General features: G+C 39.8%; 61 protein-coding genes and 3 tRNA genes (2 of these 64 running past the window's edge). 30 read left to right on the top strand and 34 right to left on the bottom strand.

Translation table 11 applies throughout. The annotated features are described in order from the left end of the window. A protein-coding gene (locus L0657_RS18525; protein ID WP_235152244.1) for a MotA/TolQ/ExbB proton channel family protein crosses the window boundary here: on the bottom strand, positions 1-305 show its start. The gene continues 535 nt to the left of window position 1, outside the view; 305 of the gene's 840 nt are visible here — the first part of the coding sequence; it begins with the start codon at positions 303-305; its stop codon lies off the left edge, out of view. Between the two features lie 608 nt (positions 306-913). Between L0657_RS18525 and gatC the strand changes: the two genes are divergently transcribed. Further along, positions 914-1,201: an Asp-tRNA(Asn)/Glu-tRNA(Gln) amidotransferase subunit GatC gene (gene gatC / locus L0657_RS18520; RefSeq protein WP_235152243.1), complete on the top strand. Its 288-nt coding sequence runs from the start codon at positions 914-916 to the stop codon at positions 1,199-1,201. Between the two features lies 1 nt (position 1,202). Here the strand turns inward: gatC and L0657_RS18515 are convergent, their stop codons facing one another. The 3 genes from L0657_RS18515 to ruvX are packed head-to-tail and all read right to left on the bottom strand — an operon-like array spanning position 1,203 to position 3,093. Then, positions 1,203-2,000, bottom strand: coding sequence for an amidohydrolase (locus tag L0657_RS18515; RefSeq protein WP_235152242.1), 798 nt, complete (start codon positions 1,998-2,000; stop codon positions 1,203-1,205). 36 nt (positions 2,001-2,036) lie between these two features. After that, the gene (gene def, locus L0657_RS18510; RefSeq protein WP_235152241.1) at positions 2,037-2,627 is read right to left on the bottom strand and encodes a peptide deformylase; all 591 of its coding nucleotides are present in this window, start codon (positions 2,625-2,627) and stop codon (positions 2,037-2,039) included. A 46-nt stretch (positions 2,628-2,673) separates the two neighbouring features. After that, on the bottom strand, positions 2,674-3,093 hold the full coding sequence (ruvX, locus tag L0657_RS18505) for a Holliday junction resolvase RuvX (RefSeq protein ID WP_235152240.1): 420 nt from the start codon (positions 3,091-3,093) through the stop codon (positions 2,674-2,676). Positions 3,094-3,236: 143 nt separating this feature from the next. Between ruvX and recJ the strand changes: the two genes are divergently transcribed. After that, positions 3,237-4,949, top strand: coding sequence for a single-stranded-DNA-specific exonuclease RecJ (gene recJ / locus L0657_RS18500; protein ID WP_235152239.1), 1,713 nt, complete (start codon positions 3,237-3,239; stop codon positions 4,947-4,949). Between the two features lie 35 nt (positions 4,950-4,984). Continuing rightward, positions 4,985-5,716: an LPS export ABC transporter ATP-binding protein gene (gene lptB, locus L0657_RS18495; RefSeq protein ID WP_235152238.1), complete on the top strand. Its 732-nt coding sequence runs from the start codon at positions 4,985-4,987 to the stop codon at positions 5,714-5,716. Positions 5,717-6,106: 390 nt separating this feature from the next. On the opposite strand, the gene L0657_RS18490 is transcribed toward lptB, so the two are convergent. After that, positions 6,107-6,661 carry a hypothetical protein gene (locus L0657_RS18490; RefSeq protein ID WP_235152237.1) on the bottom strand — a complete coding sequence of 185 codons (555 nt, stop codon included), beginning with the start codon at positions 6,659-6,661 and terminating at the stop codon, positions 6,107-6,109. Between the two features lie 82 nt (positions 6,662-6,743). Between L0657_RS18490 and L0657_RS18485 the strand changes: the two genes are divergently transcribed. Together L0657_RS18485 and L0657_RS18480 are read left to right on the top strand one after the other, a co-directional pair. After that, complete coding sequence (locus tag L0657_RS18485; protein WP_235152236.1) at positions 6,744-7,160, top strand: hypothetical protein; 417 nt, start codon at positions 6,744-6,746, stop codon at positions 7,158-7,160. Positions 7,161-7,169: 9 nt separating this feature from the next. Beyond that, positions 7,170-7,610, top strand: coding sequence for a DUF3299 domain-containing protein (locus tag L0657_RS18480; protein WP_235152235.1), 441 nt, complete (start codon positions 7,170-7,172; stop codon positions 7,608-7,610). A gap of 65 nt (positions 7,611-7,675) precedes the next feature. Here the strand turns inward: L0657_RS18480 and L0657_RS18475 are convergent, their stop codons facing one another. Further along, positions 7,676-8,380, bottom strand: a complete 705-nt coding sequence (locus L0657_RS18475) for a hypothetical protein (RefSeq protein ID WP_235152234.1) — start codon at positions 8,378-8,380, stop codon at positions 7,676-7,678. Positions 8,381-8,469: 89 nt separating this feature from the next. Continuing rightward, positions 8,470-9,165, bottom strand: coding sequence for a DNA repair protein RecO (gene recO / locus L0657_RS18470; RefSeq protein WP_235152233.1), 696 nt, complete (start codon positions 9,163-9,165; stop codon positions 8,470-8,472). Positions 9,166-9,611: 446 nt separating this feature from the next. On the opposite strand from recO, the gene L0657_RS18465 reads away from it, so the two are divergent. Next, positions 9,612-11,504 carry an amidophosphoribosyltransferase gene (locus L0657_RS18465; RefSeq protein ID WP_235152232.1) on the top strand — a complete coding sequence of 631 codons (1,893 nt, stop codon included), beginning with the start codon at positions 9,612-9,614 and terminating at the stop codon, positions 11,502-11,504. A gap of 157 nt (positions 11,505-11,661) precedes the next feature. Beyond that, positions 11,662-12,183 (top strand): DUF6265 family protein, encoded by a 522-nt coding sequence (locus tag L0657_RS18460; RefSeq protein ID WP_235152231.1) that lies wholly within the window; start codon positions 11,662-11,664, stop codon positions 12,181-12,183. Here the strand turns inward: L0657_RS18460 and L0657_RS18455 are convergent. The 8 genes from L0657_RS18455 to L0657_RS18420 all read right to left on the bottom strand — a co-directional run bounded on the left by L0657_RS18455 (position 12,180) and on the right by L0657_RS18420 (position 19,407). Next, positions 12,180-12,626 (bottom strand): DMT family transporter, encoded by a 447-nt coding sequence (locus L0657_RS18455; RefSeq protein ID WP_235152230.1) that lies wholly within the window; start codon positions 12,624-12,626, stop codon positions 12,180-12,182. The genes L0657_RS18460 and L0657_RS18455 overlap by 4 nt on opposite strands. Before the next feature lie 40 nt (positions 12,627-12,666). After that, positions 12,667-12,978, bottom strand: coding sequence for an NADH-quinone oxidoreductase subunit NuoK (gene nuoK / locus L0657_RS18450; protein WP_255717909.1), 312 nt, complete (start codon positions 12,976-12,978; stop codon positions 12,667-12,669). Beyond that, entirely contained in the window at positions 12,971-13,498 is a 528-nt protein-coding gene (locus L0657_RS18445) for an NADH-quinone oxidoreductase subunit J (protein ID WP_235152229.1), read from the bottom strand. Before L0657_RS18445 ends, nuoK begins: the two co-directional genes overlap by 8 nt. 11 nt (positions 13,499-13,509) lie before the next feature. Beyond that, a complete protein-coding gene (locus L0657_RS18440) occupies positions 13,510-14,952 on the bottom strand; it encodes a 4Fe-4S dicluster domain-containing protein (RefSeq protein ID WP_235152228.1) in 1,443 nt (480 codons plus the stop codon). Positions 14,953-15,096: 144 nt separating this feature from the next. Continuing rightward, a complete protein-coding gene (locus tag L0657_RS18435) occupies positions 15,097-15,717 on the bottom strand; it encodes a thioredoxin family protein (protein WP_235152227.1) in 621 nt (206 codons plus the stop codon). 47 nt (positions 15,718-15,764) lie between these two features. Further along, complete coding sequence (locus L0657_RS18430) at positions 15,765-16,217, bottom strand: methylglyoxal synthase (protein ID WP_235152226.1); 453 nt, start codon at positions 16,215-16,217, stop codon at positions 15,765-15,767. A 39-nt stretch (positions 16,218-16,256) separates the two neighbouring features. Next, positions 16,257-17,480, bottom strand: a complete 1,224-nt coding sequence (locus L0657_RS18425) for a glycosyltransferase family 4 protein (protein WP_235152225.1) — start codon at positions 17,478-17,480, stop codon at positions 16,257-16,259. After that, complete coding sequence (locus L0657_RS18420) at positions 17,437-19,407, bottom strand: alginate lyase family protein (RefSeq protein ID WP_235152224.1); 1,971 nt, start codon at positions 19,405-19,407, stop codon at positions 17,437-17,439. Before L0657_RS18420 ends, L0657_RS18425 begins: the two co-directional genes overlap by 44 nt. A 187-nt stretch (positions 19,408-19,594) precedes the next feature. Here L0657_RS18420 and L0657_RS18415 point away from each other — a divergent pair, with 187 nt between their 5' ends. Next, complete coding sequence (locus tag L0657_RS18415) at positions 19,595-20,716, top strand: metallophosphoesterase (RefSeq protein WP_235152223.1); 1,122 nt, start codon at positions 19,595-19,597, stop codon at positions 20,714-20,716. Positions 20,717-20,776: 60 nt separating this feature from the next. On the opposite strand, the gene L0657_RS18410 is transcribed toward L0657_RS18415, so the two are convergent. From L0657_RS18410 to ubiE, 4 genes are all read right to left on the bottom strand, one after another. Continuing rightward, a tRNA-Val gene (locus L0657_RS18410) sits at positions 20,777-20,851 on the bottom strand. Positions 20,852-20,935: 84 nt separating this feature from the next. Beyond that, a tRNA-Val gene (locus L0657_RS18405) sits at positions 20,936-21,010 on the bottom strand. A 111-nt stretch (positions 21,011-21,121) separates the two neighbouring features. After that, positions 21,122-21,862 (bottom strand): porin family protein, encoded by a 741-nt coding sequence (locus tag L0657_RS18400; RefSeq protein WP_235152222.1) that lies wholly within the window; start codon positions 21,860-21,862, stop codon positions 21,122-21,124. After that, a complete protein-coding gene (ubiE, locus tag L0657_RS18395) occupies positions 21,811-22,533 on the bottom strand; it encodes a bifunctional demethylmenaquinone methyltransferase/2-methoxy-6-polyprenyl-1,4-benzoquinol methylase UbiE (RefSeq protein ID WP_235152221.1) in 723 nt (240 codons plus the stop codon). The genes L0657_RS18400 and ubiE overlap by 52 nt, the downstream gene beginning before the upstream one ends. A gap of 167 nt (positions 22,534-22,700) precedes the next feature. Between ubiE and L0657_RS18390 the strand changes: the two genes are divergently transcribed. After that, positions 22,701-23,504 (top strand): hypothetical protein, encoded by an 804-nt coding sequence (locus L0657_RS18390; protein WP_235152220.1) that lies wholly within the window; start codon positions 22,701-22,703, stop codon positions 23,502-23,504. A 45-nt stretch (positions 23,505-23,549) separates the two neighbouring features. After that, on the top strand, positions 23,550-24,125 hold the full coding sequence (locus tag L0657_RS18385; protein WP_255717906.1) for a hypothetical protein: 576 nt from the start codon (positions 23,550-23,552) through the stop codon (positions 24,123-24,125). 8 nt (positions 24,126-24,133) lie between these two features. On the opposite strand, the gene L0657_RS18380 is transcribed toward L0657_RS18385, so the two are convergent. The 3 genes from L0657_RS18380 to L0657_RS18370 form a co-directional block, all read right to left on the bottom strand. Beyond that, positions 24,134-24,505 (bottom strand): type II toxin-antitoxin system VapC family toxin, encoded by a 372-nt coding sequence (locus L0657_RS18380; RefSeq protein ID WP_235152219.1) that lies wholly within the window; start codon positions 24,503-24,505, stop codon positions 24,134-24,136. Then, positions 24,492-24,659 (bottom strand): hypothetical protein, encoded by a 168-nt coding sequence (locus L0657_RS18375; protein ID WP_235152218.1) that lies wholly within the window; start codon positions 24,657-24,659, stop codon positions 24,492-24,494. The genes L0657_RS18380 and L0657_RS18375 overlap by 14 nt, the downstream gene beginning before the upstream one ends. A 134-nt stretch (positions 24,660-24,793) precedes the next feature. Beyond that, a tRNA-Phe gene (locus L0657_RS18370) sits at positions 24,794-24,866 on the bottom strand. A gap of 262 nt (positions 24,867-25,128) precedes the next feature. Here L0657_RS18370 and L0657_RS18365 point away from each other — a divergent pair. The 4 genes from L0657_RS18365 (at position 25,129) to L0657_RS18350 (ending at position 28,503) form a co-directional block, all read left to right on the top strand. Beyond that, positions 25,129-26,478, top strand: coding sequence for a (Fe-S)-binding protein (locus tag L0657_RS18365; protein WP_235152217.1), 1,350 nt, complete (start codon positions 25,129-25,131; stop codon positions 26,476-26,478). 39 nt (positions 26,479-26,517) lie between these two features. After that, positions 26,518-27,315 carry a (Fe-S)-binding protein gene (locus L0657_RS18360; protein ID WP_235152216.1) on the top strand — a complete coding sequence of 266 codons (798 nt, stop codon included), beginning with the start codon at positions 26,518-26,520 and terminating at the stop codon, positions 27,313-27,315. A 153-nt stretch (positions 27,316-27,468) separates the two neighbouring features. Continuing rightward, positions 27,469-27,975, top strand: a complete 507-nt coding sequence (locus L0657_RS18355) for a hypothetical protein (protein WP_235152215.1) — start codon at positions 27,469-27,471, stop codon at positions 27,973-27,975. Between the two features lie 48 nt (positions 27,976-28,023). Then, the gene (locus L0657_RS18350; RefSeq protein ID WP_235152214.1) at positions 28,024-28,503 is read left to right on the top strand and encodes a gliding motility lipoprotein GldH; all 480 of its coding nucleotides are present in this window, start codon (positions 28,024-28,026) and stop codon (positions 28,501-28,503) included. 23 nt (positions 28,504-28,526) lie between these two features. Here L0657_RS18350 and L0657_RS18345 read toward each other — a convergent pair whose 3' ends face one another. Then, positions 28,527-29,768 (bottom strand): AI-2E family transporter, encoded by a 1,242-nt coding sequence (locus tag L0657_RS18345; protein WP_235152213.1) that lies wholly within the window; start codon positions 29,766-29,768, stop codon positions 28,527-28,529. On the opposite strand from L0657_RS18345, the gene L0657_RS18340 reads away from it, so the two are divergent. Together L0657_RS18340 and L0657_RS18335 are read left to right on the top strand one after the other, a co-directional pair. Then, on the top strand, positions 29,767-30,606 hold the full coding sequence (locus L0657_RS18340; protein ID WP_235152212.1) for a hypothetical protein: 840 nt from the start codon (positions 29,767-29,769) through the stop codon (positions 30,604-30,606). The two genes, L0657_RS18345 and L0657_RS18340, sit on opposite strands and share 2 nt — an antisense overlap. Before the next feature lie 90 nt (positions 30,607-30,696). Then, positions 30,697-31,407, top strand: coding sequence for a response regulator transcription factor (locus L0657_RS18335; RefSeq protein ID WP_235152211.1), 711 nt, complete (start codon positions 30,697-30,699; stop codon positions 31,405-31,407). Positions 31,408-31,412: 5 nt separating this feature from the next. On the opposite strand, the gene L0657_RS18330 is transcribed toward L0657_RS18335, so the two are convergent. Beyond that, entirely contained in the window at positions 31,413-33,893 is a 2,481-nt protein-coding gene (locus tag L0657_RS18330) for an AsmA-like C-terminal region-containing protein (protein ID WP_235152210.1), read from the bottom strand. Between the two features lie 266 nt (positions 33,894-34,159). On the opposite strand from L0657_RS18330, the gene lysS reads away from it, so the two are divergent. Further along, a complete protein-coding gene (gene lysS, locus L0657_RS18325) occupies positions 34,160-35,875 on the top strand; it encodes a lysine--tRNA ligase (protein WP_235152209.1) in 1,716 nt (571 codons plus the stop codon). A gap of 75 nt (positions 35,876-35,950) precedes the next feature. On the opposite strand, the gene L0657_RS18320 is transcribed toward lysS, so the two are convergent. Further along, positions 35,951-36,145, bottom strand: a complete 195-nt coding sequence (locus L0657_RS18320; protein ID WP_026629450.1) for a cold-shock protein — start codon at positions 36,143-36,145, stop codon at positions 35,951-35,953. Positions 36,146-36,497: 352 nt separating this feature from the next. Here L0657_RS18320 and L0657_RS18315 point away from each other — a divergent pair, with 352 nt between their 5' ends. Beyond that, positions 36,498-36,719 carry a PspC domain-containing protein gene (locus L0657_RS18315; protein WP_235152208.1) on the top strand — a complete coding sequence of 74 codons (222 nt, stop codon included), beginning with the start codon at positions 36,498-36,500 and terminating at the stop codon, positions 36,717-36,719. Here the strand turns inward: L0657_RS18315 and L0657_RS18310 are convergent. The 4 genes from L0657_RS18310 to L0657_RS18295 form a co-directional block, all read right to left on the bottom strand. Then, positions 36,700-37,740: a glycosyltransferase family 2 protein gene (locus tag L0657_RS18310; protein WP_235152207.1), complete on the bottom strand. Its 1,041-nt coding sequence runs from the start codon at positions 37,738-37,740 to the stop codon at positions 36,700-36,702. The genes L0657_RS18315 and L0657_RS18310 overlap by 20 nt on opposite strands. A 16-nt stretch (positions 37,741-37,756) precedes the next feature. Beyond that, positions 37,757-38,104: a YbaB/EbfC family nucleoid-associated protein gene (locus L0657_RS18305; protein WP_235152206.1), complete on the bottom strand. Its 348-nt coding sequence runs from the start codon at positions 38,102-38,104 to the stop codon at positions 37,757-37,759. A 36-nt stretch (positions 38,105-38,140) separates the two neighbouring features. Then, positions 38,141-40,054, bottom strand: coding sequence for a gliding motility-associated C-terminal domain-containing protein (locus tag L0657_RS18300; protein WP_235152205.1), 1,914 nt, complete (start codon positions 40,052-40,054; stop codon positions 38,141-38,143). Between the two features lie 161 nt (positions 40,055-40,215). Continuing rightward, positions 40,216-42,147, bottom strand: coding sequence for a gliding motility-associated C-terminal domain-containing protein (locus L0657_RS18295; RefSeq protein ID WP_235152204.1), 1,932 nt, complete (start codon positions 42,145-42,147; stop codon positions 40,216-40,218). Positions 42,148-42,328: 181 nt separating this feature from the next. On the opposite strand from L0657_RS18295, the gene L0657_RS18290 reads away from it, so the two are divergent. The 3 genes from L0657_RS18290 (at position 42,329) to L0657_RS18280 (ending at position 45,094) form a co-directional block, all read left to right on the top strand. Next, positions 42,329-43,576, top strand: coding sequence for a bifunctional 3,4-dihydroxy-2-butanone-4-phosphate synthase/GTP cyclohydrolase II (locus L0657_RS18290; protein WP_235152203.1), 1,248 nt, complete (start codon positions 42,329-42,331; stop codon positions 43,574-43,576). After that, positions 43,573-44,001 carry a GNAT family N-acetyltransferase gene (locus L0657_RS18285; protein WP_235152202.1) on the top strand — a complete coding sequence of 143 codons (429 nt, stop codon included), beginning with the start codon at positions 43,573-43,575 and terminating at the stop codon, positions 43,999-44,001. The genes L0657_RS18290 and L0657_RS18285 overlap by 4 nt, the downstream gene beginning before the upstream one ends. A gap of 109 nt (positions 44,002-44,110) precedes the next feature. Next, positions 44,111-45,094 (top strand): bifunctional heptose 7-phosphate kinase/heptose 1-phosphate adenyltransferase, encoded by a 984-nt coding sequence (locus L0657_RS18280; protein ID WP_235152201.1) that lies wholly within the window; start codon positions 44,111-44,113, stop codon positions 45,092-45,094. Positions 45,095-45,216: 122 nt separating this feature from the next. Here L0657_RS18280 and L0657_RS18275 read toward each other — a convergent pair whose 3' ends face one another. Together L0657_RS18275 and L0657_RS18270 are read right to left on the bottom strand one after the other, a co-directional pair. Further along, positions 45,217-46,206 carry a hypothetical protein gene (locus tag L0657_RS18275; protein WP_235152200.1) on the bottom strand — a complete coding sequence of 330 codons (990 nt, stop codon included), beginning with the start codon at positions 46,204-46,206 and terminating at the stop codon, positions 45,217-45,219. A 78-nt stretch (positions 46,207-46,284) separates the two neighbouring features. Continuing rightward, positions 46,285-47,862, bottom strand: coding sequence for a hypothetical protein (locus L0657_RS18270; RefSeq protein WP_235152199.1), 1,578 nt, complete (start codon positions 47,860-47,862; stop codon positions 46,285-46,287). A 60-nt stretch (positions 47,863-47,922) separates the two neighbouring features. Between L0657_RS18270 and L0657_RS18265 the strand changes: the two genes are divergently transcribed. After that, positions 47,923-48,921, top strand: a complete 999-nt coding sequence (locus tag L0657_RS18265; RefSeq protein ID WP_235152198.1) for a polysaccharide deacetylase family protein — start codon at positions 47,923-47,925, stop codon at positions 48,919-48,921. Between the two features lie 87 nt (positions 48,922-49,008). On the opposite strand, the gene L0657_RS18260 is transcribed toward L0657_RS18265, so the two are convergent. Next, positions 49,009-49,665: a nucleotidyltransferase gene (locus L0657_RS18260; RefSeq protein WP_235152197.1), complete on the bottom strand. Its 657-nt coding sequence runs from the start codon at positions 49,663-49,665 to the stop codon at positions 49,009-49,011. A gap of 125 nt (positions 49,666-49,790) precedes the next feature. Continuing rightward, positions 49,791-51,188: a dihydrolipoyl dehydrogenase gene (lpdA, locus tag L0657_RS18255; RefSeq protein ID WP_235152196.1), complete on the bottom strand. Its 1,398-nt coding sequence runs from the start codon at positions 51,186-51,188 to the stop codon at positions 49,791-49,793. A 342-nt stretch (positions 51,189-51,530) separates the two neighbouring features. On the opposite strand from lpdA, the gene L0657_RS18250 reads away from it, so the two are divergent. The 5 genes from L0657_RS18250 to L0657_RS18230 all read left to right on the top strand — a co-directional run bounded on the left by L0657_RS18250 (position 51,531) and on the right by L0657_RS18230 (position 54,460). Next, entirely contained in the window at positions 51,531-51,881 is a 351-nt protein-coding gene (locus L0657_RS18250; RefSeq protein ID WP_235152195.1) for a four helix bundle protein, read from the top strand. A 179-nt stretch (positions 51,882-52,060) separates the two neighbouring features. Further along, a protein-coding gene (prfB, locus tag L0657_RS18245; protein ID WP_235152194.1) for a peptide chain release factor 2 occupies positions 52,061-53,135 on the top strand; the annotation gives its coding sequence in 2 pieces (ribosomal slippage) (positions 52,061-52,120 and positions 52,122-53,135; 1,074 coding nt in all). Positions 53,136-53,219: 84 nt separating this feature from the next. Beyond that, a complete protein-coding gene (locus tag L0657_RS18240) occupies positions 53,220-53,411 on the top strand; it encodes a hypothetical protein (protein ID WP_235152193.1) in 192 nt (63 codons plus the stop codon). Next, positions 53,404-53,667, top strand: a complete 264-nt coding sequence (locus tag L0657_RS18235) for a type II toxin-antitoxin system RelE/ParE family toxin (RefSeq protein ID WP_235152192.1) — start codon at positions 53,404-53,406, stop codon at positions 53,665-53,667. Before L0657_RS18240 ends, L0657_RS18235 begins: the two co-directional genes overlap by 8 nt. Next, the gene (locus L0657_RS18230; protein ID WP_235152191.1) at positions 53,660-54,460 is read left to right on the top strand and encodes an alpha/beta fold hydrolase; all 801 of its coding nucleotides are present in this window, start codon (positions 53,660-53,662) and stop codon (positions 54,458-54,460) included. Before L0657_RS18235 ends, L0657_RS18230 begins: the two co-directional genes overlap by 8 nt. A 7-nt stretch (positions 54,461-54,467) precedes the next feature. Here L0657_RS18230 and L0657_RS18225 read toward each other — a convergent pair whose 3' ends face one another. Further along, complete coding sequence (locus L0657_RS18225) at positions 54,468-54,821, bottom strand: hypothetical protein (protein WP_235152190.1); 354 nt, start codon at positions 54,819-54,821, stop codon at positions 54,468-54,470. A gap of 183 nt (positions 54,822-55,004) precedes the next feature. Between L0657_RS18225 and L0657_RS18220 the strand changes: the two genes are divergently transcribed. From L0657_RS18220 to L0657_RS18210, 3 genes are all read left to right on the top strand, one after another. Next, a complete protein-coding gene (locus L0657_RS18220) occupies positions 55,005-55,352 on the top strand; it encodes a hypothetical protein (RefSeq protein WP_235152189.1) in 348 nt (115 codons plus the stop codon). Next, positions 55,288-56,319, top strand: a complete 1,032-nt coding sequence (locus L0657_RS18215) for an MFS transporter (RefSeq protein ID WP_235152188.1) — start codon at positions 55,288-55,290, stop codon at positions 56,317-56,319. The genes L0657_RS18220 and L0657_RS18215 overlap by 65 nt, the downstream gene beginning before the upstream one ends. 115 nt (positions 56,320-56,434) lie before the next feature. Further along, positions 56,435-56,492 carry the 5' portion of a DoxX family protein gene (locus tag L0657_RS18210; RefSeq protein WP_235152187.1) on the top strand. 377 nt of this gene lie beyond the right edge of the window, so only the first 58 of its 435 coding nucleotides appear in the window; its start codon is at positions 56,435-56,437; the stop codon falls past the right edge of the window.

The raw sequence follows: 56,492 nt of genomic DNA, 5'->3' as shown, positions 1-56,492 counted from the left end.
TTTGCTTTTCCGATAGTAATGATACGCTCAATTGTAAACACAAGAACAATAAGAAAACAAGTCATTAAAACTGGTACAATAGGTCCTCCTTCGTGAACGATACCGAAATAGTCTCCTGGTTTTGGCCCTTTTTCATGATCTCCGTCAATAAAGTGATCAGGAGCTCCTAAAACAAAAATGTAAACACATAGGGCAATAACAAATAGTAGGGGGATTACCAATGCCGGGTTCAAACCACCTGAGCCTTTTGGTGCTGCTGTTGCAGGCTTTGGTGCTGGTGCCGGAGTCGTTGCTTTCTTTTCCATCAGACTTACTTTTAAAGGTTAAATTGAGATTTTGGTTGTGAATTAAATAAAAGTTTTGGTTAAACTAGGTTTTTGTAAAATAAAATTTTGATTGTGGTGTTACAATTTTCAGTTCTACAAAAGTATGAGTTTTCCTTTTAAAAAAAAGCAAGCATTTGTCTGGTTTTTTTATTCTAATTCTGCATGAATAAATTGCCAATTGTATAATTTAAAGAATGCCTGCTTTGCAAATTTTTGTTTTTATTGGGTATTTTACATTGATAAAGAACGATATATACAGTTTCTAGCTAGTTTTATAAAATTGCACTATCCGCCTCAAAGCCTAGGAACATATTTTTTTAAATCAGCAATACATTTTAAAAAATTTTATCTTTTGCTTACAAAAGCAAATAATATTTGTCAACTACTTGCCGGAATTGGTATATTTTAAAGATTCGTCAAATTGAAAAATCTCCGTTTTGAAAATTCGGATTATTTTTAAGTCAGTAAATCTGATTTTATACCACCATTAATATTGAAAAACTCATTATTTCTTTGAGTTCGCAAAAATGTGGTAATTTTGGATTCTAATTTACCTCCGGACGCTAACATAACAAATTCTTAACATAATGAAAATCGATCAAGAGTCCTTAAAAAAAATCGCTCATTTGGCCAGACTTCATGTAAAGCCGGAAGAAGAGGTTGCTCTACTCAACAGTTTAGATAATGTTTTGACCTGGATGGAGCAGCTTAACGAGATTGATACTGAAGGAGTCGAGCCTTTAACCCATATTATGGATGAAGTCAATAGCTGGCGTGAAGATTCCGGAATTAATAGTTTGACAAGGAACGAAGCACTCGCTAATGCTCCTAGTCAGGATGGTGTATATATAAAGGTGCCGAAGGTAATAGAATAGGCTACTGTTCTGGAATAATAAAATCATCCGCATCCAGGTGAGCCGGGAACGTTTGCCGGTATCCTAGAAGCTCTTTCTTGGAAAGATGAATGATTTTTTCGGTTTCTTTATTGCCGAGGCTAGACAATGGTTCGCCCAGAAAATCGAGTGCAGCGCTATCACCCTGGTGCATAATTCCATTTCCATCCGCACCTATCCTGTTCACTCCAATCACATAACTGAGGTTTTCAATTGCTCGTGCTTTCAGCAGGGTATTCCACGCATGTGCACGACGTGCTGGCCAGTTAGCAACATAAATAAGAAGGTCATAAGGATCCGCTGACGAGTTACGGCTCCAAACCGGAAATCTCAGATCGTAACAAACCAGAGGAAAAATATTCCATCCCCGCCAGTTAACACGTAACGCAGAATTCCCCGGCTTGTAGTTCTGGTGTTCCTCTCCCATTCTGAATAAATGCCGCTTATCACTATGGGAAAATTCGCCGTCCGGCTGAACACACATCAACCGATTAAAAAAGCTGCCATTTTCTTTCACAGCGAAACTTCCAATGATTAATGCATTCGTTTGCAGGGCCATATGTTTCATCCACCTGGTCGTGGTCATATTCATATGTTCGGCGAATTTCGTGTTCATCGTAAATCCCGTATTAAACATTTCGGGCAAAACGATCACATCAACCGGCTGTTCAATATTCGCGATTTTTTCCTCCAGAGACGAAAGGTTCGCGGTAATATCTTCCCAGTACAATTCTGTTTGTATCAGACAAACAGCAAGTTTGTCGACCGGTTCAGTACGCATAAGCAGCAAAATTATTTCTAAAACTAACTTTATTTTCTATCTGCGACCAGGAAAGCGCATGCGATAGTCTGCGTCCGTTTTTCCTTTTGAAATATCTGTCAGCTTCTTTTTTATAAGTTGTTTTTTCAATGTTGGAAGGTAATCAACAAAAAGTTTTCCAAGTAAATGGTCATATTCGTGCTGAATGATCCGCGCCGCCATTCCCGTATATTCCTCAGTGAATTCGTTCCAATCGGTATCACGATAACGGATTAATACTCTTTCCGGGCGATAAACATCACCGCGAATTCCCGGGATACTCAAACATCCTTCTTCAAACGCCCACTCCTCCCCGTCTTCTTCAAGAATCTCCGGGTTGATAAATGTCTTTTTGAAACCAACAAGGCTCAAATCTACTTCCTCATCATCATCGTCATCTTCATCCTTCTCGCTGAAAGGCGTTCCGTCGGCAACAAACACACGAATATTCAATCCAACCTGCGGAGCAGCCAGGCCTACGCCATTGGCAGAATACATCGTCTCGAACATATCCGCCGAAAGCTTTTTAAGATCCATTTCATCTTTTTCTATAAAGCGGGTCGGCTTTCTTAAAATTGGGTCACCGAAGGCTACGATTGGGTAAATCATCTTACTTTGTATTGAAAATTATATAATTAGGTTTAAACAGAAAATATTAAAATAATCTTTTGCTCTCCATAAAAGATTGCAAAATGATGGTTGCGCTTATTTTATCAATATTTCCCTTTTCTCGTCTGTCGCTTTTTTTGGACCCTCCTGCGATCATCGATTGCAAGGCCATCGACGACGTAAATCTTTCGTCATGGGTATGAACCGGAATATCCGGAAAACTTTTTTTCAAAAGCTTTACAAATGTATGCACTCTTGCTGCGTTATCACTTTCAGTATTATCAAGTCTTTTCGGCATTCCGACGATGAAAGCTTCAATAGGCTCACGTTCAGAATATTTTTTCAAAAAATCCAGAAGATCATGCGTCCTGACCGTTTCCAGCGCCGTTGCAATAATTTGCAAAGGATCCGTTACAGCAATACCGGTACGTTTTGCACCGTAATCAATAGCCAATAAACGAGGCATTTTTGTAAACTATAAGTGAATAGTCAATATTTGACTAAAAATGTTCTTGCAAAGATAAGACCTTTCACTTAGCTTTCCCTGATTCGAATGACCGATCGTAGATTTTCATACATGCATCACAGAATCCGATTATCTTTGTGGATATGATTGAAAAGCGTTGGATACAAATCCCTGAATTACCCTCTGATCAACTGGAAGTTGCGCGTGAACTGGCTGAGGCTTTAAAAGTGAACCCATTTTTGGCAACACTTTTGGTTCAGCGCGGCATTAAAGATTTTGACCAATCCCGAAACTTTTTCCGTCCGGACCTCTCCCATTTGCATGATCCTTACCTTATGCAGGATATGGATCTGGCTGTTGAACGTTTGTCCCAAGCAATTGCCAACGGCGAAAAAATCCTGGTCTACGGAGATTATGATGTGGACGGTACCACATCGGTGACCTTGTTTTATGGATTTTTAAGAAAAATTTACGACAACCTCGACTACTATATCCCTGACCGGTACAATGAAGGTTATGGTGTTTCGTGGCAGAGTATCGATTTTGCGCAGGAAAATGGATTTTCACTGATTGTTACCCTGGACTGCGGAATTAAGTCGGTTGACAAAGTGACCGAAGCAAATAATCGTGGAATTGATTTTATTATCTGTGATCACCACCGCCCTGGCGAGGAACTTCCGCCAGCCGTTGCCGTTCTAGATCCCAAAAGAGAAGATTGTCTTTATCCTTATAAAGAATTAACCGGCTGCGGTGTCGGGTTTAAATTGTTACAGGCTTTTTGTATTCAACATGATATTCCACAGGAAACCTTGTTTGAATACCTGGATCTGTTGGTAGTAAGTATCGCTGCTGATATTGTTCCAATCACCGGAGAAAATCGGGTTCTTGCCTATTATGGTCTTCAAAGGCTGAATGCCTCGCCGCGCGTAGGTATGAAAGCACTGATACAAATTGCAGGAATAACCGGCACGCTTGACATTACTAATGTAGTATTTGGCTTGGGACCGAGGATCAATGCTGCCGGGCGCATCAAACATGCGAAAGAAGCCGTTCGCCTTTTACTCTCTGAGGAAGAGCAGGAAGCGACGGATTTTGCTTATGAAATAAATCAGCATAATAGCGAACGACGGACTTTTGACAGCAGTATTACTGAAGAAGCGCTGTTCATGATTGAAAATGACAGCTGGTTTACGGAAGCAAGAAGTACAGTACTATATAAGGAAGACTGGCACAAAGGTGTAATCGGAATTGTTGCCAGCCGCTGTATTGAAAAATATCACCGCCCTACAATTATTTTAACGCAATCGCATGGAAAGGCTGCGGGTTCGGCACGGTCTGTTCCCGGATTTGATGTATATGAAGCGATCGAAGAATGTTCGGAATTATTGGAACAGTTTGGCGGGCACACTTTTGCAGCGGGTTTAACCTTACCGTTAGAAAATATTGATGCTTTCCGAGCCAAGTTTGACAAGATTGTCAGCAGCAGAATCCTGCCTGATCAACTGATTCCGATGATCAATATCGATCTTGAACTTGATTTGAGCGCGGTGACGGCGAAGTTTTATAATATTCTCAGACAAATGGGGCCTTTCGGACCAGGAAATATGACGCCTGTGTTTGAAAGTAAAAATGTTTTGCTCGCCGGACAACCGACAATCATGAAGGAAAAGCATATTAAATTTGATGTTAAACAAAACGGCTCACCTATTTTTACAGCCATAGGATTCGGTATGGCGCATTTATATCCTGAGCTGATCAAGGGCAAGCCATTTTCTATTTGTTATAATATTGAAGAGAATAACTTTCGGGATAAAAAAACGTTACAATTGTTTCTGAAAGATGTCAAATTCCAATAGCCGCCTGACGATTATTGAATTCCCATAATTGAAAAATGATATTAAGAACCGAAAATCTGGTTAAAAAATACGGAGCGCGCCTCGTCAATAATAATGTAAGTTATCAGGTTGAGCAGGGAGAAATTGTTGGATTGTTAGGCCCGAACGGAGCTGGCAAGACCACCTCTTTTTATATGGCTGTTGGCTTGGTTAAACCAAACAGCGGAAAAGTTTTTCTGGATGACAAGGATATTACCGACCTTCCTATGTATAAGCGCGCGCGACTGGGCTTGGGTTATCTCGCGCAGGAAGCTTCGGTTTTTCGCTCTTTGACGGTGGAAGAAAATATTTTGGCTGTGCTGGAAATGACCAATCTTTCAAAAGCAGATCAAAAACAAAAAGTTGAAGAACTCTTGGAAGAATTTCACTTACAGCATGTGCGTAAAAGCAAAGGTATGGTCTTGTCCGGTGGCGAACGCCGAAGAACTGAAATCGCCCGGTCGCTTGCCGTTGATCCAAAATTTATTTTGCTTGATGAACCTTTCGCCGGTGTGGATCCAATTGCAGTTGAAGATATTCAGAGTATCGTTGCAAAGCTGAAAACAAAAAATATCGGGATTTTGATTACCGACCACAATGTAAATGAAACCTTGTCAATTACTGACCGTGCCTATTTATTGTTTGAGGGTAAAATTCTTAAACAGGGTACTGCTGAGGAGCTGGCGGAAGACGAACAGGTGAGAAGGGTTTATCTGGGACAGAACTTTGAATTAAAGCGAAAAGTATAGTCAATTTGTCTCCAGCATAGAAAAGGGAACGCTCAACGGCACTCCCTCTCTTACAATTATTCACCATGAACTGTATTAACTAAAACTTATTTTTTAGGACACTTTTTACAGTATTTTCCTTTCTTTTTATACGCTTTGCAGCAATCCTTAAAAACGCATTCCGTTTGCTGGGTCAGCGATTTTGACCAAAAATTATTTGACTCCGAAAGCATTGCTGGTTCACTAAAAATCAACTCGTTCATCTCTTCTCCGTTATTGATAAGACAAATGTATAATCTATTTAGAATCATTCAAAACTTTTAAGGAATTATTTTGAACAAATCTAAATAGGTTAAATCCAGATGCCAGATATATTCATATGCCCTGCAAAGGGTTAATCCCACGAGAAAATTAATCAGAAACGAGATACCCTTTTAATCTAAGATTTCTAAGTATTTCCCTGCTGGAAGTTTGATTACTGAGGAAAGTAAGCGCGAGCGTATCGTTTTCAATCAGTATTCTGCCAGACTTCACTCCTTTAATTTCCAATAAATCTTTCTTTAAAACTTCCTGATCATATTTCCCGGAGAGGCCCACTTCCAGCTGGCGGTGATTTTTAAATAACATAAATCGCTGCTCCGCAAGCTTCTGGTTGTCATTTTTAAAAGGCTCATAATGACTGATCAACACTCCAGTTACCGCAATGACTAAACTCCCAAAGTGTATGACGCGATCGGTGGTATTGCAAAATGACCTAATTCTAGATAGGTCCAGAATAATTTTCAAAATCAGGTAAAGCATAACAGCCAACTGAATCCACACAAAAACTGGTTTGTAACGGGCAAAAAAATTCAAAAAAGGCAGGGAAGTGCCTACAAGGGAAAGTACAGGTAAAAGGCAGCAACCGATGTGAAGTAATGTCGATGCAAAGACAACGGGCAAGGTAGAGAAAATTCTGATACTCATAATTATTCTAATAATCCGATTGTAGATTCAATCTTTTTAATCATTTTTGCAACATAGTTGCAAATAATAGAGTTCAGTTATTATGATAAAAAAGTTTGTTATTCCTGGTGCACTTTCTCTCTTCCTTTTAAATTCGTGTTCGTCCGATAAAACAAAAAGCGAAGCACTAACTGAAGCAAATAAGGTACATTTGGAATCTGTTGCTATTCATGACAGCTTCGAAAAGGAGATTGATGAAAAGAAGAGATCAGCTGTCGCGGTTGGCGATTCTGTATTAATTTTCAAATTAGATAGTTTGCATAACCTGGTTGAGTTATGGGAAGAAGGCATTATCGAAGTACCCGATTTTGAACACGAGCATCACCATGAAGACGGAGCGCATCATCATGAACATAAATCAGCTCCACAAATGACCGATGAATCGATGCTTGATTATCAGCGCAATACCAAAGCTGCGATAGAGGAGCTGCAAAAAGATTTAAACCAATTAAAAGACTGACATCGGCCAATGAAAACAGGAATAACGATTTTTATGTTTACCGCAGCGTTGACATTATCTGCCGCAACGAGTCCGCTGCTGATCAACTGGAAAAAGTTGTCGGATGTGGAATTTGCAAGAAAACTGAATAAGGAAGTGAACATGTATTTTCTTTATCCAACATTCGGTCCGTCTGTGAAAGCTTTGCAAGGAAAGGAGATTCAGATTAAGGGATATATTATTCCGGTTGACGAGAATGAAAATGTCTATGTTGTTTCCGCGCAGCCCATGGCCATGTGTTTTTTCTGCGGAGGATCAGGGCCAGAATCGATTATGGAACTGCAATTCAAAAATAAAAAACAGCGGTTTGAAACCGACGAAGTACGTACAGTAAAAGGAATTTTACAACTAAACCCCTCTGATATTGAGCATTTGAATTACATTTTGAAAAATGCAGAAGTGGTAGAATAAAAAACGGGTAATTATTTAAACGCCTGGTTTAAATAATTACCCGTTAATAGGATACTCCTAAACTACTATTTCACCTTCTCCCAAATTTCATGGACAGGTTTGCCCGCCGTGCTTTTTCCGGTATGTTCCCAACGGCCATTATCTAATTTGTAATCAAACGTCAGGCTCATCCCTACCCGATTATTGTCTTTCGATAAAAACTCGATTTTTTCTGAATATTTACCATCCTTAGCCGTATAAGTTCCTCCTCCCGTATTGTAAAAAGTCCTGTCAGCAGCATCAAAAGCGATCCAATGAAAACGAGTTCCTGATAAAATCTTCAAGGTTTTTCTCGTTCCTTCCTGATGAATTTTTACCAATGCTCCCTGACCGTCGTTTGCACGTTCGGTAATACGCCAAACACCAGACAAGGGCGCATTCTCGCTTTCATCAATTTTCATCCAGACCATCGCTTCTTCATATTTTAAAGTAAGCACGCCATCCTTTTTGGCCACTGTGAAGACAATTGGGATTCCAACTTTGGCGGTATCAGAAGGATTAAATTCCGGCGTATACGTCATCTGGTCGCCCTGCATAGTAAATGGGCCGCCTTCTGTTCTTTCGTAAGATTTATTTAAAACACTGTATGAGGCGATAGTCAGATAATTATCAGCAACAATTAAAGTGGAAGTACTTCCCGTGGGTTCCTGAGATTTCCATGCGCCTTTCGGAACCTGGCTCATCGCCACAGTACCACATAATAGTAATGAAAGGATAATAAATTGTTTCATGCTTTTTTAGTTTACGTTTGTGATTACAGCATCAAAATTATGCCAGATTAGAGAAATTGGTTTTGTCAAATATTGATATCATGTCCATGTCACCGCAGAACTTCCTTTAAAACGTCCAGAGATCTGATTTCCCCCAACGTATCCATGTGGATTTTATAAAAGAAAAGAAGTTTTTCTAAAATATCCACGCGCCTGTTTCGGTCCAACGCTACTTCTACACCATATCCATGCAGTAATAATTGTTCGGTTGCAAAATGCTCTTTAACATCCGGAATGTGCGGATAATGATTTTCCCGTAACTCTCCTTCCAGATCCGCAATACTTTCAATTCCGAATCCCAGAAATGAAGCTAGTTGTAACAAAAACTGGATATGGAAATTTTCAAAATGATCGCTGGCTTCGTCAAGATATAAGACGGACTCCTCGATGAATTGAAACAACGGCTCGTTTGTTTCTTCTTCCCGCAAAGTTTTTCCAAGGATTTCAGTAATGAACATCGCCAGGCTCGACTTGTACATATCATAAGGAAGTGACTGAAAAGGATTATAACATTTCAATTCAGAAATCCGGTGTATTGTGTCTTCTTTGCTTTTATGGTATACAACCATATCTAATAAAGTAAGCGGCTGAAAAAGCGCTATTTTATTTGTCTTCGATTTGCTGCTGCGTACGCCGTTGACAATGTACGTCTGTATACCAAACGCCTCCGTATAAACCTTCGCGATAATCGAGGATTCCCGGTAACGAATGTAACTGAGCGCAACTCCTTTGGTTTTATGTAACATAATACAGACTATTTCGCTAAGGTATGAATTAACAATACCATAACTTTTACAAAGTAATCTGATTCAAATTATTTCTATCCAGAGAGAGCTAACCTGGCTTTCTCAACAACACAAAATGATTTACTTGAAAAATAATTAAATTATTTTAAAAACTATTCCCGCTGGTCTGCTGACTTATTTTTGAAATAAAATATAAAAAAATAATGTTAAACTTTTGATAATCTCAGTTCCATGTGGCTGGCAGGGCATAAGTGGTTTACTTCAAATTCAGTTTGCTTAAAACAGCACGAAAAAAAGCGCCAGATTAGAAGTTTTTTAAGGGAAAGGATTTGTACCTTTATTCCGGGTTTACGAACTAAGAACGTTTTTCGTTCGTTAACAAATTATTAAAAGGAATAAGATTTGCAGCCAGCAAACGAACATATTTCTAACTCATTATTCTTCTTATGAGCGACGCCATAAAGCATGAGTGCGGGATTGCACTCATCCGTCTTCGAAAGCCATTTCAATACTACATTGACAAGTACGACACGCCGCTATATGCCGTGCACAAGCTATCAGTAATGATGGAAAAACAGGTCAACCGGGGACAAGATGGAGCCGGTGTAGCCAATATAAAAATTGATGTTCCGCCGGGAAAACGCTATATAAGCCGTTACAGATCGGTAGAACCTCAACCTCTTACTGATATATTTTCGAAGATTCATAAGAAGTTTCGTAAAGGACTGAAAGATAATAAAGAGCGTATTAACGACGCCAAATGGTTACAGGAAAATCTTGCATTCACAGGCGAAGTTTGGCTGGGCCATTTACGTTATGGAACGCATGGCACGAACGAGGTTGAAAACTGCCATCCAATGCTTCGTCAAAGTAACTGGAGAAGCCGCAACCTGGTGATGGCGGGTAACTTCAATATGACCAATGTTGATGAGCTTTTTGGTAAATTAGTATCGTTAGGCCAACATCCGAAAGAGAAAGTGGACACCGTGACTGTCATGGAAAAAATTGGACATTTTCTGGATGAAGAAAATCAGCGTGTGTTTGATCGTTTCAAAGGAATTTACGAAAACCCTACACTATCAGATGTAATTGAAGAAAACATCGATCTGCAAAGACTTCTTTATAGATCTTGCCGTGACTTTGATGGCGGATATGCAATGTGTGGACTGACAGGTTACGGAGCCTCATTTGTTATTCGTGACCCAGCTGGTATTCGTCCTGCATTTTATTATGCTGATGATGAAGTTGTTGTAGTAGCGTCAGAAAAACAAGCGATCAAGGCCGCATTTAATGTAGAATATTCTCAGATTCAGGAAATTACTCCGGGTTCGGCACTTATTGTTGACAAAAACGGAGAATATAACGAGTTCCCTATTTTACCTCGTTTGGAAAAACGCTCATGCAGTTTTGAACGCATCTATTTCTCGCGGGGAACAGATCCCGATATTTACTACGAGCGTAAGCAACTTGGTAAATTATTGATTCCGCAGATCTTGAAAGAGATCAATTACGACTTAGAAAACACAATTTTCTCATATATACCAAACACGGCCGAAACTTCCTTTTTAGGAATGATCGAAGGTTTGGAAGAATATCTGGCCAAGAAAAGAAAACAGGCCATCATGGATGGAATTCTTTTTGAAGCTGATTTGGAAAAAGTATTATCCTTCCGTCCGCGTATTGAAAAGCTGGTGACGAAAGATGTAAAGTCAAGGACATTTATCACCGCAGATGCGCTTCGTGACGATATGGTATCCAGTGTTTACGATACTACTTTTGAAGTCGTTCGGAAAAATGTTGATACTGTTGTAATTATCGATGACTCGATCGTTCGTGGTACTACACTTGAGAAAAGCATTTTAACGATGCTTGACAGATTGCAGCCAAAGAAAATTGTGGTTGTCTCATCTGCGCCGCAAATTCGTTTCCCTGACTGTTATGGTATTGACATGTCAAAAATGAAGGATTTTGTGGCTTTCAGAGCTGTTTTGAAATTGTTGGAAGACAGGAATATGGATGACTTGATCGAAGAAGTTTATACAAAAGCTGTGGCTTCGATAGCGACTAAAAATTCTTTCCATACCAATTATGTGAAGGCCCTTTACGATCCGTTTACAGATGATGAAATTTCGGATTCAATTGCTGAAATTATTCGCCCGAAAGATCTGAATGCTGAGCTTTCTGTAATTTTCCAAACGGTTGATAACCTGCACAAAGCTTGTCCTAACCATCTCGGAGATTGGTATTTCACTGGAAATTATCCAACACCCGGCGGAAACAAAGTTGTGAACAGAGCATTTGCCAATTCTCACGAAGGCAAGCTGGAAAGAGCTTATTAATTAACATGAATTTCTTATATATTGATGCAGTCGTCTGGTTATCGGACGGCTGTTTTTTTTGTCAGAAGTGCTGATCTTGTCAAGTGATCCTGTTTCTGTAATTCGGTAAAATTGAAAATAACTTCTAATTTGGCATTTTATTAAAACCTAAATCCATATGATGCGATTCGACGAGTTCGTTTTTTGTAAAACATTATCACTTGCCTTCATTTTTGCGGCGTTAATTTTCACTTCCTCAAATGCCCAGACTGCAAGCACCGGGAGTTTGAAAGATTTAAGTTTTCTGGATGGCCGCTGGAAAGGCAACTACAACGGTGGAACAATCGAAGCGTCCTGGACGGCACCGGAAGGCGACAATATTGTTGGTTTTATTCGCATGGTAAAGGATGGAAAAGCGACGCTTTATGAGCTATTTGCATTTGAGCAGACTGAAAAAGGACCAGTTGCGCACGTTAAACATTTCAAACCAGGAATGATTTCGCTGGAAGAAAAAGAAGTTTCGGATACTTACAATTTTATTGAAGCAAAAAAGAATGAAGCTTTGTTTGAAAAGGACGACATTTCTGTCCGGATCATTTACGAAAGACGCAGCCAGAATCAGCTCGTGATCAGAAGGGGAAAACTTGAAAATAATAAGTGGGAATTTATGGACCTTTTTGTTTTCAACCGTATACCTTAATTTTTCAGAATTAGATAAACACCTGCCATTAAGAGAATTGCACCGCATATCCGGGCAAAACTAATGGGATGTACAGCAAAACCCTGAAAGCCGTAGTGGTCAATGACCATTGCGGCTAACATTTGTCCGGCAATAACCAGACAGATCAAATTGGCAGGACCGATATCTCGTACGATAAAAATAACGGTGACGACATAAAATGCACCTAAAAATCCACCCGCATATTTCCAGATACTTACATCACGAAATGTAGCGAGGCTTGGGATCGGGTTTTGGTTGAAAAGTGGGAAAGCAACCAGTAATACAAAGAGTCCAAAACTGAATGAAGTGATGGCAGCGATCAACGGATTTCCAAGCGCGACTCGCAGCTGGGCATTTACGCCCGACTGAACCGTGTTTGCCATGCCAATCAGAAACGCCAGAAGCAGAAAAAACCAATTCATATTTGCAGACCTTGTAGATTTGGTTTCAAATTTGGAGTGTTCATTTTTTTAATTCATTGACCTTGTCCGGATCCACAGTGCGGAAATGTCCGTAAACTCTCAGGATAATGGCGAGCGCAACCGTTACTTCTGCTGCTGCCACTACAATCACAAACAAAGCAAAAAGTTGACCGCCGATCTTTTCTGGATCATGTCTGCTAAACGCGATTAAATTGATGTTCACCGCATTCAGCATCAATTCAATACCAAGCAATATACCAATCAAATGCTGCTTCGTTATGGCTATTGCCAAACCGATACAGAATAAGGCTGCTCCAACGATCAGATAATGTTCTACCGGGATATTAATCATGAGAGGCAGGATTTCTATTTAAAGCTAGGTATGCCGCACCGACCAAGGCCATTAGCAAAAGTATTGCGGCAATTTCAAAAGGGAGCAAGTGGCTCGTCATAAGCTCCACCCCTATCGTCTTCAAAGTCGATCGGGACATATTTGTTGCGCCGGTCATTCTGAAGTTTGCAGTGGCAATAATATAAGAAAGAAAAACAAATAAGCCTGCTCCCACTAAAAATCCCCAAAACTGACGCTTCACAAAAACGATCACCTGGTTTGGCGTTGAGGAGACTGCCTCTCGGTCCGTCTTTTGCGTAAGCATTATGCCAAAAATAAGCAGTACCAAAATCCCTCCTACATAAACCATAATTTGCGTAACCGCTAAAAAATCAGCCCCTGCCAATACGTATAGTGCTGCGACACCCAGAAAAGTTACAAACAGAGCAAATGCCGCATAAATAAGATTTCTGGAAAATAATATGAAAAGCGCTGAAATAATCGCTAGTCCCGAAAATCCATAAAATGCTGCTATTTCCATATTCATGTAAATTATTCCTGATCAGGTGATTTCGGTTTCGGTTTCATCGTCGGACGAAACGCTGGCTTGGCTTTTACTTCCTCATTTTTTATTTCTTGACTCACCGATTCCGTGTTGTCTGAAACCGGCGGTTTGGGTTTCATAGTTGGTCTGAACGCAGGTTTCGGAGCTGGTTCTTGCGAAGTTTCGTTAGTCGGTTCTGTTTCAGAAGAAGTTTCCACCTTCGGTTTCATCGTCGGACGAAACGCTGGTTTGGCCTTTACTTCCTCATTTTTGACTTCTTCACTCGTCGATTCAATATTTTCTGAAACCGGTGGTTTTGGCTTCATAGTTGGTCTGAACGCAGGTTTTGGAGCAATTGGTTCCTGTGAAGTATCGGCAGTTAATTCTGTTTCAGAAGAAGTTTCAACCTTCGGTTTCATCGTCGGACGAAACGCTGGCTTGGCTTTTACTTCCTCATTTTTTATTTCTTGACTCACCGACTCCGTGTTGTCTGAAACCGGCGGTTTGGGTTTCATAGTTGGTCTGAACGCAGTTTTTGGAGCTGGTTCTTGCGAAGTTTCGGCAGTTGGTTCTGCGTCAGAAGAAGTTTCAACCTTCGGTTTCATCGTCGGACGGAACGCTGGTTTGGCTTTTATTTCTTCACTCGCCGATTCAATATTCTCTGAAACCGGCGGTTTTGGTTTCATACTAGGTTTAAACGGCAATTTGGCAGCTGGCTTTTCAACAACCGGTTCATCCTCCGCTACCTCCTTATCCACTTTCGCTTCAACCGGAGCTGGTTTCCGCGACTGGAAAACAGGTTTTGTTCTGACCGTTTCCGTTTCAGCAGGTTGCTCCTTCGCCGTTTCGTCCTCCTGTTTTGGCTTGATGGTTGGCTTAAATGCCGGGCGGGCCGTAGGTGCTGTTGCAGCAACTTCCGACGGAGCTCCTGATTTTTGTACCGCTTTTAATGCCTCTTTCTCTTTTTGGAATTGTTCAAGTAAATCTCTTTTTTCCTGCGCTTCATCAGCTGTCAGGTTTCCGAAATTATAGACCATATCCCGAATATCAACTTCGCTATAATCGAAAGTTTTTGTCATGGTCAGGCATTCCGTGGGACACACCGTTGTACAAAGTCCACAGTAGCAGCACTTTGCCATATCGATATCAAACTTCGCAGCATAAAGTCGAATTGGAGAACCATCAGACGCGCGCCCAATTTCTTCGATAGCTTTAATCGGTTCGATGTCAATACAGTCAACAGGACAGATTTTTACACATTTATCACAAACAATACAGTCATCTATCTCATTATGAAGTCGATAGCGACCATTATCGGGAATAGGAATTGTTTCAAGCGGATATTGGATAGTAACCAGACCATCCTGCATATCATAGAAATTGCCTGTACGGATATCATTGTTAACCCGACGATTTTTTGCGGCAAATAAATGTCGCAACGTCAGTTTCATACCCGTCAACGTGGTACTGATTCCCTCTGATATATTTTTAAAGTATGTAGACAATAGTAGCAGGTCTCAATTTTCAATTCAAAACGACATCCGGAAACTCCGAAAATAAGCCTATTGCAAAGATAGAGTAAACTATCAAAAAACTTACTTCTCAATCAAAACACCTTCCAATATGACCAACAATTCTTTCTGAACAGACACCGTTTTATCCGCGGCATACCACTTGTGAATATCCTCCGCGAATTCCTTGAAAGACTTAACCGGATTTATTTTATATTCTTCCATCATGTGCTGTGCACCTGCAGGGCGTGGACCCCACTGGAATATCTCGTTAAAAGATCCATCAACTGCAATCAGTTTAGGAATTGATTTTCCTCCGTTGGTAAGATATAAATCCATCAGATCAGGATTTTCATCTCTTAGCAACAATTGCAGGTTAATCAATGGATTCAGTTTGGTAATGGCTGCAAGTACCGGAATATTCTGCGCGGCATCGCCACACCAGGCCTCCGTCAAAACATACCAGGTTTGAGGCAACTGAATCTGGTTAATGGCCAGTTTTAGACTTTCACTGAGTACAACCGTTTTATTCAACCGCTGCATTCTGTGCAGATTTAACTTCGTATAGTCATTAAGCTCTTCTGACTGGTTTATGCCGGTTGTTCTTTGTTCCATCACAACCCGTTCCATCAATAACATATAATCCGGATAGGAATAAATTTTCCGCTCCGTCTCGTTCTTAAATAAATCCGCAAGGTTATTCATAAAAGTGTTTTTATTCATTAAAAAAACCGAAATAGCTTGATTTCAGTTCAGACAACACGATTCAAATATTTGCTGTAATCTGTCTGGACAGCAACGTAATCCTCGTGCATCAAAGGAGAAGTAAAAATAAAATCAGCCGTCGCCCGATTCGACGCGACTGGAATATTCCAGACAACGCATAATCTCAGTAATGCTTTGACATCGGGATCGTGCGGCTGGGCTGACATAGGATCCCAGAAAAAGATCAGAAGATCAATTTTCTCCTCTGCAATCATGGAGCCAACCTGCTGATCACCGCCCAACGGGCCACTTAACAAAAGTTCAACAGGTTGATTAAGCAAAGCTTCCAGTAATTTCCCGGTTGTACCGGTAGCATATAAGCTATTTTTTGAGAGCAGCTCACGATTTGAATTTGCCCAATCAAGTAACTCTACCTTTCTATTGTCATGCGCTACCATCGCAATACGTTTGCGGATAGCGATCTTTCTAAAATTTTCCATCAATATTGAGTTATCCGAAGATTTTTAGTATCTGAATTTTCATAAGTCCCGAATATAATTCAAATACCGGATAGCCAGAACTTCCCGATCAAAATGATTTTTAGCATACCGATATCCATTTTCACCTTGATCTGTGAGAAGCAATGGATTATCAATATAAAAACGAATCTTTCGGGCGAAATCCGCCGGATTCTCTGGCTCTATAAAAACACCTGCATTGGCTTCTTCTACTAATTTTCTTGAAATACCATCGATTGCCATGAGCACTGGCTTTTTACAGGAAAAGTAATCGAAGGTTTTATTTGAATAAATTGTTTTAAAGGTATTCGTTTTCTTTAAAACCGAAGTGCCCATATCCGATGCGTGAATGTAATTGAAGACTTCGAACTTTGAAACCGAATCAATAAACCGAACATTCCTAAGATTACGTTTTTCCGCTTCTTTAATCAGATACTGTTTTTGCGCTCCGTCTCCGATAAGCAGAAAGATGACGTTGGTATCTGTTAGTAAGTCAGCAGTATCAAGTATTTGAATCAAATGATTGGCAATACCATGTGCTCCGACATAAGTGATTATAAACTTATCCTGCAATTGATGTTGTTGTCGGAACTGTGCATGATCAAATGTCGAGAGAGCTTTTTCAGCATTTGGAAAGTCTGCTGCATTTGGGATATATATAATCTTTTTTGGATCAACTCCCTTTTTAATCAAAGATTCCCCAAAAGCCGGTGTCAGAACATTGATCAGTTTTGCTTTTTTATACAGATAAGATTCAAACCAAAACGTCAGACGTATCAGATTTTTATTTTTTAGAATACCAAGATCAATGGCAGATTCCGGCCACAAATCTCTCACTTCAAAAATGAAAGGAATATTTTTCCACAAGCTCAGAAACAAGCCTGATATCCCAACGAACAGCGGAGGTGAAGAAACAATAATGACATCGTAATTCTCTTTTGCATAAAACAAACCACCTAAAATTGCGGTTAGTGCAAATGAAAAGAAAGAGATTATTCGCCCCGCTATACTTTTGAAATTACCACCGGCGAAACAGCGAATTACCTGAACTCCGTTACAATTTTCAGATATATGGAAGAATTTCCTGTTATGACGATTTTTAGCGATTCCCATATAATGCGTCATTCCTGCGAGCACAGTCACATCGTGGTCATTCTCTTTCCAGATCCTGCCTATTTCATTCCAACGCGATCCGCCTCCCTCATGATCTTCCAGGAAAAACTGATGTATCAAAAGAATACGCATTTTGGCTTTCAGTTTTAATTTTTACACCAATTTCTGTTTTTATATATCTTTCGGTAGTGTTGAAAACGATCCGATACGCAGACTTTTTTTCTCCATAACTATTGGCATGCCATCCCTTCGTTTTTGTTAATTTTATTTTCTCACCGTTTTTAAGATTTGCTGCAATATCGAAAGTTTCAAAAAAATCATCTGACGGATGCCAGATTTGAGACATTACAAGATGCTCTGGTGCATTCTCAATCCAGTCTTCCACAGTCCAATGCGCAGAACTGAATGATTTGGAAACCTTGCGCCTGTGAATAATCTTTTCACCCAATTCTTTAAAACCAATAAACCAGCCCTCAAAAACTGTTTTATCCTCTTCAACTTTCCAAAATCCATCGCTTTTCCGGATCCAATCATACCAGATAAATCGGTCGCCTTTTCTCATTTGGTCAAAATCCCCTAGCATAACCGTATTATGAGAGGCAGTTCCGGAAAAATAGTTTGTCCATTTTTTTTCTGTACTGTATCTAAAAGAACCTGCGTCCCGAAGTATATTTTTTCCGTCGGTCCAAATGTCAAGATGCAGATTATCTGACTGAAAAGGGCGGTTTTGGTAACTTCCACAGCGGAGAAAAGTAATGGTCCCGTGATCTTTTAGAACATAATAACCTCCTTTTGAAAACGAGTAATATTGAATATTCTTCGGTTCAATTTCTGATTTGCCGACACGATCAGGAATTTCAAGCCATGCACTTTCTTCCTGCCAGGGACCTGTTCCATAGTTTAATTTTTCTCCAAGCAAGTTTCCCAATGCCAACAGCTGCGGCCGAAAATCCCGAAAATCGCAATCTGATAAAGGAAAGAATAAAGCTCCATCGTTATTTCCATAGTTGGGTAAGTGTCCGGATTTACTGTCCTGGCAAGTTTTGAGAAAATGTAAAGATTTCCGGGCACGGTCATATACAACAGGATTCCAAATTTCATGATTTAGATGCGCCAGTTGAATTCCCCAGGTCAGCAGCTGAACAACGACCCGATGATAATTCATTGAGAATTGAAGAAACGTTCCATCGTCATATATCTGATAGGTAATTTCCTCTTCAAACCATTGCTTCCCATTTTTCTTCCAGATCTTACTTTCTGAAAAAAATGGATATAGAAGCCCGATAAGATACAAACCCAGCGTTTCCGTCAGGGCATGATTATTTCGGACAGCGATACGGGAAAAGTTAATATTTTCGGCCACACGCCGCATTTGTTGATAAACGCTGTTGATGATTTTTGAAAAAAGCTGATCATTTAATGAAGATGACTTTTTGTAATAATGTAAAGCAAAAGTCCAGTTCAAAACTCTCAATGTAATTTCCTGTCCGCATTTCCAGTTGGGGCCCTGATTGACTGGATTTGAATCGATCCAGTTATTTATTTCCTTAAAAACAGTTTTAGACTGATCCTTTCCAAAATGATAATCATACCTAATCAAGTCGTACAAAAATGTAAATCGCGATTTTTCCCAGACATATTTGATATCTCCTGAATCGGTTGAAAAATCAGGAATTTCCGCCCAGTGTTTAGAAATGTCATACTGAAATCCATTTTCAGGATTTGTCAGCCAATCTTCAACGACATAACATTTTGAAGAAAAAAATAAAATTTTATTACGCTGAAAGGCTTTAACCCGGCTCGCGAGTACTTTTAAATCGGGATGAAATTCTTTAATATCTGAGGCTTTCGGCAGAAAAAATTTGACAGACAGATTCTGCCATTCTTTTAAAGAAATAAAAGTTTTCTCTTTCGGATTTACGGGAAAGCGGATCTTTAATATACCAGTAGTTCTCTGAAATTCAAACCATAGTTTGAATACCACATAGCGGAAACCCATGTTTTGAAGAAGCTGCAAAGCATTGCGCAAAGCAGTTATGCCTTTGACAATCTGTTTCATGGAAGTGTGTGTGTAAATCTAAGTGCAAGATAGAGAAAGCAGCAGCAATTTATCTATTGAACAGATTACAGTTTCAAAGGTTATCTTTGAAGAAATTTGGCACTGCTTGTAAGAAAATGTTTTAAAGAACATATTTTCTTAATCACATCTTAAAACCCGGCAGTAATTTTTGTTATAACTTGTGAACATGACTCCTACGAATCCTTCAAAATACTCGGTACCAGTTATCAAAAAAGACCAACCGGACGATACCTATAAATTTCAGCCTTTGCCTGCACCGACCGGCCAGTATCCATATCATTTATCATTGCAGCAAATTTCACCCGAAGTCAATGAAGACACAACGGTTTTTCACATGTTCGGAGATACCGGAAGCATTGGAAATCCGGCTTTTCAACATTTTGTAGCGGCGGCAATGGCTAAGCAATATGAAAGCGATGAAGACGAAAAACCTCAGTTTTTGTATCATTTAGGAGACGTTGTTTATACTTTTGGCGAAGCTGACAAATACTCCACCCAATTTTTTGAGCCTTATCAAAAATATCCGGGCCCGATTTTCGCCATTGCCGGAAATCACGATAGTGATGTAAATCCCAACGCTGTGAAACCATATAAAAGTCTGGACGCATTCAAAGCCGTTTTTTGTGATACGGAACGCAGACCTATTACCTTCGGACGCGGTGTGGAGCGGAAAAGTATGATTCAACCGAATATTTACTGGACACTAAAAACACCTTTGGCCAATATTATCGGACTGCATAGCAATGTTCCAAAATTTGGTGTGGTTACACCGGATCAAAGAAGATGGTTCAAGGAAGAGTTAAAAGCCGCTGCCCTGGAACAATCGGAAAAAGCATTGATCGTGGCTTTGCATCACGCACCTTATTCAGCAGATATTAATCATGGTTCCAGCATTCCGATGATCGAATTTCTGGAAGAAGCTTTTGAAGAAACTGGTGTTTTGCCTGATATTGTTTTCAGCGGTCATGTCCACAATTATCAGCGGTTCGCTAAAAAATATAAAAATGGAAAAGTGGTTCCCTTTATCGTCGCCGGCGCCGGCGGGTATGATGAATTGCATCCAGTCGCACAACTTAGTGATCCGCGCTTTTTTACTGATTCAAAATTATTTGAAGGGGTTAATCTGGAAAGTTATGCTGACAACAAACATGGATTCCTTAAAATAGCGATCAAAAAAACAAATGGAAAACTGACACTGTCCGGAAAATACTATACCATTCCGCACGAAGAATTGCCAGACATTGAGATGACTACAACTTTGGCTGATCAATTTGTACTTGATCTTTAATTTGAAAACGAAAATGCGTCTAAAGCAAAAAAAGCGAGTTATTGCTAACTCGCTTTTTTGTGGGCCCTGCTGGATTCGAACCAGCGACCCCCTGCTTGTAAGGCAGGTGCTCTGAACCAACTGAGCTAAGAGCCCTCTCGGGATTTTCAAATAACAATACTTTTTCTACTTTCAGAAAAAGATTAAAAAAAGCGAGTTATTACTAACTCACTTTTTTTGTGGGCCCTGCTGGATTCGAACCAGCGACCCCCTGCTTGTAAGGCAGGTGCTCTGAACCAACTGAGCTAAGAGCCCCTCTTGTCGTCATTCGGGAGTGCAAATATGCACGACTGATTTTCTTTATCCAAATTATCGCTTAAAAAATTTCAATAATAATTTCTAAACAACTGATAATCAGAAATTATATTATTCAAAATTCAGGTATAATGTCACTGTATGTGATGTCAATCTGCTTATACCTGTATTGGATGACCCTTGAAAAACATTTTTCAATCCGTGAGAAAAGCGTAATTCAGGTGCAAATTTGAAAAACTCGAAAAACCGTTCGTAACCAACTCCATAGTCCAGTGTAAAATCGGAAGTTTGGGTATCAATCCTTCCATTACTAGTTCCACCGCCTCTGCTTCGTTTCACATTGGTTTCAATTCCCATCGTCACGCCGGCAATCATATACATTCTGGTATTAACCCTTCTCTTGGATTTATATTTCACAAGCAAGGGAATTTCAAGCCAGGTCGATTCCCTTTTATTTATTTTATCAGGACTATTTGGATAGCTGTATTTCAATTCTCTTTCGTATAGCGAAACGGACGGTGTGGTCCGGATATCAAACCGCTCATTTAAATACGCATTAATCGTAAAACCCATACGGAACGCCCCTTTCATCGGCGACTGAATCAGATAAGCCGAGTCGCTTGCTGTTGGAGAGCCGCTGGGCTCACTATGCCGGAAATTATATCTCGTAAAAGGAACTGCAAATAAAATCCCGTAGTGAATCGGTTTATCGTCGTAATATTCCAGATGTCGCCGAACATATCCTTGTCCCTGTGCTTTGGCTTCCTGTGAGACCACAAAAAGAAACAAGATTCCAATAATTACTTTTGTCCTGTGTAGATGGAGCAAATCCCGAAGGTTAATGGTATGCATTTAGTATTTTTAAAACCTGCTTTTTTATAAATTTCAAGAAAAGCCTCCCCATCCGGAAATGCTTGAACGGACTCAGGAAGGTAAGTGTAGGCAGAACTGTCCTTTGAGACGGTCTTTCCTATCGTTGGTAATATATATTTGAAATAAAAGTTATAAAATTGTTTAAACGGAAAAGATTTTGGCTTAGAGAATTCTACGACAACACAAGTTCCTCCCGGCTTCATCACGCGGTTCATTTCAGTAAGCCCGGCCAACAAATTCTGAAAATTCCGTACTCCAAACGAAACGATAACAGCGTCAAAATAATTGTCTGTGAAGGCTAAACTTTCCGAGTCACCGCTTTGTAAAGTTATAATATCCTGCTTTCCAAGTTTGACAATTTTCTCACGCCCAACAGCCAGCATTCCTTCGGAAATATCAACTCCAATTATTTTTTCAGGTTTTAGTGAAAGAGCTTCAATAGCAAAATCACCCGTACCGGTTGCGATATCGAGGATCACTTTTGGCTGCTGCTTTTTTAATAATTTAACTGCTCGCTTGCGCCAGTAAATATCGACGCCTCCGCTCAAAACATGATTCAATAAATCATATTTTGGAGAAATGTTATCAAACATTTCCGCTACCTGTTCCCGCTTGCTGCTGTCCTTATCTTTATAGGGTACTACACTCATTTTCGATTTGCATAAAATTAGAATTACAAAACTAACAGATATTTATTGGTTATCGTTTTGAAATAGATATGTAAAGTTTGCATAAACGGCTGATTTTTAAGAGAAGCATCCTTATAAAAAGGGAGATTGTTTTAAATTTGTTATGAGGCCACACACACTATATAGATATGATACGGAAATTTTTACAATTATTTATTGTAATTACCCTGTACTTTCCAGCAAAAGCGCAAAAGCGCCAGAGCTGGAACGAGGCTTACAATCGGTACAAAAATGGAAATATGGTGTCGAAAGTGACATCCCGTTATTCGCTGACAGTCCGCGGCGGACTTACACAATTTTATGGCGAATTGCAGAAACAGGATATGCATGGAATGTTGGGCATCGGAGTGGACCGCAAATTCAACAAGCCCTTTTCTTTAAGTTTCGAATATACGTTGGGGAAACTTGGCGGCGAGGAAATTCCCTTCTTCAATTCCTACTTTATAAATGAATATAATACAATCGAGTTACTGGCCAAGTGGAATTTGACGGAACAATTCACTCAGAACCCGGACAGAGAGCTGGATGTTAATTTCTACGGTGGTTTAGGTCTTATGATGTTCAGCGCCAATGCCTATGACGTTACGAGTAATAGGTTATTGAGATTTACAAACAGCGCATCCAGTGCACGAAACCCTCTTTTCCTTCGCTGGGGGAATCCTCGGGGCAGTCCCGGAATAAAAAAAACAAACGAACGTGTAATTCCGGTCGGCCTTTCGATTGACTACAAACTTTTTGATAAACTTTGTTTTGGTTTCGACTATCGGTTCTATTTTGTTCGGACAGATAAGGTTGATGCGACATCTGGTATGCGGTTGATTAATCCGGAAGAGGCCGACTCTTACAGCAAAACCCCTAATGACAAATTCAGCTTTCTATCGCTTTCTGCAACATACCGATTTAGCAAATATCCCAAACGCAGGAAAAGGTGAGGGATGTTTATCTTTGTTAAAAATAACAGCTAAACAAACATACTTTTGGCTTCAATTGCATACAATTTATATCCAACCCTGCTTAACCTTTTTGATCGTTATCAAAAAGGTTATATCGGACAACAGGATTTTTTGAACCGGATTAACCGCGTACCTGTGCAACAAACGGACGCGCAGGCCAGAGGTTCCTCATTTGAAGAAGCAGTAATAAAAGGAGTTAATGAGGATGCTTTTGATTCAGAGATTCTTGAAAAAGTCCGCGCACTGCTGCCACGCCCGATGATGAAAACGCAGGTGTATTGTGAACATCAACTCGACAATGTTTTGTTATATGGATATGTTGACGTGATTGGAAAAACGCTTGCCGTTGATATTAAAACAACAACCAGTTACCAGGAAGGCCGATTTGCGCATAGTCATCAGAACTTTTATTTACCTGCCCTAAGATCAAAAGGTATACGAACTTTGCGATACGTTATCACAGATTTCCAGGATGTGTATCAGGAGAATTATGATCAGACGATTGATTTTTCCGTGCAGGAAATTCAGATCAAGCTGTTTTGTGATTTTCTCAAAGAGCACCGGGATGAGATAACGGATAGGAAGATATTTGGGAGGTGATTACCGAATCAGGGTTCATAAAGAACGAAAGTTAGATCACTGACCTGACGAAACTGTTTATCTGCGGAGAGCAGTGGAATACCTAAAAATATCGCGGTAGCTGCTACGATTGCGTCAGGAAGTTTTAATAAATATTTTCTGCGGATTTGTTTGGTGATTTCTTTAATACCTTCATTAATATCTACAATCGCGCAGTCTTCTAAAAACAAGTTTATATTCGATTCTTCTGCGGAGGTAATTTTCTTGTATCCTAGTAATTCCAATTCATTAATAAACGAAACGTAAAAAATTTTATCTTGAAGATACTGTACTAAAATAGAATCCCCATTTAAAACATAGAGAGCTATATTGGAATCTAATAAAATATTAATCCCACTCATCTCTCATTCTTTTTTGAATGACCATGGGATCTTCTTTCAATTTAATTGTACCTGCATATCTTTTCATGTCAGGCTTCTTTTGGGTGCTTTTAGCAGTTTTAATCTGCTCATCGACCTTATCGAATGGCATCCCCTTTTTTAAGATAATTGTCATATCGTATGAATTTCATATGAATTTACTAAAAAATTCAGGTCAACCAAGATTATATCAACTTTCCAAAATTTAATTTTCCTGAAATTCTTCCAAAAACAAAAAAATCCTGCCAGAATTTCTTCTAACAGGATTTGTGGTGATGGACGGAATCGAACCGCCGACACAAGGATTTTCAGTCCTTTGCTCTACCGACTGAGCTACATCACCAGCTCAATTCGTTCCCTTTGGGACTGCAAAGGTAGAATTACGATCTGGCTTTCCAAATTATTTAGGAAAATATTTTTCATAATTTTTATTACAGCTACGGCACCACAGCCCTAGTATTCTGATTTTCTATTACTTAACAGAATAAAAAAAATTATTTATTTCAAAATATTGATGCTAAATACATTTTTGTCATATTTGTTTATAGTATGCTTGCATACTATTTAAATGTATAACCATTATTAGAGGAGTAAATCGAAGAATTATGGCGTTAATCCAGCAAATCATCTTTTTAGTCATTCTGGGAATAGTCGGTTGGCTGGTTTATAAAAGGGCTAGTTTGATACGCAAAACCATCATGCTGGGGCGGGATGAAGATCGTTACGACCAGCCGGCGCAACGTTTTTCCATAATGTTTCGCGTCGCTTTCGGTCAAAAGAAAATGTTTGACCGGCCGCTGATTGGGATTATGCATTTTGTGGTATATGCTGGCTTTTTGCTGATCAATATCGAAGTCCTGGAAATTGTACTTGATGGTATCCTTGGAAAACATAGGCTTTTTGCGCCATTCCTGGGAACATTTTACAACTTCCTTATTGGTTTTTTCGAATTCCTTGCCGTTGGAGTTTTGGTAACCTGTCTGATTTTTTTGATACGTAGAACGATCCTGAAAGTTGAACGACTAAAACCGTCTCGTCATCGCGAAATGAATGGCTGGCCCGAATTGGACGGTAAAATCATTTTAATTTTCGAAATCATATTAATGCTTGCGATTTTGACTATGAACGCTGCTGACACCGTTTTACAGGAAATGGGCAGTCGGCATTATACAGTTACCGGCGACTTCCCGTTCAGTCAGTTTTTAAAACCAATTTTTACAAGCTGGACAGAACCATCGCTGGTAATTTATGAGCGTTTTGCCTGGTGGTTCCATATTCTCGGCATTTTTGCTTTTGCTGTTTACGTGACCTACTCCAAACATTTACATATTGCGCTGGCATTCCCAAATACGTATTTCTCCCGATTGACACCCAAAGGAGAAATGAATAATATGCCGGATATTACCAAGGAAGTGAAAATTATGCTTGGTTTAACGACGCCCGAAGACGCTGTTGCCGGCGCGGAAAATGTTTTCCCTGAGCGGTTCGGAGCAAAAGACGTCCCGGATTTGAGCTGGAAAAATCTTATGGACGCCTACTCCTGTACAGAATGCGGACGTTGCACATCAGCTTGTCCGGCAAACCTTACGGGCAAAAAACTTTCTCCAAGAAAAATCATGATGGATACCCGCGACCGACTAGAAGATATCGGAAGAAATATGCAGGTAAATAGCGGAGCATTTGTTGATGATGGAAAAAGCCTGATAGGCGATTATATCAGTAATGAAGAAATTCTCGCCTGCACGACTTGCAATGCCTGTGTTCAGGAATGCCCGATTCTGATTAATCCGCTTGATATTATTTTGCAGTTACGCAGATACAAAGTGATGGACGAAGCTCAGGCACCTGGCTCTTGGAACGCAATGTTTCAAAATCTGGACACAAATCAGGCTCCTTGGAAATTTTCGCCGGGCGATCGTTTCAATTGGGCTGATAAACTGAGAAATGAGGGTTAAAACGGGTTACTACCGACTTACCTTAAAGACTAAACAATTATGAGCGAGTTGATATATAAAGTGCCAACCATGGCAGAAATGGCAGCTAGCAATGAAACACCCGAGGTGCTTTTTTGGGTAGGTTGTGCAGGTTCTTTCGATGACCGGTATAAAAAAGTTACCGTAGCTTTCGTCAAAATATTGAATAAAGCGGGCGTCAAATTTGCCGTTTTAGGAACGGAGGAAAGCTGTACTGGCGATCCAGCGCGTCGTGCCGGGAATGAGTTTACTTTTCAAATGCTTGCGATGTCCAACATCCAGGTTTTGGATATGTATGGTGTCAAAAAAATTGTAACCGCTTGTCCACATTGTTTTAATACTTTAAAAAATGAATATCCGGAATTGGGCGGCAACTATGAAGTCTTACATCATTCCGAATATTTACAGCAGCTGATTGATGAAGGACGGGTCCGGATTGAGAGTGGAGAATCATTTAAAGGTCGGAAAATTACTTTCCACGATTCCTGTTATTTAGGAAGAGCTAATGGAATCTACGAAGCGCCAAGACATGTTTTGGAAGCATTGGATGCAGATCTGGTTGAAATGAAGCGGAGTAAAGTAAAAGGTCTTTGCTGCGGCGCTGGTGGCGGGCAAATGTTTAAGGAGCCGGAACCCGGGAAAAAAGATATTAATATAGAACGAATTGAAGAAGCGATTGATACCGGCGCGACAACCATCGCTGTGGCCTGTCCATTTTGTATGGTCATGATTACTGACGGTATTAAAAATAAAGAAAAAGAGGATTCCGTTAAAGTTTTTGACCTTGCAGAATTAATTGCGCAGGCAGAAGGACTTTAAGATTTATTATTTTAAATCTGTCATATCGGTAAATAATTTTGTGTCAAACCTGTTTTTCCGACCTCCTTTATACCGAACTTAGTTTCTGGCAAGCTTGTTTTGATGACTGAGGTAGTATAAGAATATTATTTTACAACGACTAACCGGACACCTATGTATATCCCATTTAATGAAATTAATCTATCCTCACGCGTTTGGATCTATCAGGCAAACAGAGCGTTTACGGATGAAGAAGTAGGAATTTTGACCGAAACGCTGAAAGCTGCACTGGAAGGCTGGGAAGCCCACGGACATCCGCTCACCGCTTCCGGAAAAGTTTTTGAGCATCGCTTCGTCGTGCTAGCCGTAGATGAAACCAAAGAACAGCCGAGCGGTTGTTCTATCGACAAATCTGTTCACTGGCTACAGGAAATTGGCACGCGGTTAAATATTGATTTTTTCGATCGGTCACTGGCTTATCTTGACGACAACAATCATGTGGAAACAATACCGGTTCCGAAAATAAAACAGGCGGTTACAGACCAGGTTATTACACCTTATACAACCATTTTTGATAATCAGGTAGCGACCAAAGCACAGTGGATGAAACGCTGGAAAATTCCGGCATCAGATTCATGGCTTAGCCGGTATTTTTCGGCACAAACAGCTTCTGAGTTTTGAAAGGTTTATCCGGGAGCTTAGCTTTGCACACTACTTACTGATACCTGCATGAAAACTTTTGGACTTTTTGCCACACTTTGTTTAGGAATACTGCTGTCGGGATGCGACAAAAATGTGGTTTATAAAGCTTACGAAGATATTGACGACGGTCAGTGGTTTATCAAAAATACGCCATCTTTCAAAGTTGAAATTAAAGATTCCACGCAGCTTTATAATGTGTTTTATCTGGTGCGAAACACGTTGCAATATCCTTACTATAACTTATATCTGACAAGAAAAATAACAGCACCAGACAGTTCTGTGACTACAAATATGGAAGAGCTTTTTCTTTCCAATGAAACCACAGGAAAACCGTTTGGGAAGGGTTTGGGCGATTTATTTGATCATAAAATACCATTTCTTAAAAATTATAAATTTCCCCGAAACGGCATTTATACATTTACTTTATCACAATCCATGCGCCAGAATCCTTTACCCTTTATTATGGGGGTTGGTATAAGTGTTGAAAAAGTTGAGAATGAAAAGTAACGTAACAAAAAAGGATTCTCTGTTCAGGAGAATCCTTTTTTGTTACTCATATTTGGATTTGGCTGCGGTCCAGGCTGTCCTTCCGGTTTTTTTCGTGGCCGATTTTTATAATTCCGGTAACGCTTTTTCTGGCCGTCTTTTTGTTCCACTGCTTTCAGACGCTCCTCCGCCTTATCCTCTTCTACTTCGTGCTCGGGCTCGCCCAACAAAAAGCCATATGGTTCCAGGCTTGGGATTGTATCCAAAATGACTTTTAAAATTGCTGTTATTGGAAGTGCCAGAATCAGCCCTGACAATCCCCAAAGCTGACCTCCCAAAAACAAGGCAACAATTGCCGCCATTGGATTGACACTTACTTTCGACCCGACAATATTGGGTGTAATAAAATTCCCTTCAAGAAACTGAACGAAACTCATGACGCCGATCACGCCCAAAGCATATAAGGGCGAATCCATCGTTACTATACTCAACAATGCCGGAAATAATGAGCCTATGAGAATTCCTATGTATGGAATCAAAATTAAAAACCCTGCAAGAAAACCGAAGAAAATAGCATGAGGAATACCCAGCAGGAGAAGTCCGATGCTGTTCAAAACTCCCACAATGATGATCACCAGAAATAATCCGGACAAATAACTTTGAATAACTTCATAGATTTTTTTTAGAAGAATATTCAAATCATCATTAGGAACTGCGGAAATGGCTTTGTAAAAAAACCTTCTGAAAAAATCTCTATACAAAAGAAAGAAGAAGATGTAAAGCGGCAGCAGAATGAATGTAGAAATTGCACCTGTGGTTGTCACCAGGGTGTTGAGCAGCACTGCACGACCTTCGCTCAACATATTGACAAGATACTTTTTCGCTTCGGTTACCTGTTGGGATCTGCTCAGGCTAAGGTACCTTTCGCCCATCGTTAATGTCTGATCCAGAATAGTTTCGGCTTTTTCTGTAATACGGGGAAGCTCTTCTGCAAAACTGCCAATTTGCAATGTCACAACATAAAGTAATACGCCGATTACGATAATCAAAACCAGGATACTGAGCAAAATAGCTGCGATCCGGGGAACCCGACGATGTTCCAGCCACACACAAACGGGATGTAAAAGTATCGCCAATAGAACAGAAAATGCCAGAGGTATCAATGTTTCCCTCAGAACAAAAAGGATGTATACACCAGCGATAAGGGCAACAAGAATACTTGCGAGCTTCAGATAGGTCGGTGTTTGATTATCTTTGCCAGGCACAGAATGTAAAAAACGGTTCATGAATAAGTTAGTATTTCTAATGTTTGCTATTGAAACGGTATTATGTACCTGCAACCCCGACAAGCGGACGAACGGTTTTGAAAAAGTAAAATCTCACTACAAAATTAGCAAAATAGGCAAGCTTCCTATTGTGGCGAACGAAAGTTCGGGAATTGCCAGGACAGGAAAAGGCACATATTGGACTCACAATGATAGTGGAGGAAAAACCGAATTATACGAAATCGATTCCACAGGTAAGTTGTTGTCTACAAAAGTTATTCCAAATTCACAAAATACCGACTGGGAAGATCTGACGCGGGATGAAACCGGGAATATTTATATCGGTGATTTTGGGAATAATGGCAACTCAAGACGTTCGCTTACGATATACAAGGTTCCGTCTTCCGGCACAGACACAGAAGAGATCATGTTCAATTATGCTGATCAAAAAGAATTTCCACCTTCAAAAGACCTGTTTAACTTTGACTGTGAAGCCTTTTTTCATCATAATGACAATCTGTATCTTTTTTCCAAAAATCGCAGTCCGAAAAATCATTTTGTACGGTTGTATAAATTACCTTCCCAAAAAGGCAATTATTCCATAACACCAATCGACAGTATTGAAATCAAGACCCAGGTGACCTCCGCAGACATTAGTCCCGATGGAAAAACGTTTGCATTGCTCACCTACGGAAAAATTCTTCTTTTCGAAATTGACAATGGACTGATAAATTTCCGAAAACCAAAAGGGTGTTTTAGATTTGTGAGGAAGCAGGCAGAAGCGTTAACCTTTGTAAGTAATACAGATATGATCGTTACGAACGAGCAACAGCAAATTTTCCGGATTACTTACCGCTGATGTTATGTTTATGTTAACAATGCAATAAAGTAGATAATGTCAAAATCACAACAACTAATTTCGAACTGGATTTAACCTGGCAATAATCACATGAGCAGTGCAAAAGCAACAAACTCAGCACCGAAAGTATTAGTAGTTGACGACGATTCCGATATAGTAGAGCTTCTGGAATACAATCTGGTTAAAGAAGGATATTCTGTTCAAACCGCCTCTAATGGCAAGAAAGCAATAGAAACGGCAAAAACTTTTATTCCCGATCTTATTCTTTTGGATATCATGATGCCTCAACTTGATGGCATTGAAACCGGTAGAATCTTACGTCAGAACCCGGATATCAAACATACTTACATTTTATTTTTAACAGCCCGTTCAGAAGAATATTCGGAAGTTGCTGCTTTTGAAGTAGGCGCCGATGACTATATCACCAAGCCTATTAAACCCCGCGCTTTGATGAGCAGAATCAATGCTTTGTTCCGCCGTGAGGCTCAAAAAGCGGATTCTGGCGATCAGGTCGAAGTATTGGATTTGGTTATAAACCGGAAAAACTACACCGTAATACAAGGTTCCGACAAATCGATCGTCTTGCCGAAAAAGGAATTTGAGCTATTATTTTTCCTTGCACAAACACCTAACAAAGTGTTCAGCCGCGACGAATTGCTTCAAAAAATCTGGGGCGCAGATATCTATGTTTTGGAACGAACTGTCGATGTTCACATTCGTAAGTTACGCGAAAAATTAGGCGACCGCTATATTAAAACGCTTAAAGGAGTTGGATATATGTTTACAGACGAAGCCGAATAATCTGATTATTTCTCTACATCATTTTCGTCGCTGTCATCATTTTTATCTTTGGATTTCTTTTTCCTGAAAGCCAGCTTTATATTAACCTCACCATTTTCATCAACGGCCCGAAGATAAACTCTTGCCCCTTTCTTATTCTTCGGGTCGTTCGGATTGAGCTCGTAACTTGAATCCCGTCTGCTTAAATTACTGAGTGGTATTGCAATATTCAGATTGGTTTTATTTCCAAAACTGTAAATTCCTTCGACAAAAAGAGTCATTACATTCGACTCAATCTCCATTTGTTTGATCTGGATCTCTTCACCATTCAGGACAATATTATTTTTGATAGGTGCAAATTTGACCTGTTCAAGATTTCTATTTTTGAAAATCAGCTTTTTCATCTTCAAAAATGGCTCAAAATTAATGATCTCGCCCCTGACAAGATTCAGTTTTACCTCCCCTTTCATAGTTTTTGGCAAAATGGTCGCATCATTTTTAAGGTTGGTCGCAAACTTAAATTCGGTGTTCAATTTGCCTTTCAGATTTTGATGCGTTACTGCCTTTTGCCCAAAGTTATTGAAAGAGTAAAATACGGAGTGAACATCTGCATTGATTATGTTTCCTGCAATTTCAACGCGTGGTGGCTCAGAAGTATAAGGATTGAAAATAGAACCTGAAACCTTGAAACCACCTCCAAAAGCCTTCATAGAGAAATTTTCAAGGCGCACCGTGTTATTTTTGACAGTAAGAAAACCTTTCATATTATCAGCCGAAAAATTGTGGTAAACCAAATGATTCGATTGAAGTTTAGCATCAATTTCCATCTGGTCAATTACGTTATCCAAAAGATCGGACAATTTGAATTTCTTTCTGTTTAACTTTTGACTTTGCCGTCTCTTTCCAACGAATATTTCCATCCAGTTCATTTTCCAGTTCGGAATATTAACATCCAGGGAAGCTTTCAAAATTCTGGGCGAACCAAATAAGTAGGGAATTAAATTGGTGATACCACCTTTTACATACATGGTGTTGTGACCATCATTTACATCCAGCTTCGGAAGCATAAAATCCTTTTCGTCAAAATAAATATCTCCATTAACTTTTGTCAGATGCACTTCCCTGGGGACATAATCAAGTGAAAGATTTTTGGTATATGCCCGCCCAGTCAGCTTGCCGTTAAACTGATCTGTTTTTGGATTATAAAAATTACGCAAACTTCCCTGGTAATGAATTTGGATGTACGCCTCTCCTCCCCGGACAATATATCTTTTGGGATCAAGAAGACCATTGATCGATGCCGAATCAGCTTTCACCTTTCCTCTGATCAATGCAATAGGATCAGTTATATTGTCAATTTTTAAATCAAAGCTAAACGGTAAAGTCTCAAAAGAACCACTCACACGCGGCACATTAACCTGTGTATTAAGTAAACCGGGAGGTTTTGTTTTATCAAATTGGTTAGAATAACTTCCCCGGGCTTTCATATTTTTCAATAAACCAATTGGCAATTGATATTGGAAAGTATCGGTTTCAAAGTCAACTTGAACCGAAGGAGGTTCATGAGAAAATATACCTTCAACAACCACCCGGGTAGTCACCCTGGTCTGAATTCCGATAGAATCCAATACTTTTTCAATCTGTCTTGGGAGCAGCTTTATCGCCGTGCCTACCTGAATTTTTTGTGCTGCAAATCCAAGATTAAAATGTGCAGGTTTTTCAGACAGATCAAAATTTCCCTTGATATCGATAAGATCCTGCGACGCCACACGTAACTGCGATGAAGGTCTGATATAAAGGGATCTGTCTTTCTGGTTATAGGATATGGAAAAATTCGCATAAGTTTCTTGTTTGACCAAAAACCCTCCTTTCTCTGGCTTAAAGACTAATCCCTCAAAATAAATCGGTCCACTGATATTTGCAATCCAGGCCGAGTCTGCATAATTAACCCGATTCGTAACATCCCTAAAAATTGCACCAAATTTCTTTCCACTTGTTGAATCTGCAAACCTAAATCTGAAATTGGTCATATGGATACGCCCGAGTTTGCTGATCAACCTGTCTGGTTTGGAGTCTTTTTTATCGCTTTTCGGCTTTTTAGGACCAAAAACTGACAAATTTGTATAACCATCTTTTCGGACGAAGAGGGTTGCACTTCCATCCTGCAAAACCAAATTCTGAAGCCTGATTGCGCCTTTGTAAAAGCTGCTGAAATCGAGTGCAACGTGTATAAGTTTTACATTTAATACATCGGTTTTATGCTGTGTGTAGAGACTGTCCCGAAGTACAACGTTGTATAAAGTAAACTTAAAGCCAAAACCATCCTGGAAAGGGGTGAACCGAAAACGTTCAATATCCAGGCTTCCGCTAATTTCTTCATTGACTGCTGCTTTAACCTTGGTGAAAATCTCCTCCTGATTTTTGTAAAACCAAAACTCAATTCCACCGACAAGCAAGCCGACGAAAAGTGCAAAAATCGCAATACCTTTTAAGATTTTTTGAAACATGAAGAGGTTTGGACGGGTTACTATAAAGGTAAAAATTGTTAAAAGCCGCCTTTAATCAGTAACCAAAATAAATATAACGGATACTAAGTGACTTCAAGTATATGGCGGCGTTAGCTACAATACAATTAATATGCCAGTAAAAATTCCCTTTTTCATCATCAGCGCCATCTTCCTTTACATTACTTCGGTATTAATAGCAAAAAATGCTAATTTCGCGCACTCTTTTGCAACTCAAAGAGTTCATTTTCACAAATATTGCCATACAGATGCTACTGAGCGAACAGGAAATATTGCGCCGCCAAAAACGCGAAGAATTAATCAAGATGGGGATTGAACCCTATCCAGCCGAAGAATTTGAAGTAAATGTTACTGCTGCTGACATCATTAAGAATTACGAAAACAATAAGATAGATTATAAACAGGTAACAATTGCAGGGCGTTTAATGGGTTTCCGTATCATGGGAAGCGCTGCTTTTGCTGAATTACAGGATAGCACGGACCGGATACAGTTATATTTTCGCCGAGACGATCTCTGTCCGGGAGAAGATAAAACGTTGTATAACACGGTATTTAAGAAATTGCTCGATATTGGGGACATTATCGGCGTTTCCGGGTTTGTTTTTACTACACAAACAGGAGAAATTTCTGTTCATGTTCAGGAATTTAAGATTTTAAACAAATCACTTCGTCCGCTTCCCGTAGTGAAACGTGATGAAGAAGGAAATATTTATGACGGATTTACTGATCCTGAATTACGTTATCGTCAGCGTTATGTAGACTTGATCGTAAATCCGGAAGTACGTCAGATTTTTCAGAAACGTGCTCGGATCATAACGACAATGCGTTCGTATTTTGATTCAAAAGGCTGGTTGGAAGTAGAAACGCCGGTTTTGCAAACCATTCATGGCGGTGCTGCTGCGCGTCCTTTTGAAACGCATCACAATGCACTTGACACCGATTTATTCCTTCGTATTGCCACCGAACTTCACCTGAAACGTCTGATCGTTGGCGGTTTCGATGGCGTTTATGAGTTCGGAAAATTATTCCGCAATGAAGGGATGGACCGCACGCATAATCCGGAATTTACTACGGTGGAATTATACGTTGCCTACAAAGATTATTTGTGGATGATGAAAATGACGGAGGAGGTTCTTGAAAATGTTGCGCTCGCAGTGAACGGAACAACAAAAGCCAAATTTGGCGAAGTAGAACTTGACTTTGCAGGTCCTTACCCGAGACTCAGCATCACGGATGCGATCCATCAGTATACAGGTTTAAATGTGTATGAATTGGATGAAGCCGCGATTCGGGAGCAGTGCCGTGCCTGGGGCATGGAGGTGAACGAGAGCATGGGTAAAGGAAAATTGATCGACGAAATTTTTGGAGAAAAAGTAGAAGAATTTATCATTCAGCCAACTTTTATTACGGACCATCCGGTAGAAATGTCTCCTTTGACAAAAAAGCATCGTGAAAAACCTGGTATGGTTGAGCGCTTTGAGTTATTTGTCAATGGAAAAGAAATAGCCAATGCCTACTCGGAATTAAATGATCCAATCGAACAACGGGAACGTTTTGAAGATCAGCTAAAATTGAAAGAACGTGGAGATGACGAAGCCATGGAAATGGATGAAGATTTTCTTCGCGCTCTGGAATACGGTATGCCTCCAACTTCCGGAATCGGAATTGGTATTGATCGTCTGACGATGATGCTGACCAATAATGCAAGTATTCAGGAGGTTCTTTTCTTCCCGCACATGCGACCTGAGAAAAAACAGGAATTGGCGAAAGAAGCTGATTATGTGGCCGCTAACGTACCTGCCGTATGGATTCCAGCACTGCAAAAAATGAATATTCTTACGATTGAACAATTGAAGGCAGCGAACCCAAACAAAATATTTAATGATCTGGGCGGTATGCGAAAGAAATTAAAAATCGACGAAAAGATGCCTTTGTTAGACGATGTCAAAACCTGGGTAGAATAAATAATAACCTCTTATAAACAAAAATACCGCAACCTTAAACTGCGGTATTTTTTTGTTCTGACAAGTAGAAAAAACCTATATTTTTTTTACTTGAACAGCGTTTAGTCCCTTTTTCCCCTCAACAACCTCGTATTCAACCTGGTCGTTTTCACGGATAGTAAGTCCTCCCAATCCTGTCACGTGAACAAAGATGTCTCTGTTTGTGTCGTCTTCAACGATGAAGCCGTATCCCTTAGCTTCATTGAAAAATTTTACAGTACCTGTTGGCATAATAGTGGAATAAAAAAATGAAATAAGTTGAAAATACATAAAGAGTTGCGAGCGTTTCATTACAAAACCTTGATTATCTTCCGCCAAAGAATTGAGGGAGGCTCAACCAATTAACAGAATAAATTTTGGCAATTTTTATTGAGGCATATCAATAATAATGTAGCGCTAACAATTTCTTCAATCACAAAGAAACAAAAATTGTTGGGAAAACAATTTATTTGCACCAAGAATTTGAAAATTTCCAAGTTAACGGTATAAATTCGTTTAAAAACAGATCGCTAAAAATTCAAATACTCTTTTGTATATTGCACTGAGAATTGCTAGTTCTGAGCTCATTAATTCCAAATCAGATATGAATCGCTTTCGTTACTTTGTAGAGAATCAGATATTTGGTGTTTGTGCAAGAATGGGTGAAAAGCTCAACTTCCCCGCAAGCAGCATCCGTCGTTACTTCATCTATGCGACTTTCATGACTTTCGGTTCTCCGATTGTCCTTTATCTCGTACTTGCATTTTGGATGGAAATGCGTCAGAACTGGCGCAGACATAATAGTCCTACATTTTGGGAGTTGTAGTTTCAGCGGAAAATGTTATTCCGGTAAGCTGAGAAAAGCGATGTTTTCCCAATACGAAATATTCCCAGACAATACTTCGGTAATATAGTGGAGCGCGATAGTGTGTCCGCCCCTGCTGTTCTTTTAATAAAACCGGAATTAGCGCATAAAAAGCGAAATGTGCCTGAATGATTGCAAAAACGTCTGGCCAGGCACCGGCTGCGATGAAACGTGCACTTGAAATTCCATCCAGTATTAATCTGAAAAATAATGTTTTCTTGCGTCTTCCTTTTGGAAGATTTTTGAAGAGCATGATTAGATTATTCCGGTAATTAAGAAAAGTTTTACGGGGATTAGATTTGTGAAGCGTGCCGCCGCCTACATGGTAAACAGTTGAATCTGAGCAGAAAGTAATGCGATAACCCAAATTTAACAGCCGCCAGCAAAGATCGATTTCTTCCATATGAGCAAAAAATCGTTCGTCAAATCCATCAGCCTCGTGATAGGCCTTTGATCTCACAAACAAGCAAGCGCCTGTTGCCCAAAAAACATCTTTTACGTCGTCATACTGACCAAGATCTTCTTCCCTGGTATCAAAAATACGGCCACGACAAAATGGATATCCAAGGTAATCCATATATCCACCTGCCGCTCCCGCATACTCAAAATGGGTTGGCAAATCGTACGCCCTTATTTTTGGCTGGCAAGCCGCAATGTTATCATCCGACTCCATGAAGGAAATCACTGGTGCAATCCAGTTCGGAGTGACCTCGATATCGGAATTCAGCAAAACATAATAGTCGGCGTTAATTTGACTCAACGCTTTGTTATACCCACCTGCGTATCCTTTATTTTCTGAAATATAAAGTGTTTTAACGGATGGATGCTGGCTTTGCAGCCACTCCAAAGATTGATCTGTTGAACCATTATCAGCTACCCAAATTTCATAGCCCTCAGAGTATTGAAGCACTGTTGGCAGAAATTTTTCCAGATAATGCCTGCCGTTATAATTCAGGATGACAATTGCAACAGTTGGAGTCATTCGTAAAAAGAGGGAATTATTTCATGAATCCCCCTAAGTCCAAACCGGGAATATTGGGAAGAACTCCGTCGGTCGCTTTTTGCAAATGAGCTTTTATTTTCGGTTCAATATTTTCGAATGCTTTGTTAACTGCCGCAACGATCAAATCCTGCAACATTTCCTTATCATCAGGATTTACAAGGTCTTTATCGATCTCTAAACCGATCAGTGTTTTTTCTCCGTTTACAGTCGCACGCACCATTCCTCCGCCAGACTCTGCTGACTCAACAATGGTAGCTAGTTCATCCTGCGCCTCTTTCATGCGCGACTGAAGGTCTTTCATTTTACCCATGAGACCCATCATGTCAGCCATATTTCCAAACATAATCTAAAAATTATGAAGTGATATAAAAATTTAAGTCTATTTCAAGAGCACAAAAGTACCGTTTTTTTTCACGGTTTGATCTAAATTATTAACAATTTCGATACGCCAGATATAGGAACCAACTGGGGCTGGATTTCCTTTGATCTTTCCATTCCATCCTTTGGCAATGTCATTTGAGTGAAAAACAACTTCTCCCCAGCGATTAATTACTGACAATTTAAACGTTTTGAACATGGCTGCTTTCACCTCGAAAGTATCATTATAGCCATCATCATTTGGCGAAAAAGCATCAGGAGCGTAGATATCGGTATCCCTTTTATATGTAATAATATTGGAAAGGCTCTGATAGTTTCCATTTTTCGAATCTGCCCGAATTTGAAAAGTAAAAGACAGATCGCTAAGTTTGGTCAGGTCCGGATAAAAAGTGCTTACCAATTTTACATTTCTGGAATCATTAGATCCGGCAGCCCCGGTCCTCGTGAGTGTGTAAGAATCAATTTCATCTAAAAATGGTTTTTCTGTTGTCCATGTTAAAAGTGGAGACTCATTTTTTAACAAAATTGAACAAATCGGTTCTGATGCAGGAGCCCGTTGTCCACAGGCATTCTGGTATATCAAACGATAACAATAGCCGAAATCGTTAACCTTTACATCAAAATCCTGATAGGTTGCTTCTCCATAAAGTGTATTTACTTTTTTGAAAATCCCGCCATTTTCCGATCTTTCGATTACTAAATCATAATTTGTCTTAGTACCGGGCCCCGGAATAATAGCGGTAACTTCAATCAATCCATCGCTTACAACATTGACAAAAGCCTGATCAATAGGTTTCGGTGAGGATAAGGTGGTTTTTATTGTAAATGGCGCAGAGGTTGAAGTAATTGTTTTGGTTTTAGCTACGATATAGTATTCATAACTATCTCCGCACTGCACATCTTCGTCAGAAAATGAAGTGGTATTTATATCATCAATTGTTTTAAGCTCAATCCCATCCCTCCAGAGCGTGTAACTTTCAAAATCTGTTGCGTTTGCATATTTATTCCAGGTAATTTCATTTTTTTCATCCGCTGAGCTGCCATTTACGATCATACTAGAAACAGACTCGCTTTCCAGCTTTCCTCCACACAAATCTTTTGAAGCAAGCTTTATTTGATAGGCTTGTGATGCGTTTAAGCTGAAATTGCTAGTTTGCGTGCCACCGGAAGTCTTGGTTCCACCGATCTGATAATTATTCCCGTCGGTACTGTACATCACATCTGTGGAAATTGCGCTTAAACCTTCGTAGACCACTAACAGCCGACCATTTCCTTTCATTTCGACGCTTTTGATCTGGATGTTTTTGAGTTGAGGTTGCTGAAAGGATATCCTAAGTGGCCACTTATAACCTTCCTTACAAGAAGTGTTGGAGGTATATATTCCCCGAACAATTAGTACTGGACTTCCCGAGGTATTAGCATAGCTATGTTCAATTTCCAAAGCTTGACCTCGACTCCAAATATGCTCCTCGGAACCATCTCCCCAATCAATTCCAACTTGATCATAGGCATCGAGAACAGAATTTCTAGTCATAACGACTTTGATCTTACCACCACCACATGACGTATACTCAGTATGAGGTGTTGCGTTTTCGTAAACCTTTATCTTCTTGCATTGATAAACTTCAGTTCCACCCACATTCGCACTCTGAAGAATCGTGAATGTGCCGGCAGCTCGATAGGTAAATTGTTTGGCATTTCGAACAAGAGTAGGGCTATCTGTAATTCCGTCGTATTCTTGTGCGTATCCAACAGATAAGGCATTAATAGTAGGACTAATGTTCACTATCAGCGGAGCGCAACCCTCGGATTTAGGTAAAAGCTCAAACCCTCCCCCTCCAATATCACAAAGTCCTTGTGCAGAAGCAAAATTAAAAGCTGATACAATCAGCATTACGAGTATTATTCTTTTCATATGTGTGTATTTTAAAGAGGTCACGATTATACTTTTTACAGCATATTTCGCATGAGTGGTTTACGTCGAGTCAATCTATCAAAGAACCAAATTTAAAAAACTATCAATTAAGTCCTTCATTTTCAATCTAAATATCTCTCAAAAATTTAATAAACGGTTAGTTACCTGATCAGGAATACAGTTCCTTCCTTCACAAAAGGTTTATTTTCAATGTCAGTAATTTCTGTTTTGTACGTATAATATCCTCCCGGCGCCAGCGCTCCATTTATTGTTCCGTCCCAGCTATTAAGGATTTCGCTGGACTGGAAAACAACTTGTCCCCAGCGATTAAAAACAGAGATTTTAAATGAATTTACAAATAGCCCTTTTATTTCAAATCTTTCATTGATGTTATCTCCATTAGGCGTAAAAGCGTCAGGTATTAACAACATCACATTTTGTTCATACCGTATCGGATTTGAGAAACTTACCAAATTTCCACTTTTCGATTTTGCAGTGATGCGGAATGAAAATTCAGTTTTGGGTTGATTATTCAGGTCAAGCTGATAATTTGTGCTTAATCCAACCGGCGTCTGGGTGTTGGATTCATTTTGAATGACAGCATAAGAATCCAGGCCTTCGGTAAATGGAACCGCATTATTCCAGGTTAGTTCTTGCGGGGACTGGCGAAGCAAAATAGAGCACACCGGCTCAGTAAAATCTGTACTTAGCTGACAGGAATTTTCATATTTGAAACGGTAACAGTAAGACGTCGTAGCCGTATTTACACCCTTATCTTCAAAACGCAGATCCTGATTCTGATCATCAGATATTTTTACAAAGTTTGCACTCCCCTGCTCAGTTCGCTCAACAATCAGATTGTAGGAATTAGTCAATCCATTTTCACCTAATACAACATCTGCTGTAATCAAATTATTGTCCGTCACCGTAACACTTGCTCCTTCAATGTTATCAGGTGTCGAGCTCAGCATTTTTGCACTTTTGGGCGCTGAAAACGAGTTTACCTGGCTTGTAGAGGCTGCGATCTGATATTTGTAAGTTGTGTTGCAATCCAGGTCTTTATCACTGAAAGTCAACTCATCGATTGAGGTGAAACTTTGGATTGGAGCACCATCACGAAAAAGTTGATACCCTACAAAATCATTATCATCAATGTAGCGGCTCCATTTTAATGAAATTTCTCCTTCCAGCGGCGTGGCTTCCAGAACCATTGTTTTAACTTCTCGGCTGTCAATATTGCCACCGCAACTATTGGGCGATGTCAATTTAAGTATATATTCCTTTTCTGAATCTACGTTTTTGTCAATATTAATACTGCTTGTTTGGTTTGTATCTGTAACTTTTCCTGTGCTCAGGTAATCTCCATTTAATTCAGAGTAAAAGACTTCGGTTGATACTCCTTCCTTTCCTTTGTAAAGCAGAGAGATAATTCCCTCCTCCTGCATTTCAACCCTATTTATCTGAATGGATTCAATGGAATTTTCAACGTTTGCTGGATCTAAAAATCCGACTTGACCACTACAATTTACGGAAGAAGAGCTGTATTTACCTTGAACTGAAATCTTTTGAAGCGCGCCGGAATAACCATGGTTTATATTTCCACTTCCTGGCCTCCATTCCGAAATATCTCCATCGCCCCAATTAATCTCAACATAGTCGTATGCTTTCGATATATTATTTTCGACGATTTTCACTAGTGCCAATTTTCCGCAAGAAATCTCAAGAGAGGCGTCAATCTTCTTGTTTTCAAGAACATGAACCTGCTTGCACAATGAAAAACCCACCCCCTTACTACCCACTTGCAAAACTGTATAAGTTCCCACAGTATTGTAAGTGGCAGATAATTCTTTTGGAGCCTCACCAATTGGGCTTACTCGATCGTAGTTAGGAATGTAGGCCACATTATCTGCGCCAGCTAATGTGTTTATAAAATCTACTTCTAATTTTCCACAACCAACATAAGAAGGAGAAACTTCGAAAGCACCTTTGATTGGCGCATCACACATTCCTCCCCCAACAATCTCCTGTCCGTAAACACAAGAGAATTGAAATATATAAAAAACAAAAAAAAACGACAGTAATGGTATTCTCATGAACTCTGAACTAATAGTAAATACGAGCACTTAGAACTTCGAAATGGCCTATTTTGAAACCCATCTGAAAAATGGATTGTTCACTCATTGAAGGTCAAAATTAAACATTTCGAGATTAAGACTGTACCTTTATATCCTAAAACGTGTTTTCCCGTAAAACTATTTTTTGTCTACCCGAATAATGAATAATAATAGTAATTCCATAGTACTGGATTCGATAGAAGATGCCATTGAAGCGATCAAAAACGGACAAATGATAGTTGTCGTTGATGATGAAGATCGTGAAAATGAAGGTGATTTTATTTGTGCCGCTGAGTTGGTTACACCAGAAATCGTCAATTTCATGGCCAAAGAAGGCCGCGGACTCATTTGTGCGCCTATTACAGAGGAGCGTTGTGTTGAACTGGAACTGGACATGATGGTTGGAAATAATACCGCCCTTCATGAAACTGCTTTTACCGTTTCGGTTGATTTGCTCGGCAATGGTTGTACTACCGGAATCTCAGCCAGCGACCGTGCAAAAACAATTCAGGCGCTTGTAAATCCATCGACAATCCCGGCTGATCTTGGGCGCCCAGGACATATTTTTCCATTGAGAGCAAAACAAGGTGGCGTTTTACGACGTACCGGACATACAGAAGCGGCCATTGATTTTGCAAGACTTGCCGGATTAGCTCCTGCGGGTGTTCTGGTTGAAATTTTGAATGAAGACGGCTCTATGGCCCGCTTGCCTCAGCTTAGGGAAATTGCCAATCGCTTTAATTTAAAACTGGTTAGTGTTAAAGATTTAATTGAATATCGTTTACGTAAAGAATCTCTTATTAAAAGAGAAATCGGCGTTGATATGCCTACGGAATGGGGCCATTTTGATCTGATTGCTTATCGTCAGATTAATACCGGTGATATGCATCTGGCTTTGGTAAAAGGCACCTGGGAAAAAGATGAGCCTGTTTTGGTGCGCGTTCATTCTTCTTGTATGACCGGTGATATTTTCGGTTCATGCCGTTGCGATTGCGGCCCACAGCTTCATGCGGCCATGGATTTGGTCAATAAAGAAGGTAAAGGCGTAATTGTTTATATGAATCAGGAAGGCCGTGGAATTGGTTTGTTAAATAAATTAAAAGCCTACAAGCTTCAGGAAATGGGCCGGGATACGGTAGAAGCAAATATTGAACTGGGTTTTGGTAGTGATGAACGCGATTATGGCGTTGGTGCACAAATCCTGAGGGATCTCGACATTACCAAAATAAAACTGATCACAAATAACCCAAAAAAACGTGCCGGTTTAATCGGGTACGGACTGGAAATTGTTGATTCAGTTTCTATTGAAATTCCCTCAAATCCCTACAATGAAAAATATCTGTTGACCAAGCGTGATAAAATGGGACATAATCTTAGTAACCTATCTTTTCCTGGAACTCAGGTATGACAGACATACAAGTTGTCGTAACGGAAAGCGACATTCTTAAATGCCGCAGTGCTATCCAGGCGCTGCGGCCTGTTTTAACGGACGAGCTATATCTTGAAGCCGTTCAAAAAACCCTTCAAGACAACCGTCAAATTATTTTTATTGAAGAAGAAAACCAGGCCGCAGCGGTTGCTGTTTTTGAGATTGGTTACAATCTATTCCGTGGAAAATATATTTATATTGACGACTTGTCAACACTCCCTGGAAACCGCGGGAAAGGTTATGCCGGAAAATTGGTCGACTGGATATTGGATTATGCAAAAAAGGAAGGTTATGCGCAGGTTCATTTAGACTCAGGAGTTAGCGCAACCCGAACCGACGCACATCGCCTTTATCTTAACAAACGTTTTCAAATTACAAGCATGCATTTTGTTGTTAATGTTTGATAGGTTTGATTTTTTCAGACCTTTGTACGAATTTTGACGGCCGTACTTTAAGAGATCGCTGTTAAATTTCTTTCATCAACAACGGGAAACCAGGCCTAAATTAGATTTAATGAATATCCATCAGGTTTTTGAAGCATTCAATTCTTTACGTGTTCTTGTCATCGGTGACGTTATGCTCGACTCTTACGTTTGGGGAAAGGTCGAACGTATATCTCCGGAAGCACCTGTTCCGGTTGTCAATGTAAGCCATCGTGAATTTCGCCTGGGAGGTGCGGGAAATGTACTTTTGAACGTTCAGGCTTTGGGTGCAGAAGCTATCATTTGTACTGTTATTGGAACAGATGCCTCTGGTGATTCGCTGAAAAAAAGTCTGATTGAGAAGGGGTTAAACTGTGAAGGTTTGATTCGCAGTGAAAGCCGCATTACAACAATTAAAGAAAGAATTATAGCTGGCTCTCAGCAAGTTGTCAGAATTGATACGGAAACGGATAAGGCTATTTCTACAGAAGAAAAAGACAGATTAGTCAGTAAGGCAAAAGAATTGATTCCTTCCAGCAGTGTAATCATTTTCGAAGATTACGACAAGGGCGTTCTGACGGCTGAGGCGATTGCAGAAATTACAGAATATGCAAACGAACATAATGTTCCGACAGTCGTAGATCCCAAAAAACGCAATTTCCTATCCTACAATAACGTAACACTTTTCAAACCAAATCTGAAAGAGTTGCGTGAAGGATTGAAAGTAGAATTTAACGTTGACGATCCCGAAGAGTTAAGACAGACGGTTGAGCAATTAAAGGAAACTTTAGGAGCAAAAGGCGCACTGATTACACTTTCAGAAAGAGGCGTTTATATCGATTTTGAAGAAGAAATCCACAAACTTCCTGCACATATTCGTCAAATCGCTGACGTGTCCGGCGCAGGAGATACAGTAATCAGTATTGCAGCCTGTTGTGTTGCCCTTGGACTTCCGCCTCGATCAATTGCCGGAATTTCAAATCTGGGTGGTGGCTTGGTTTGCGAATTGGTTGGTGTGGTACCAATTGATAAAGCGTTATTAAAAACAGAAGCAGAGAAATTCGGATTAGTTTAGAACAAGTTATCCCGGTGCGCTGCACCTAATTATTTAGGAGCTAAATCGCCTTTCCTACAAATATTTGGGTGCTCTGCACCCGTAGCACTTTTGAAATAATGAATATTCTGTAAATATTTTTGCTACCAGTTAATTCCACCACCCCCACCTAGACCCATCTTACGGGTAAAGCGGTTGGACAATTTTGATTTACTCGTAATATAACGAACACTGGCTCCTATGTAGGGTGTAGTCCCAGGCGTATAAGCGGTAAGTGTCTCACGTGCACTATTAAAAGTTTTCAGCTGACGAAAAGTGGTTACCCCAGCTTCCAAAGAAATATTCAGCACTGTAAATAAATGAGCATTCGCTGAAACACCTAACTTAATCTGACGATAATTCTCACGACGCAGCATTTTTTCTTCCGGTGTCTGTATTTGGAAACCGCCACTATAACCGTTCAACCCGGCCAGCATATCCACATTAAACCACTTGGTCGACCGATAATTTACATTCATCATAAAAGGCAACAAAGCCGAAACTCGCCAGTCTCGTCCAAATCTTTTGTTTACACCAAAAACCGGAACAAAGCGAAGTTTCTGATTGTAAGCCAAAATTGAACCGTACATAATTTGCGTATGCAGTCCTAAAATATGCATTCGTGCTGCACCTCCCCAGAAAAAAGGCTGAGGCGTGAAAAATGTTTCGTTACTTTCCGTCATACCCAATCCGCCTCCATATACCCAAAGCCGGTCCTTGATACTGGCCTGCAACCTGATCACACCGAGCGACAATGTTTTATAACCGTTATCAGGTATATTTTTCCCGTCAAGGGTAGGTTGCAGTTGTGTGAATTGAGTTAACAGAACCGTATGTACCGCACGCAGATCGAACTTTTTCTTTAAACTATACCCCAACTGCACTTCACTTTGAATTGGAATAACACCAAAAAAACCGCTGCGTGTCAGACCATATTCCTTTCCCGTACCGCCACCCAGATTTGACGGCACATTGTAGTCTGCTTTTAAAGTAACATTTGGGTAAAAAAGACGGCTCAACGCAAAATGCTGAGCCTCAGCAGAAGATACGGTAGTAAAAAGTAAGCCGAAAAGTAAATGTCGGGAAAATTTCATGCGTTGGTTCCGGGGTGTAATTGTCGGCAAATAACGAGAAAAGGGTGATGGTATTGTATCCGAGAATGCATGCACAACTTACTTTTTGCCTGCCTTGTCTGAAGAAGGGAGTGAATTTTTTACCCTTTTTTCAAATTCAGCGAAGGTTACGAAAAGCGGGGCATCATCAGTAAAAGATTTTGAGAAGACAATTTTTTCGACATCTAAGGATTTGCTTTGAATTAATTTCATCAGTGCTATCTCACCTGGTGCAACTGTATTATTTTCATTTTTTAAGTTTTTATGGGCATATCCTTCCAGATAAATCACTTTGTTATTCTTCAAATAATATGCGACCCAGATGTTATTATGTTCCTGGTTTGCACTGGGATTTAAAATGAATGCCTTTTCAGTTTCCGTTTCAAAATCCTGATCAAAGGTTGTTAATAAGCCTCTCGCCCTGACTGCCACCTGAACTGAATCTTCCACAGGATTACCATAAGTATTCTGGTCCGCGAAAATCCCGGTTGCTTTTGGCGCCTTTATGTGGATTTCTTTCGAGAAAAAACAGGAAAGCGATGAAAATCCAGAAAGATATACTGAACTATATATATTGCTAATCTTAGGATTTTTGAACTGCAAATTGATTGCCTTCAACTCCTTTTTATTTTGTAAATCATTATTAGACAGATTTGTAAAAATGTCAATGGTATTATCTGAATTCGTCCTGATTTTTGATCGACTGTTTAAGTAACTTGCTTTTTCTTCCATCACAAATAAATTATCGCCAATATGCTCGAATGAAAATTTAATCTTTTCTTCATAAGTAAGCGGCGGATCAAAAACTGATGCAGGAAAAACTTTATTGATACTTACCCACGTAATTAATTTGTTATTAGTAAAGGGTAAATTAGTATTCGTTTCTTCCACCCGAGTTGGCAATAAAAAAGAATTTCTTAGCTCGTAGTTTTTATAAGAAGTAATATGACTGTATAGAAGAGGCCCTTGTCCAATCAAAGGATCTTCGTCTACCAAGGGCTCTGACAATCTGCTCATTAAATAACTTTTTGCGTCAAAATATACTTCGAGCCACTTATTAACGACCCTCACTTGTACCAGAAAATAATCTTGATTATCAATCGTCGCTTTCCCGATATAATGTAATTGAGTAGAATCCTGCTCCATAACGTGTAAAAGGATAACGGGATTAAATTTAAAAGCAATTGACAATAAATAGGAATCTTTAAAATCAAACAAAGTACTTGTTGTATCATTATTTCCTCTTAGACGATTTGGTCTTACGCTAGTACTGGCAATTATCTTTAATGGAAGATCAACAAAATTAAGCTCCTTAACACCAGCATGTTCCTCCTCAATAGTCTTGAATAGTTCTTCATCTCCTATGATCTTCTGAGCTGCCATTTCCTTTTGTATTGAATCTGGTAAAGTTTTCATCAATGAATCCACAAAATTTAGAAATGGGTCAGGCTGGTGAAGTGAGGCTGGTGCTTTGCTTGGTTTATCGTATGTTGCATAAACCTCAAACCGTTCGATTTTTTTCCCGGAAGTATGCGCTTTCAAAGCCAGTCCAACAATCTCCCTCGCCTTGGATTCCTGCGCTTTTGCAGTGATTTCAGGAAACAAAACAAGTAGGAAAAATAGTACAAAGTGTTTCATTGTGCGTATAGTAGTTAAAAGAATGGTACTAAGCTTCAAACATAACAAATTAAATACTTTATGAAGAGATCGTTATCAATATTATTCCTACTGGTTACACACCTATTACACGGACAAACCACAGACCAGACTTTTGCTGAAAAACTCGGTTATCCAAAAGGGAAAAAGGTTTTGATTATCCACGTGGATGATGTTGGTATGTCATATGAATCCAACCAGGGAGCGATAAAAGCAATTAAAGAAGGCGTTGCCAATTCGTTAAGCGTGATGATGCCTTGCGGATGGGTACCAGGTTTTGTTCATTATTTAAAAGAAAATCCGGATATAGATGCGGGGCTGCATTTGACGTTGACTTCTGAATGGAAAGATTATCGCTGGGGACCGCTTGCCGGCAAAAACCAGGTTAAAGGTTTAGTAGATTCCGAAGGTGCAATGTGGAGAGGTGTCGGGGATGTCGTCAAAAATGCCACGCCGGATGAAGTTGAAAAAGAAATCCGGGCACAACTTGATCGGGCAAGAACGATGGGTTTCACACCAACGCATCTGGATTCGCACATGGGAACGCTTTTCGCTACGCCTGAATTTTTACAGCGTTATCTGAAAGTAGGTATGGAAGAAAAAATTCCGGTCATGTTTCCGGGCGGACATAATTCTGTCGTCCAGGTTCAGGAAAAAATAATTGCTGACCAGCTCGCCATGACACAAATGGTTGGAAAACAGCTTTGGGACGCCGGTTTGCCTGTTTTGGACGATTTAGAGAATTCAAGTTATGGCTGGAAAGGTCCTGAATCTGGCGATAAGTCTGAAAAAGCACTTCAAAAATATAAAACGCAAAAATACATCCAGGCTATCAAAAACATCAAACCCGGCCTTACGATGGTGATCATGCACTGCACGATCCATACCGAAGTTTTTCCAAAAATCACAGATTCATATCCAACCCGCGAAGGCGATTTTCTGGCGATGATCGATCCGGAATTAAGAAAGTATATTGAGAAAGAAGGTATTATTCTGACAACCTGGAGAGAAGCGATGCAACGTCGTCAGAAAGTTAAGTAATGTATAAGTGTGTCAGAATTGATTTTAGATTTTGACACGCTTAACGACTTTCGAAGTTTTGATTCCAAAAAAAAAGATAATTACACCCTAACTGTTGTGCTCTTCCCAAATACGCTGCAATTCTTCAATGTCAGCCAAATCCTTACTTCGTCCTGTTGCCTCTTTTTCCGTAATTAAATCCCTAAGCTGAATAACAGGAAATAGAATTCCATCAAGATCTGCCTGTAAAGCTCTTTCATAACAAGCATCAAAATCAGATTCTGAAAATGCTTTTAGTGAATGTCCCAAATCAAGTTCAAATCCTGACATTCCAAAACGGACGGAAGTATAACCGAAAATAAGCGGCATATTTAAAAGCAAATCGCTACCAACCACATCATTTTCGGATAAGGCGTTAACTAGGGCTTTTGTATTTGCAAGGTCGTTTTTTATCCAAAGATCCATATCCTGAGTAGTACGAATATGCCCATGAACAACACCAGCCATTCCTCCTATTAGAAGATATTTTACCTTGAAGTCATTGAGACTTTTTAACAATTGCTGCACATCTTCACTACTAATATCCATACAAATCAATTTCTTATTTAGTGGATTCGAACGATATAGTTTTCCTGCCAAACGATTAAGCCGACTGAAGTTTTCTATATTTTCAGAATACTGCGATTTTGTATGGAGGTCACTATGGGACATGCCTTTGCTGAATTGGTGGTAATATAAAGTTATAGAAATTTCAATATAAACCATTTCAATGATGTAATCTCACTGTGTGGTCGTCCAAAAAACAAAAACCCCGGAAGACCTAAATCCTCCGGGGTTTTAACATTATTTTCTAAAAGCCGAAAGCTGATCGCCGACAGCCGAAAGCCTTATTACAAATCAATTGCTTCACCATACGCCGCCTCAGTTGCTCCTTTCAAAGCTTCTGACATCGTTGGGTGTGGGTGAATTGAACGCATGATTTCGTGAGCAGTAGTTTCCAGTTTACGGGCTACCACAACCTCTGCGATCATTTCAGTAACGTTTGTACCAATCATGTGTGCTCCAAGGAACTCACCATATTTTGCATCAAAAATAACTTTTACGAAACCGTCCGTAGCACCGGCAGCCGTAGCTTTACCAGATGCTTTGAATGGGAATTTACCCACTTTGATATCGTAACCAGCTTCTTTTGCTTTTTTCTCAGTGAAACCAACAGAAGCGATTTCAGGCTGGCAATACGTACAGCCAGGAATGTTTCCATAATCCAAAGCTTCCGTTTTGTGACCTGCAATTTTCTCTGCGCAAATGATACCTTCCGCAGTAGCAACGTGTGCCAAAGCAGGTCCAGGCGTACAGTCACCAATTGCGTAGAAACCAGGAACGTTGGTTTCATACCATTCGTTGACAGAAATTTTACCTTTATCCGTTTTGATACCTGCTTCTTCCAGACCGATATTTTCGATATTCGAAACGATACCAGCTGCTGAAAGCACAACATCAACTTCAAAAGTTTTTTCTCCGTCCGGTGTTTTAACAGTCACTTTGCAACCGTTTCCACTTGTGTCAACTTTCTCAACAGAAGAATTAACAAAAGTATCAACACCCAGTTTTTTGTATTGTTTCGCGATTTCTTTCGAAATATCTTCGTCTTCAACCGGAACAAGGTTTGGAAGGAATTCAACAACCGTTACTTTCGTTCCCATGGTTGCATACACATAAGCAAACTCCATACCGATCGCACCTGAACCTACTACCAAAAGACTTTTTGGCTGTGTTTCAAGGCTCATTGCTTTACGGTATTCGATTACTTTCGTACCGTCAATTTTAATATTTGGCAATTCACGTGCACGCGCTCCTGTTGCAATCACAACACCTTTACCAGCAGTATAATCAGTTTTATTTCCGTCCTTATCAGTAACTTCAACTGTTTTTACACCTTTCACTTTACCTGTTCCCATGATGACGTCGATTTTATTCTTTTTCATCAGGAAAGCAACTCCTTTGCTCATGCTATCTGCAACGCCACGGCTACGTTTGATAACGCCTCCGAAATCAGCAGATGATTCGCCTACGTTAATGCCGTAGTCTTTTGCATGTTTAATATATTCAAAAACTTGTGCACTTTTAAGAAGAGCTTTGGTTGGAATACAGCCCCAGTTAAGGCAAATCCCACCTAAAAGTTCCTTTTCTACAATTGCTACCTTTAGTCCTAATTGGGAAGCACGGATAGCTGCCGGATATCCGCCAGGACCGCTACCAACCACAATCACGTCATACGTTTGAGCCATTTTCTAGTATTTTTATTTGAAAGAAATGGGTTGACAAAAATTTCATGCAAAGGTAGTGAATATCGTTATGAAAACGGCAGGTAATCGTCAGGAATGGTCAGGAAATAGTCATGATTGTCAGGTATTGTCAAGGGTTGCGGTCCGCCGCGCGGTCATTTATAGTCAGGCATCACTCTCAATTTCCTGATTACACTTGACAACCCCTGACAATTTCCTGACTACAAACGACAAATTCCTGACGACCAGGGGGAAGTCATTTTGGTCTGGTATTGTTTTTAAGTTACCAGATCGTCGGTAATGCGTATTTATAGTCATGATTTATTGTTGACTAACCACTATTTTATGAAACTTGAAGAGCTGCATATTTATCAGATGGCGATGACGTTAGGTGAAGAGGTATGGAAACTTGCTGATGCCTGGAGCTATTTTATTAAGGATACAATTGGTAAACAACTGGTGAGATCAGCGGATTCTGTGGCGGCAAATATTGCGGAAGGTTATGGTCGGTATCATTATAAAGAAAATCTGAACTTTTGCTTCTACGCCCGTGGTTCTTTAAAGGAGACAGTAACCTGGCTTGCAAAAGCAAAAAACAGAAATCTGATAAGCATAGAAAAATTCACAGAATTAAGCCAACTTTGCGAATCATTATCGGTGAAACTTAATAACTATATCAGGACGATTGGGAAATGAAATGTCATGTTGTGGTCAATTATAGTCAGGTTTTGTCAAGGATTGTCAAGGATCGCTAACAACTTCCTGACCATTTCCTGACTACCCTTGACAATTCCCTGGCTACTCCTGACAATTTCATGACTACCCCTGACAATAATTGACTAAATAAATTAATAACTATAAATTCAAAAAATTCAATGACACTTGATCAATTGAAAGACTTGAAGGCCCGTGTAGAGGCTTTGGGGAGGTATCTTTGACTACGCTAACCGTAAAAAACAGCTAGACGACCTTGAACAACAAACTTCTCAACCAGAATTCTGGGGCGACTCGGAGCGGGCTGAGAAAACAATGAAGGAAATTCGCGGACTTAAATTCTGGACAACAGGATTTGAAGATCTTTCAAGATTACGCGATGACCTGGATACAATCTGGGAATTTTATGATGCAAGCGAAGCTACCGAAGAAGAGGTAGATGAAGAAGGCAAAAAGCTGGAAGCGAAACTTGACGAAATTGAATTCCGCAAAATGATGGGCGAAGAAGGTGACGAACTTCCGGCCGTTATTGAAATTAACTCCGGTGCCGGTGGTACTGAATCGCAGGACTGGGCATCAATGCTCATGCGGATGTACATCATGTGGGCGGAGAAAAACGGATACAAAGTTCGCGAGGTAGATTTGCAGGATGGAGATGTAGCAGGTATCAAATCAGTAACATTGGAAATTTCCGGTGAATATGCTTATGGAAATTTGAAGTCGGAAAACGGCGTTCATCGTCTTGTCCGCATTTCACCTTTTGATTCCAATGCCCGCCGCCATACTTCATTTACTTCGGTTTATGTATATCCTTTGGCGGACGATACGATTGAAATTGATGTCAATCTGGCTGATATTACCTGGGATACCTACCGTTCTGGTGGTGCTGGTGGACAGAATGTGAACAAGGTGGAAACGGCAGTTCGTCTGCATCATAAACCATCCGGAATTATCATCGCTTGTCAGCAGGAACGTTCTCAGCTGATGAATAAGGAAGTTGCAATCCGTTTATTGAAATCGCGTCTTTATCAGATCGAGCTTGAAAAACGTAATGCAGCACGCGCAGAAGTGGAAGCTTCCAAACGTAAAATCGAATGGGGCTCTCAGATCCGCAGTTATGTATTGGATGACCGCCGCGTGAAAGATCACCGCACGGACCATCAGACTTCTAACACGGATGCAGTGTTGAATGGTGAGATCAATGATTTCATTAAAGCTTATTTGATGGAGTATTAAGAAATATTGAGTTTTAGAAAACCTCCGGACGTTATTCATAAATGGATTTGTTCGGAGGTTTTTTTATATTTATAAAAAAAAGCTATGACTGGTATTCGATTTATTACCAATGAAAAAGGTCAAAAGACGGATCTTATTATTTCTATGGAAGAACACGGACAGATTGTTGAAGATGTACTGGATGCACTCCTTGTTGAAGAAAGGAAATCAGAAGGTTCCATGTCTTTTGATCTTTTTGTTCAGGAATTAAAGGCAGAAGGAAAATTCGATGCCTAAAATTTACGAGGTAACTATTTCAAGCTCTGCTCAAAGAGAAATTCGTAAACTTCAAAAAATAGAAGTTCAAAGAATTATTCCTGCAATCCAATTATTAGCTGACGATCCGCGCCCACCGGGTTGTAAAAAATTAACCTCAACTCAAAATATTTATAGAATTCGAATCGGAAATTTTCGTGTACTATATTCAGTTGACGACGTTGTAAGGATTGTTGAAGTTTCCGGTGTCAGGCATCGAAGAGACGCTTATGAGTGATATAAAAATTCTTCATTATCATAAACTAGGTCACGGCCCTAAAATCCTTCTCGCCTTCCACGGCATTGGCCAAACCGGCTTATCTTGTTTTGAATCCTTTTCTCAACTTTTGGGAGATCACTATACAATCTACGCTTTCGACCTATTTTTCCATGGGCAAAGTAAGGGTATTCATGGAAATGGTGATTTTTCCGATCAGGATATTATTACCAAAATATCTTGGAAAAAACTGATTTCTGATTTTTTAGAAGAAAATAAAATTGCCCGTTTTGATATCGCTGCCTTCAGTATGGGTGGAAGATTTGCCCTGGCAACTTTGGAGGCCTTTTCCGAAAAAACCGATAATGCATTTTTAATTGCACCAGACGGAGTTTCAGAACATCCGGTTTATACATTGGCTTCCCGCTTCCGGCCGACCCGGAAACTTTTTCATTGGGTAATTCAAAATCCGGATATCTTAATAAAGTCAGCCAATTTGTTTGAAAAGTTAGGACTTATTCACAAAAGCCTGATCCGTTTTACACAGTTCATGCTCTCCGATCCAAAACGACAGGAAACCATTTACCGCTCCTGGCTGGCTTTCCGGATGTTGAAATTTGATGTTCCTATGATTTACAAAAAACTTAATAGTACCAAGATTTATTTGTTTATCGGAAAACATGATAAGTTATTGAAGGCAAAGGATGTAAAGAAACTGTCTGCGCTTCTCCCGGAAGAACAATATTTTTTGCTTGCTGCTGGGCATGGGAATTTGGTCGAGAAGGCTTCCGGTATTATTAAGGATTTGATTTGATCAAACCTCACAAATACTTAACTCCCTTCAAATTAGCAATCCCTCTCCGATAAGAATAAAATTTAAGCTTTGTCCGTCCCGAAGATGTTACTACAATCGCATCTGCGCCGCATTCACAGGCTTTGTTTTTAGCATTTTCTATGGCTGCTTCGGCTGTTCGTTTATTCCAGATGGAGTTTCCGGTTTTGCTATCAAGCACACAAACTACTTCAAACTTTCTTTTTACCTCACTTTCATTATTAAAAACCTCTACTTCACAATTTCGTGGTTTTGGGTGATTGGTGGTTAATTTCTGAACTTTCACCGAAGCACAGGAGAATAAACCAGAGCCTAGTAAAACCAATGTGATAAAATTTTTCATTTAAGGAGAGCTTTATGTGGTGTGTAGGTAAAAATAGAAAATATCAGTTTTAAAAAGTAGTAAAATCCTCGGATTAGACCCGACTTCGACGTGATAGTAACATTTTCCTCCTCCCCGCTTAACCTCTCCATAAAATCTTCTATCTTTAAAGGACTCCTTTTCTCCTGCAAATCCTTAATGTAAATGATTAAAACGAATACTTCCAAAACGCTTCCGCATAAAAATGATACAAACTGGCGGCTCAAAGCCATCATGGGCGGCTCCATTGGTAACCTTGTCGAATGGTATGACTGGTATGCCTATTCTGCTTTTTCTCTTTATTTCGCAGGAAGTTTTTTCCCGGATTCAAATCCAACCGTACAATTAATCAATACTGCCGGAATTTTTGCCGTTGGATTTTTGATGCGACCTATTGGCGGATATTTGTTTGGTAAAAATTGCAGATACAAAGGGCCGAAAAGAGTCTATGACTTTATCCGTTTTACTGATGTCTTTCGGCTCATTACTAATTGCATTTTTGCCGGGATATGAAACGATAGGAATTGCAGCACCCATTTTATTATTAATTGCCAGGTTATTGCAAGGTCTCAGTGTAGGCGGAGAATATGGGACCTCAGCCACTTATTTAAGTGAAGTAGCTACCAAAGAGAGACGCGGATTCTATTCCAGTTTTCAATATGTAACTTTGATTGGCGGACAATTAATAGCACTGGGTTTACAATTAATCCTGCAAAGAATATTCCTTACTGATCAGCAAATGCACGAATGGGGCTGGCGTATCCCGTTTGTCATTGGTGCTATTTTATCGTTAATCGCACTTTATCTGCGCAGCAATTTACACGAAACAGACGCTTTTCAGAATAAAAGTGCGTCTTCGGAGAAGAAAGAAGGGTCGTTGCAAGAATTAATGAAACATCCCAGGGCGCTCGCCGTCGTTGTCGGACTTACCTTGGGCGGGACGCTCGCGTTTTATACTTACACCACCTATATGCAGAAGTTTCTGGTTAATACTGTGGGATTATCCAAAGGGCAATCCACGACGTTAACTTTTTTCTCATTATTGATTTTTGCATTATTACAACCCGTTTTCGGTGCTTTAAGTGACCGCGTTGGAAGAAGACCGCTGCTTATCGGCTTTGGCGTTTTGGGAACAATTTGTACAATTCCACTACTTACAACACTAAGCCATACAACGACCATGTGGGGAGCTTTTGGCTTACTAATGGCTGCGCTGATCATTGTAAGCGGTTATACTTCAATCAATGCAGTCGTAAAAGCAGAATTATTTCCTGTCGAAGTACGGGCTTTGGGAGTCGGCTTACCCTATTCGTTGACCGTTGCTATTTTTGGCGGAACAGCTGAATATTTGGCGCTTTGGTTCAAAAATGCAGGTCATGAAAATTATTATTACTGGTATGTAACGGCCTGTATCTTCGTTTCCCTTACTGTTTACATTACCATGAAAGATACCAAACACACCTCGCTGATAGAGCATTAACTGCAATAAAGACATACTGCCAAAACTGCACTATTCAAATTAAAAAGATAATTTATCTATTGACATCATGTCGGTAATTTTATAACTTTCTGAAAACCAAAACATTCTGAGAGTTATGGAAATGATAAACCGAATTGAACGCTGGGGCGATACACATCACCCTGCGTGGATGG

The sequence above is a fragment of the Dyadobacter sp. CY345 genome (genome assembly GCF_021502725.1).
Taxonomy (GTDB): Bacteria; Bacteroidota; Bacteroidia; order Cytophagales; family Spirosomataceae; genus Dyadobacter.
The sequence above is the reverse complement of the archived record's forward strand: the minus strand, read 5'-3'. Positions and strand labels throughout refer to the sequence as shown.

Coding starts and splice junctions, on each gene's coding strand:
- L0657_RS18425 (WP_235152225.1), bottom strand. CDS start 17,480: ATGCGTATTCTTTTGATACATCAGTTTTTCCTGGAAGATCATGAGGGA.
- L0657_RS18285 (WP_235152202.1), top strand. CDS start 43,573: ATGACAGACATACAAGTTGTCGTAACGGAAAGCGACATTCTTAAATGC.
- lysS (WP_235152209.1), top strand. CDS start 34,160: ATGCTACTGAGCGAACAGGAAATATTGCGCCGCCAAAAACGCGAAGAA.
- L0657_RS18490 (WP_235152237.1), bottom strand. CDS start 6,661: ATGAGTATCAGAATTTTCTCTACCTTGCCCGTTGTCTTTGCATCGACA.
- L0657_RS18380 (WP_235152219.1), bottom strand. CDS start 24,505: ATGAGTGGGATTAATATTTTATTAGATTCCAATATAGCTCTCTATGTT.
- L0657_RS18335 (WP_235152211.1), top strand. CDS start 30,697: ATGAGCAGTGCAAAAGCAACAAACTCAGCACCGAAAGTATTAGTAGTT.
- L0657_RS18375 (WP_235152218.1), bottom strand. CDS start 24,659: ATGACAATTATCTTAAAAAAGGGGATGCCATTCGATAAGGTCGATGAG.
- L0657_RS18455 (WP_235152230.1), bottom strand. CDS start 12,626: ATGAATTGGTTTTTTCTGCTTCTGGCGTTTCTGATTGGCATGGCAAAC.
- L0657_RS18280 (WP_235152201.1), top strand. CDS start 44,111: ATGAATATCCATCAGGTTTTTGAAGCATTCAATTCTTTACGTGTTCTT.
- L0657_RS18400 (WP_235152222.1), bottom strand. CDS start 21,862: ATGCATACCATTAACCTTCGGGATTTGCTCCATCTACACAGGACAAAA.
- gatC (WP_235152243.1), top strand. CDS start 914: ATGAAAATCGATCAAGAGTCCTTAAAAAAAATCGCTCATTTGGCCAGA.
- L0657_RS18240 (WP_235152193.1), top strand. CDS start 53,220: ATGACTGGTATTCGATTTATTACCAATGAAAAAGGTCAAAAGACGGAT.
- L0657_RS18485 (WP_235152236.1), top strand. CDS start 6,744: ATGATAAAAAAGTTTGTTATTCCTGGTGCACTTTCTCTCTTCCTTTTA.
- L0657_RS18320 (WP_026629450.1), bottom strand. CDS start 36,145: ATGCCAACAGGTACTGTAAAATTTTTCAATGAAGCTAAGGGATACGGC.
- def (WP_235152241.1), bottom strand. CDS start 2,627: ATGATTTACCCAATCGTAGCCTTCGGTGACCCAATTTTAAGAAAGCCG.
- L0657_RS18515 (WP_235152242.1), bottom strand. CDS start 2,000: ATGCGTACTGAACCGGTCGACAAACTTGCTGTTTGTCTGATACAAACA.
- L0657_RS18360 (WP_235152216.1), top strand. CDS start 26,518: ATGAGCGAGTTGATATATAAAGTGCCAACCATGGCAGAAATGGCAGCT.
- L0657_RS18225 (WP_235152190.1), bottom strand. CDS start 54,821: ATGAAAAATTTTATCACATTGGTTTTACTAGGCTCTGGTTTATTCTCC.
- L0657_RS18345 (WP_235152213.1), bottom strand. CDS start 29,768: ATGAACCGTTTTTTACATTCTGTGCCTGGCAAAGATAATCAAACACCG.
- L0657_RS18300 (WP_235152205.1), bottom strand. CDS start 40,054: ATGAAAAGAATAATACTCGTAATGCTGATTGTATCAGCTTTTAATTTT.
- ubiE (WP_235152221.1), bottom strand. CDS start 22,533: ATGAGTGTAGTACCCTATAAAGATAAGGACAGCAGCAAGCGGGAACAG.
- L0657_RS18355 (WP_235152215.1), top strand. CDS start 27,469: ATGTATATCCCATTTAATGAAATTAATCTATCCTCACGCGTTTGGATC.
- L0657_RS18445 (WP_235152229.1), bottom strand. CDS start 13,498: ATGGAAATAGCAGCATTTTATGGATTTTCGGGACTAGCGATTATTTCA.
- ruvX (WP_235152240.1), bottom strand. CDS start 3,093: ATGCCTCGTTTATTGGCTATTGATTACGGTGCAAAACGTACCGGTATT.
- L0657_RS18250 (WP_235152195.1), top strand. CDS start 51,531: ATGAAACTTGAAGAGCTGCATATTTATCAGATGGCGATGACGTTAGGT.
- L0657_RS18330 (WP_235152210.1), bottom strand. CDS start 33,893: ATGTTTCAAAAAATCTTAAAAGGTATTGCGATTTTTGCACTTTTCGTC.
- recJ (WP_235152239.1), top strand. CDS start 3,237: ATGATTGAAAAGCGTTGGATACAAATCCCTGAATTACCCTCTGATCAA.
- L0657_RS18420 (WP_235152224.1), bottom strand. CDS start 19,407: ATGAAACAGATTGTCAAAGGCATAACTGCTTTGCGCAATGCTTTGCAG.
- L0657_RS18310 (WP_235152207.1), bottom strand. CDS start 37,740: ATGACTCCAACTGTTGCAATTGTCATCCTGAATTATAACGGCAGGCAT.
- nuoK (WP_255717909.1), bottom strand. CDS start 12,978: ATGATTAATATCCCGGTAGAACATTATCTGATCGTTGGAGCAGCCTTA.
- L0657_RS18275 (WP_235152200.1), bottom strand. CDS start 46,206: ATGAAATTTTCCCGACATTTACTTTTCGGCTTACTTTTTACTACCGTA.
- L0657_RS18350 (WP_235152214.1), top strand. CDS start 28,024: ATGAAAACTTTTGGACTTTTTGCCACACTTTGTTTAGGAATACTGCTG.
- recO (WP_235152233.1), bottom strand. CDS start 9,165: ATGTTACATAAAACCAAAGGAGTTGCGCTCAGTTACATTCGTTACCGG.
- L0657_RS18480 (WP_235152235.1), top strand. CDS start 7,170: ATGAAAACAGGAATAACGATTTTTATGTTTACCGCAGCGTTGACATTA.
- L0657_RS18340 (WP_235152212.1), top strand. CDS start 29,767: ATGAATAAGTTAGTATTTCTAATGTTTGCTATTGAAACGGTATTATGT.
- L0657_RS18235 (WP_235152192.1), top strand. CDS start 53,404: ATGCCTAAAATTTACGAGGTAACTATTTCAAGCTCTGCTCAAAGAGAA.
- L0657_RS18390 (WP_235152220.1), top strand. CDS start 22,701: ATGATACGGAAATTTTTACAATTATTTATTGTAATTACCCTGTACTTT.
- L0657_RS18365 (WP_235152217.1), top strand. CDS start 25,129: ATGGCGTTAATCCAGCAAATCATCTTTTTAGTCATTCTGGGAATAGTC.
- L0657_RS18460 (WP_235152231.1), top strand. CDS start 11,662: ATGATGCGATTCGACGAGTTCGTTTTTTGTAAAACATTATCACTTGCC.
- L0657_RS18295 (WP_235152204.1), bottom strand. CDS start 42,147: ATGAGAATACCATTACTGTCGTTTTTTTTTGTTTTTTATATATTTCAA.
- L0657_RS18230 (WP_235152191.1), top strand. CDS start 53,660: ATGAGTGATATAAAAATTCTTCATTATCATAAACTAGGTCACGGCCCT.
- lptB (WP_235152238.1), top strand. CDS start 4,985: ATGATATTAAGAACCGAAAATCTGGTTAAAAAATACGGAGCGCGCCTC.
- L0657_RS18430 (WP_235152226.1), bottom strand. CDS start 16,217: ATGGAAAATTTTAGAAAGATCGCTATCCGCAAACGTATTGCGATGGTA.
- L0657_RS18305 (WP_235152206.1), bottom strand. CDS start 38,104: ATGTTTGGAAATATGGCTGACATGATGGGTCTCATGGGTAAAATGAAA.
- lpdA (WP_235152196.1), bottom strand. CDS start 51,188: ATGGCTCAAACGTATGACGTGATTGTGGTTGGTAGCGGTCCTGGCGGA.
- L0657_RS18465 (WP_235152232.1), top strand. CDS start 9,612: ATGAGCGACGCCATAAAGCATGAGTGCGGGATTGCACTCATCCGTCTT.
- L0657_RS18290 (WP_235152203.1), top strand. CDS start 42,329: ATGAATAATAATAGTAATTCCATAGTACTGGATTCGATAGAAGATGCC.
- L0657_RS18475 (WP_235152234.1), bottom strand. CDS start 8,380: ATGAAACAATTTATTATCCTTTCATTACTATTATGTGGTACTGTGGCG.
- L0657_RS18315 (WP_235152208.1), top strand. CDS start 36,498: ATGAATCGCTTTCGTTACTTTGTAGAGAATCAGATATTTGGTGTTTGT.
- L0657_RS18265 (WP_235152198.1), top strand. CDS start 47,923: ATGAAGAGATCGTTATCAATATTATTCCTACTGGTTACACACCTATTA.
- L0657_RS18435 (WP_235152227.1), bottom strand. CDS start 15,717: ATGAATAACCTTGCGGATTTATTTAAGAACGAGACGGAGCGGAAAATT.
- L0657_RS18215 (WP_235152188.1), top strand. CDS start 55,288: ATGACTTTATCCGTTTTACTGATGTCTTTCGGCTCATTACTAATTGCA.
- L0657_RS18415 (WP_235152223.1), top strand. CDS start 19,595: ATGACTCCTACGAATCCTTCAAAATACTCGGTACCAGTTATCAAAAAA.
- L0657_RS18260 (WP_235152197.1), bottom strand. CDS start 49,665: ATGGTTTATATTGAAATTTCTATAACTTTATATTACCACCAATTCAGC.
- L0657_RS18440 (WP_235152228.1), bottom strand. CDS start 14,952: ATGAAACTGACGTTGCGACATTTATTTGCCGCAAAAAATCGTCGGGTT.
- L0657_RS18270 (WP_235152199.1), bottom strand. CDS start 47,862: ATGAAACACTTTGTACTATTTTTCCTACTTGTTTTGTTTCCTGAAATC.
- L0657_RS18220 (WP_235152189.1), top strand. CDS start 55,005: ATGATTAAAACGAATACTTCCAAAACGCTTCCGCATAAAAATGATACA.